We start from the raw sequence: 56,315 nt of genomic DNA, 5'->3' as shown, positions 1-56,315 counted from the left end.
CTCAAGGTGCGGCTGGTGCGCTCGCGCTCCACTGGTAGCGGTTCGACCGGCGCGATCGCGCGCGGCGGCCGAGTGCTCGGCGAGATCGAGGAATATTTCATCGAGGGCCTCAGCCCCGGCGATACCTTCGTGTTCGGCGGCGAGGTGGTGCGCTACGAGGCGCTGGCCGAGGATCAGGCCTACGTCTCCCGCGCACATGACGCCGATCCAAAGGTGCCGTCCTATATGGGCGGCAAGTTTCCGCTCTCGACCTATCTGGCCGAGCGCGTGCGCCGGCTGCTGGATGACAAGCGCGCGTGGGGTGCCCTGCCGGAGCAGGTGCGCGACTGGCTGTCGCTGCAAAAGGATGTTTCCCGCGTGCCGGCGGTGCGCGAGCTGCTGGTCGAAACTTTTCCGCGCGGCAACAAGCATTACCTGATCTGCTATCCCTTCGAGGGGCGGCTCGCGCATCAGACGCTCGGCATGCTGCTGACGCGCCGGTTGGAGCGCGCTCGCGCCCGGCCGCTCGGTTTCGTGGCCAATGAATATGCGGTTGCGATCTGGGGGCTGGGTGATGCTTCCTTCATGATCCGCAATGGCCGGCTTGATCTCAACGCGTTGTTTGATCCTGATATGCTGGGCGACGACCTCGAGGCCTGGCTCGCCGAGTCCGCGCTGATGAAGCGCATGTTCCGCAATTGCGCGCTGATCTCAGGCCTGATCGAGCGCCGTTTCACGGATGAGGACAAGAGCCGGCGGCAGGTGCTGTTCTCGACCGACCTCGTCTACGACGTCCTGCGCAAGCACCAGGCCGATCACGTGCTGCTGCGCGCCGCGCGCGCCGATGCCGCAACGGGCCTGCTCGACCTGCGACGGCTGGGGGACATGCTCGCGCGCATCCACGGCCGCGTCACGCACCGGGAACTCGACCACGTCTCCCCGCTCGCCGTTCCCGTGATGCTGGAAATCGGCCGCGAGTCAGTTTATGGCGAAGCTGCAGACGAGCTTTTGGCGGAGGCCGCCGACGAGCTCGTCAAAGAGGCGATGTCGTAGACTGTCAGCGCGAATGAATCTTTGGGGCACCGCTCTTCCCACATCGTCATGCCCGGGCTTGACCCGGGCATCCACGGCTTTCTCGCGTCCGCAAGGACGTGGATGGCCGGGACGAGCCCGGCCATGACGGAGCAGGTGGCCATTTCGATTACTTCAACGCGCACTATCGACGTTGCGGGTGTGTCCCTCGTCGCCGATCTCTCCGGCGCATTGTTTTGGGCTGTGCAGCGCCTGCTCGTCGTCTCCGACCTGCATCTGGAAAAAGGCTCGAGCTTCGCCACGCGGGGCGTGCTGCTGCCGCCTTATGACACGGTCGCGACGCTCGGTCGGCTGGCGGCCGTGATCGCGCGGCACGATCCGCAGGTCGTGATTGCGCTCGGCGACAGCTTTCATGATCGCTCCGCGCATGAGCGGCTGTCGAACGGGGATCGCGACGCCATGACCTCGCTCCAGACTGGCCGCGACTGGATCTGGATTTCAGGCAATCACGACCCGGCGCTGCCGCGCGATCTCGGCGGCACCGTTGCCGACGAAGTCGCGATCGGCCCGATCATTTTCCGCCACGAGCCGACCGGCGCGCAGGGCGAGATCGCCGGCCATCTCCATCCCAAGGCGCGCGTCACCGCGCGCGGCCGCTCGATGGAGCGACGGTGCTTTGCCTCGGACGGGATGCGGGCCGTGATGCCGGCCTTCGGCGCCTATGCCGGTGGCCTCAGCATCCGCGATGAAGCATTCGCGCGCGTGTTCGGCGCGCGGCACTTCACCGCGCATCTCCTCGGCGACAATCGCGTCCATGCGATTGCAGCGTCGCGGTGTTGTTGAGGAAACGACTATGCTGCCGTCTCTTCATGATGATTTCGTCGTTTCGTACGAGGTGAACTGCGAAACCCGCCAGATCAAACTCCACACGAGGCCAGATCCTAGAGACGCTGCAAAGCGCGAACAGCGCCCCCGCACCATCGTTTTTAATGGTGTCGAGGGATACCAGTTCGAGGACGATGCATTCGAAAACATCATCTTCTCACTGGCGGTGTTTTCATTGAGTAGGTGTTGGTAGAGTATGGCTCCGCGATCGCGGAGTCCTATCGTATGGCGGGCGCCCCAGGGCCGTGGGCGGCCGATTTGGCTGCTGCGGCGCAGGTGCTCGCGGCAAAGGACGTCAAAGGCTTCATTCTAAGTTCGTCGTATGGCCTCTCTGGCTGGGTGCTGGCCAAAGAAGCTTTGGTCGAACACACGTAGCCGTCGGCTCGCTAAGCCGCCTTCGCCTGCACCGTATCGCAGAACTCCGCGAGCCGATCCGCAAGCCGCAACGTCGCCGGGCTCGCGCCCGGTGCCGCCATCAGCGCCACTTCCGTCCTGTTGATCGGTGCAAAGCCGTCCTTGGCGGTCAGCACGCGATGATCGGACTGGATCGCCATCTCCGACAAGATGCTCAGCCCCATGCCCGCGGCGACCGCGGCCTGGATGCCGGCGAGGCTCGATGACGTATAGGCCATGTGCCAGGGCCGGCCGGCGCTTTCCAGCGCGTGGATGGCGCCGGCGCGGTAGAGGCAGCCGAGTGGAAAGCCGATCAGCGGCACCGATGACACATCGGCTTGAATCGGATGGCTCTTGCTGGTCACCCAATGCACCCGCTCCGGCCACACCGCGATCGCACCCTTCTCGCCCGCCTCGCGCTTGAACAGCGCCAGATCGAGCTCGCCGCGTTCGAGGTCGCGGGCCAGGTTCTTGCTCTGGTCCGCCCGTACATCCAGCCGCAGGCCGGGATGCGAGCGCGAGAACGTGCCGAGCAGTTTCGCCAGCCGATAGGCGGCAAAATCCTCGGGGATGCCGAGCCGGATCGCGCCTTCGCTGCCCGGCTGGCTGAGCACGTCGCGCGCCTCCTCGGCGAGCGATAACAGCCGCCGTGCGTAGGAGAGCAGCCGCTCGCCGGCTTCCGTCGGCCGCACGTCCTTGCCGTCACGGTGCAGCAGCATCTGGCCGACGTCCTCTTCCAACCGCTTGATCTGCTGGCTGACCGTCGACTGCGTGCGATGGACGCGCTCGCTCGCGCGGGTGAAGCCGCCGGCATCGACCACCGAGACGAAGCTGCGCAAGAGCTCCAGATCGAGCATCGCCGCCTCCATTCATAAATCCACTAGCCTGAAGTTAATCATTTAATTTCCAAATGACAAGGGGCGCCCCTAGATCGAGGGCTCAGGAGAATTCGCATGTCGCTCGCCCCCTCGATCGCCGTCCCCCGCACCCGTTTCAATCCGCTGCCGCTCTACATCGGCCTGTTCTGCCTGCTCTGGAGCTTTGCCTTCGTCGCCGGCAAGATCGGCGTCACCGACTGCCCGCCGCTGATCCTGCTCGCGGCGCGCTTTTCGCTCGCCGGCATTCTGATCCTCGGCATCTCGGCGCTGCGCCGCGACGCGTGGGAGATGACCTGGCGTGACGTTGCAATGTTCGCCGTGCTCGGCATCGCCAACAACGCGCTCTATCTCGGGCTCGGCTACACCGGCCTGCAATCGGTCTCCGCCGGCCTTGGCGGATTGATCGTGTCGGCCAATCCGGTGTTCACGGCAGCGTTTGCCGCGCTGCTGCTCGGCGAGGGCATGACCTGGCGCAAGGCGAGCGGTCTGCTGCTCGGCGTCGTCGGGGTGACCTTCATCGTCTGGCATCGCCTCGCGGACGGCACCGACAGCGCGCACGGCATCGTCTTCACGCTGGCCTCGCTCGCCTCCATCGTCGCTGGCACCATTTTGTTCAAGCTGTTTGCGCCGAAGGGGAGCTTGTGGATCGGCAACGGCATCCAGAACATGGCAGCCGGGATCGTGCTCACGCCGATCGCGCTAACGTTCGCGGATGTCCACGCGATCCAGTACACGCCCGGCCTCATCGGCGCCTTCGCCTTCCTGGTGCTCGGTAGCTCGATCCTCGCTTATCTGCTCTGGTTCCATCTCCTGAAAGTGTGTGGCGCGACCGCGGCGAGTGCATATCATTTCCTGATGCCGCCGCTCGGCATGCTGTTCGCGTTCCTCGTGCTCGGGGAGCATGTCGAGGCGCGCGATCTGCTCGGGATCCTTCCGGTGGCGATCGGCATTTATCTCGTGACGCGCCCCGCCCCAACCGTCGCGATCAAGTCCGCCGCGTAACAGGAGTCCGTCATGCCCATTTCAATCACCCTGATCGGCGGCCCGACCGCGCTGATCGAGATCGACGGCTTTCGGCTCCTCACCGATCCGACCTTCGATGGTCCCGGCGCCTATCAACTGCCGCATGTGAAGCTGGAGAAGACGATCGGGCCAGCCGTAAAAGCCGAAGCGATCGGCCCGGTCGATGCGGTCCTGCTCAGCCATGACCAGCATTCCGACAATCTCGACAATTCCGGCCGCGAGCTTCTCTTCAAGATGAAACGCGTGCTGACGACGGAAGCCGGCGCAAGACGGCTCGGCGGTCACATCGAAGGCCTTGCGCCCTGGGACACGACGCAAGTGAGGGATCGCGACGGCAACACGCTGACCATCACCGCGACGCCGGCGCGCCACGGTCCGGCCGGCATCGAGCCGCTGTCGGGTGACGTCATCGGCTTCGTCGTGTCCTCCAGCAACAAGGACAGCCGCTCGATCTATATCAGCGGCGACACCACCTGGTTCGATGGCGTTGCGGAAGTGGCGCGCCGTTTCGATTGCGGCGTGGTGCTGCCGTTTGCCGGCGCCGCGCAGACGCGCGGTCCGTTCCATCTCACCATGGACACCAACGACACCATCGAGACCGCGCGCGCGTTTCCCGATGCGGTGATCGTGCCCCTCCATACCGAAGGCTGGGCGCATTTCCGCCAGAACGGCGAGGATTTGCGCAAGACCTTCGACGTCCTCGGCTTCGGCCCGCGCCTGCGCCTGCTGGAGCCCGGCGTGCCGACGGTGATCGAGGCGCCTTAGCCCTTAGCTGTCATGCCCCGGGAAGGCGGGGCATCCAGTACTCCGCGGCCGTTGTTGCGAGAGCGAGGTCGCCAATGCTGGCCTCTGGAATACTGGGTCGCCCGGTCAAGCCGGGCGACGACGAGCGGAGAGAGCGTAGCCCGCCTCAATCCTTCCTGAACACGATCGACGCGGACCAGCCGCACATCAGCGCCAGGGCGGCGGTGACGAGGCCGTAGATGAATCCGTTCTGCCGGGCACTGGTGGCGACGAACTGCTCGAAGCCGACCTTGACGATCTCGAACGCCGTCTCGGTCTTGGTCACGAGCGCGCCGTTCGCGAACAGCTTGATCTCGACCTCATAGGTCCCGATCGGCACTTCGGCAGGCAGCGGAATGCCGGTGCGGAACAGCGTCGGCGTCAGGAACGTCACCGCGGACGGATCCTCGCGGTAGAGCCCGCGTTGCGTGCGCAAGCGGATGAAGGCGCTGCGGAACGCGTCGTCCGGCACCACGTCGGCATAGTCGGTGCCGACGCGCTGGGTCAGCAGCACGTTGTTGAGTCCGATCTGCTGGCGCCGCGCGATCTCGGGCGAGGTGATCTGGTCGAAGGGGCGATTGGCGAACAGCGCGAGATAGCTCGGCACCTGCAAGAATTGCCGGTAGTCGGTGTTGATCCAGATGCCAAACTTTCGTTCCTTGCGCCGCGTCACCATGTCGGCGCGCGGGCCCAGCACGGTGACGACGAGATCGTAGGCGTTGCGATTGGCAGGCGTCGCCGCATCCCTCTCCACCGAGCCGAACAGCACCAGCTCCTCGCCGGAATAGTTCGGCGTCACGGTGACGCGGTGGTTGGAGACCGATACGATCAGCCGCTCGGCGCGCGCGGCACTGCAGAGCAGCAGCATGAGGAGAGTTGCGATGATTGCGCGCGCGATCATCCCGTCACCCCGATCTCGCGGATGGTGAAGAGGTCTTCGGGACGGAGCACGAGCTCGACAGCAAAGCGCAAGCCCACGGCGAGGATGAGCAGGCCCAGCAGCAGCCGCAACTGCTCGCCGCGGATCTTCTGCCCGGCGCGCGCGCCGAACTGCGCGCCGGTGACGCCGCCGACCATCAGGATCAGCGCCAGCACGGCATCGACGAGATGATTGGTCACCGCATGCAGCATGGTCGCGAACAGCATGGTGACCAGCGTCAGGATCATCGACGTGCCGATCACCGTCGAGGTCGGCACCCGCAACAGATAGATCATGATCGGCACCAGGATGAAGCCGCCGCCGATGCCCATGATGGCGCCGATGAAGCCGATGATGATGCCGACCACGACGACGGGGATCACCGACAGATAGATCTTCGAGCGCTTGAAGCGCATCTTTAGCGGCAGGCCGTGGATCCAGTTGTGCGTGCGCCGCAGCGGCACGGCGCCGCGCCGCGTCCGCATCATCGCGCGCAGGCCTTCCGAGAACATCAGGCTGCCCACTGTCGTGAGCAGCACCACGTAGGACAGCGCGATCATCAGGTCGAGCTGGCCGAGCGCGCGCAGCTGGGTGAAGGTCCACACCCCCAGCGCGGTGCCCGTCACGCCGCCGCATAAGAGAACGGTCGCGAGCGCCGGGTCGATCGCACGTCGCCGCCAATAGGAGATCGCGCCGGAAAAGGACGAAGCCGCGATGTGGCTCGCGACAGAGGCGACCGCGACCGCGGGCGCAATGCCGATGAAGATCAGAAGCGGCGTCATCAAGAATCCACCGCCGATTCCGAACATGCCCGAGACGAAACCGACCGCAGCGCCCATCGCGAGCACCAGGAACACATTGACCGGAAGATCAGCGATAGGGAGGTAAAGCTGCATCGGGCGCGTTCCGGCGAGACGGATCGGACTGCGGAATGCTCGCGGGAAGGCGGAACGATTGCCGCGTCCCTCAATAACCGAATTTGGCGCGCGGCGGGACAAGGAATTTTGGGCGTGGTGAACGATCGTGCTTAGTTTGGTTGAATCGGTGCGAGCCAAGGACTCGGATCACCTCTCCCCGCTGGGGAGAGGTGGACGGCACCTGTGTTCGGATGTCCTAATGCGCGAGCAAGGCCTGGCGCTTGACCGCGACGGGCTTGGGCGCGGGCCTGGTGCTGGCCTGCGCCGGGGCGCTGTCCCAGCCGCCGGCAGGCGCCGCGACGTTGACGGCATCGTCGGGCTGCGGCTCGGCGCTGAAGGTCTGGATCGCGAGCTTGGCGGCGGCGAGCGACTGCGGGTCGAGGCGCTTGGCAACATCGTCGCGCTTGGTCACCGCATCGGCATCGCCCTGCGCAGCGGCGAGGCTGAACCATTTGTAGGATTCGGCAAGGTTCTGTTCGACGCCGATGCCACGGGCATAGAGGATGCCGAGATTGTACTGGCTGTCGGCGACACCGCGATCGGCGGCCTTGCGGAACCACAGCGACGCGCTCTTGTAATTGGGGCCGCGTCCGCCGCCGTCGGCGTCGAGCACTGCGAGATTGTGCATGGCCTTGGCGTTGCCGCGCTCGGCAGCCTGCGTGTAGTAGCGGCGGGCGATGTCGGCGTCCTTCTTCACGCCCAGGCCCTTCTCATAGAGCGTGCCGAGCCGGAAGGTCGCGGGCACCACGCCGGCCTGCGCCGCGCGGTCATACCATTTGACGGCTTCCTCGTAATTCGCAGCCACGCCTTTACCTTCGGCAAAGCGCAGGCCGATCTCATAGGCCGCGGTCGCATCGCCTTTCATCGCGGCGGCGCGCAGCACCGGACCGCCGATGCCGTCGGCCAGCCGCTCGCTTGGCGGCACCTGGACGGTGCCGAACCGCGCGCGCGACGGCGTCATCGGGATCGCGCCGGTGATGTCGCTATTGCCTGCGGCGGGCGACGGCGCAGTCACCGCTGGTGGGGGCGGGATCTCGGCCGATGCGGCGTTGCCGGAGCTGACGGGAGCGGCATTGTTCAGGGATTGCCGGCCGAGCGGGGTCGGCGAGGTCATCGACGGCGTGACCTGCTCGGGTACCGCGGGTTTGGCGCTGTTCTCGGCGGGCGCAGGCGCTTGCTGTGCGGGCGCGCTTGCGGGACTCTCCATCGTCGGCACCGGCGGGGCGCTGCCGCCGCCTTCGAGCAGGTTCATCGCCATCTTGAAGGTGCCGAGCACGATCACGACCACGCTCGCGCCGACCAACAGCGAGCGGATCTTCGAGGTGATGGTCGAGCCTTCCTTCTTGTCCTTGGTGGCGCCGCCCGCGCCAGCCTTGCCGCCACGGGCGGGCTTCTCGGGCTGCGCGGCTGCGGCCTGTGCGGCCCGGCGTGCGGCGGCGATGAAGCTCGACGACGACACCGGCTCCTTCGGAGGGGCGGGGATGTCGCTGATCGCGCTTTCGGACGCGGCAATGCGCTCCGACGGCGTGGCGGCGCGTCCGCTCGGCCGCGTGCCCGGCTCCAGCGGATGATCCGGCGGCAACTCGGGCGCGATTGCGGCGCGCGCAGGCGCGGCATGCGGCTCGAGGATTTCGCTGATCGCGCGCGGCGGAACCGGCGGTGCCGCCGGCACCGGCGGCGGAGCGACCGGCGTTGCGGCGTGGAATTCGCGCGGTGCTGCGACGAAGGCCGCCTGCGCCGCGGCCGGATTGGGCAGATCGGGCTTGAGGTCGGCTTTGGGCGACTGCTGCGGCATCTCGCTGCGCGCCGGTTCGGCCGGCATCGTCGGTGCTGCGAAGGCCTGCGGCGCGGCCTGAGGTGGCGCGCTGCGCACTGCGCGCAGATCGCCCTCGATCATCGAGAGACGATCGACGACATGGCCGAGCGTGCTGTGCACGGCTTCGAGCGAGTCCTGCGTGTGGCGGTTGGTCTCGGCCTGGCTGAAGCGGATGTCGGAGAGCTCGCGCTTGACGAGATCGATCACACCGGAATCGGAGGCCGGGGCCGAGCTGCGGCTCTCGGCCAGCGCGGCGTAGGTCGCCTGCTGCCGCTCCAGATGCCGCAAGATGTCGTGCAGGCCGTCTTCGACGCGGCTCAAATTGCCGTTGCGCGGATCGGACGCAGCCTCGATCCGCTCCAGCAGATACGACACGCGCTGCTCGAGATGCGCGAAGGTGGAGGCGGAGTCGCCGCCGACCTGCATGCGGTCGAAGCGATCGGATAGCCCGCGGATTGCGTTTTCCAGATGCTCGGTGCTTTCGGACGGCGCAGGCCGCTCGCGTGTCTCCAGCGCCGCGGTGAGCGCGGCGATGCGCTGCTCCAGCACCGCAAAACCGTCGCTGCTGGGGGCGGAGGGGCGCGTGATCTGGTCGACCTTGGACGACAGCAGCTGCACGTCCTCGGACAGCCGTGCCAGCGCCTCGTTGGAGGCGACGTTGGACACGATGCCGCGCAGCGCCGAGATCGCGCCTTCGAGCTGCTGCACCGTGCCGGGATCGTCGTTGGCGCGCAGGATCAGGTCGAGCTTGCCGCCGAGATTGCGGATCGCCTCGTCATAGCCGGTGAGCTGCTCGGCCGGCGTCAGTGTGCGCAGCACCTGCTTGATCTCGGACAGCGCGTGCTCGACGCCGGCGAGCGCCTGGCCGTCGGTGCTGGAGGTGCGCGTCTCGTCGATGCGACGATGCAGGGAGCGAATCTCGTTCTCGATCGATTCGATCGCGCGGCGCGGCATCGCCTCGGTGATGGCGTGGCGAATCTCCGCAAGCTCGTTGCGGAACGCGGTGATCGACTGCTCGATGTGATCGGGGCGCTGCAGCGCCTCGATCTGGCTCGTGATCTTGAGCAGATGCCGTTCGAGCGCGGAGAAATCGGCGCTCGGCTGCGGAGGCGGCGGCGCGTAGACGGGGGCAGCGGGCGCCAGGGGCGGAGACATCGGAGCCGCCAAGGGAGACAACATGGCGGGAGCCATCGGCGCGGCGGGTGCAATCGAGGGCGCCGCGCGCGGCGGCATCTGCCGGGGCGCAAAGCTGTCGAGCTCGTTCTGTCGCGCGGTGATTTCGGCCACCGCAACGTCGAGCGAGGCGGGGCTGAGCGGCGGCGAATTGCGATAGACCTGCGCTGCCGCGCGCTCGACCAGCTCGGCCTGGCGCTGCCGGGTCTCGACCGGTGCAGGCCGCGGCGCCTGCGCCTGTGGCCGCGAGATCTGCGACAGCCGCGCGTCCAGTCGCGAGATCGCGTCGTTCAGCTGCCGCGCGACGCCCTGTTCGCGCGAAGCGTCCTGGCGCGGCGCGGGCTTTGAGATGCGTTCGATCTGCTGGGTGATCGCGTCGAGCCGCTGGTGGATGTCGGCGACGTCGCGGCTTTCCTGACTCGATGCCGGGTGTGGGGCCTGCGGACGCTGCTCGTAAGGTCCGGGGAAGTTCGGCGGGGCGGTGTCGCCGAGGGTGGAGTTCAGCCAATCGTTGAGTGACATGCCGGCACGGCGCGCAGCGGCCTCGGCGCGCTCCCTGACGGATGGATCGATGCCGTCAACACTCCACGATACGCGCGAATTCATGACTTCTGTCCGGTTCCGACTTCGGCACCCCACCCGATGCCTCCAGCTTTCCCGCGCGTCCCAGTTGTAGAGACAATTCCATTCGGCGCGGGTCGTCTGCCTCAAAAACTGACTTTTCTCTGTTACGGTAAATAACGGGTTAAGGAAGCCGTCGTCGCTGTCTTAAAGTTGGGCGCGGGGGGCAAGCTGGGCGAATACCGATAGAACTTGGGTGGTTTCATTGTGGACCGCCCCGTCGCCACATTCACGGTGTCATGCCCCGGCTCGACCGGGGCATCCAGTACGCCGCGGCCTATCGATTCAATCATGATCGTCTCGGAGTACTGGATCGCCCGGTCGAGCCGGGCGATGACGGCGGAGCGGGTGGCGCCGGCCTTGCCTCTCGGGAGCCCGTTACCCCATCTACCGGTCTAGCCGTCGCGTTATGCTTTTACTCAGCCCTTCTCGCGCTTGCCGTCGTCGATCGGCACCACGGTCCCGCGCGCGTTCATGGTCGACAGCGCCTCGAGCGCCTCCTCGCAGAAGTCGGCCACCATCTGCTCGTGCCGCGCGCCGAGGCGGAGCAGCAGCAAATTGCCGAGGTCGAGCACACCCGACGCCTCTCCGTCCGGGAAGCGCTTCTTCAGGATGCGCTCGTAGTTGGCGTGGCGGTCGCGGTGGTGCTCCAGGCGCGCCATCAGATCGGTGCGCAGGGGCTCGATCTCGATGCTGTCCAGCGCATGGAGGCGGACCAGAAGATCGTCCTTGATCGAGGGCGGTGTGCTCGGCCGCGCGGCCCAGTGCCGCAGCGCTGTTCGTCCCTCTTCGGTGAGCGTATAAACCAGCTTGTTGGGCTTGCCGGATTGTACGACCTCGCGGCCCTGGATGTAGCCGCGGTCGCGCAGCTTGGAGAGCTCGCGATAGATCTGCTGGTGATCGGCCTTCCAGAAGAAGCCGATCGAGGAGTCGAACGTCTTGGCGAGCTCGTAGCCCGTCATCGGACGTTCCGTCAGGCATGCGAGGATTGCGTCGCCCAGCGCCATGACACCGGCTCCTTTAAGAGGTCCCGAGCAATTGACTTGACTTTATGCATATTGGCGCATATGCGTCAATGTGCATATGCCGAGAGCCGGTTTGCCCAGCCGACATCGGCCTTCTCGCTACTTTGCATGGGGTTGTTTTCAAGTTTTTTGCCAACGCCTTTTATCAAGGGAGGCACCCTGAGAATGACCGGCCTCGATTCCTGGTACGGCTACATGAGGTCCCACGACGGCACTGCGCTGTGGGACCTGCTTCATCCCGATGCCATCTTCGAAAGTCCCGTCGTGCACACGCCGCAGCGCGGGCGCGACATCACCTTCAAATATCTGTCGAGCGCCGAGAAGGTGCTCGGCGGTCCCGGCTTCACCTATGTCGGCGAGTGGAAGAGCGCCAATGGCGCCGTGCTCGAATTCAAGAACGTGATCGACGGCATCGAGATCAACGGCGTCGACATCATCACCTTCGATAGCGAGGGCCGCATCACGCATTTCAAGGTGATGGTGCGTCCGCTCAAGGCCATCAACATGCTGCACCGCCTGATGGCGGAGCAACTCGCTGCACGATCATGACACTGCCCTGCGGTTGCGGAAACCGCTAGACTCGCGGGCAAGCACTCTGCCGCAGGGAATCAAAAATACCACCCCTTAACGGCCGCATGCCGGGAGAACGCCATGCCGATCTATAAAGCCCCTGTCGAAGACGTGAACTTCCTCTTCAACGACGTCTTCCAGATCGACCGCTACGACAATCTGCCGGGCTTCTCCGATGCGTCGAGCGACGTGCGCGAGGCGATCCTGGGCGAAGCCGCCAAGCTCGCCGAAGAGGTGCTCCAGCCGCTGAATCGCGTGGGTGATCTCGAAGGCTGCAAGCGCAGTGACGACGGCAGCGTCACCACGCCGAAGGGTTTCAAGGACGCCTTCAGGCAACTCGCCGATGGCGGCTGGCTCGGCCTCTCCGTGCCGACCGAATATGGCGGGCAGGGCCTGCCGGTGGCGCTGAGCCAGGCGGTCAACGAATTCCAGTGCTCGGCCAACATGGCTTTCGCGATGTATGGCGGCCTGACCATGGGCGCGACCGCAGCGCTGCTCGTGCACGGCACCCCCGAGCAGAAGGAGACCTATGTGCCCAAGATGGTGGCGGGCGAATGGACCGGCACCATGAACCTGACTGAGCCGCATTGCGGCACCGATCTCGGCATGCTCCGTACCAAGGCGGTGCGCCAGGCCGACGGCAGCTTCAAGATCACGGGCACGAAGATCTTCATATCGGCCGGCGAACATGATCTCGCTGGCAACATCATCCACCTCGTGCTCGCTCGCATCGAGGGCGCGCCTGCCGGCATCAAGGGCGTGTCGCTGTTCGTGGTGCCGAAATTCCTGGTCAACGCCGACGGCTCCGTCGGCGCGCGCAACGGCGTGGTCTGCGGCTCGATCGAGCACAAGATGGGCATCCACGGCAATTCCACCTGCGTGATGAACTACGACAACGCCACCGGCTGGCTGATCGGCGAAGAGAACAAGGGCATGCAGGGCATGTTCGTGATGATGAACGAGGCTCGCCTCGGCGTCGCGGTGCAGGGTCTCGCGCTGTCCGAGGTCGCCTATCAGAACGCGGTCGCCTATGCCCGCGAGCGCATCCAGGGCCGCGCGCTCACCGGTGCGAAGGCGCCGGACAAGGCGGCCGATCCGATCATCGTGCACCCCGACGTGCGCCGTACGCTGCTGTCGATCCGCGCCTTCAACGAGGCTGCGCGCGCCTTCGTGGTGTGGACTGCGCTGAAGAGCGACGTCGCCCACCGCTCCGAGGATCCCAAGGACCGCCAGGCCGCCGACGATCACATGGGTCTGATGACGCCGGTCCTGAAAGGCTTCCTCACCGACTACGGCTTTGCCAACGCGGTGCAGGCGCAGCAGATGTATGGCGGCCACGGCTACATCGCCGAGCAGGGCATGGAGCAGTTCGTGCGCGATGCGCGCATCGCCATGATCTATGAAGGCGCCAACGGCATCCAGGCGCTCGACCTCGTCGGCCGCAAGCTGCCGCGCGACGGCGGCCGCGCCATCATGGCGTTCTTCGGCGAGGTGATGGGCTTTGCCAAGGAGAACGGCGGCGACGAGGCGTTGAAGCCTTTCGTCGCCCCGCTTTCGACCGCGCTCGGCCATCTCCAGCAGGCCACCACCTGGCTGATGCAGAACGCGATGGCGAAGCCGGACAATGCCGGTGCCGCCGCAACCGATTACCTGCATCTCTTCGGCTTCGTCGCGCTCGGCTACATGTGGGCGCGGATGGCGAAAGTCACGCATGCCAAGATTGCCGAGAGTGGTGCCACGCCCTATCTCTCGACCAAGCTCGTCACCGGCCGCTTCTTCATGGAGCGGATGCTGCCGGAGACCGCCGCCAATCTCGCGCGCATCCAGGCCGGCTGCGCCACCGTCATGGAACTGCCGGCGGAAGCATTTTAAGCCCGCTTCCGTCGCCAGATCGCAATCGCATCTAGACATCACATCAGGAGGGCGTCATGCCTGAGGCATTCATCTATGACCACGTTCGCACGCCGCGCGGCCGCGGCAAGCCGGACGGCGCGCTGCACGAGGTCACCGCGCTGGCGCTCGCCACGGTGCCGCTGCAGGCGCTGAAGGAGCGCAACAACCTGCCGGTGGACTCCGTCGATGACGTCGTGCTCGGCGTGGTCGATCCGGTCGGCGAGGCGGGAAGCGACATCGCGCGCTTCGCGGCACTCAAAGCCGGCCTCGGCGAAGCCGTCCCCGGCGTGCAGATCAGCCGCTTCTGCGCCTCCGGCCTCGATGCCGTGAACTTCGCAGCCGCCCAGGTCATGAGCGGCCAGCATGAGCTGGTGATCGGCGGCGGCGCCGAATCCATGAGCCGCGTCGGCATCGGCGCCTCCGGCGGTGCATGGCCGATGGACCCCTCGATGGCGGTGCCCGCCTATTTCATGCCGCAGGGCGTCTCCGCCGACCTGATCGCCACGAAGTACGGCTTCTCCCGCGACGACGTCGACGCCTACGCCGTGCAGAGCCAGCAGCGTGCCGGCAAGGCCTGGGACGAAGGCCGCTTCAACAAGTCGGTGGTGCCGGTGAAGGACATCAACGGCCTCACGATCCTCGCCAAGGACGAGCATATGCGCCCCTCGACGACGATGCAGTCGCTGGCGCAGCTTCAGCCGTCCTTCACCATGATGGCGCAGATGGGCGGCTTCGATGCGGTCGCGGTCCAGTCGCATCCGGAGATCGAGCGCGTCAATTACGTGCATCACGCCGGCAACTCTTCCGGAATCGTCGACGGCGCCGGCGCGGTGCTGCTCGGCAGCAAGGAGGCGGGTGCGAAATACGGCATGAAGCCGCGCGCAAAGATCCGCGCCTTCGCCAATATCGGTTCGGAGCCGGCGATGATGCTGACCGGTCCGGTCGACGTCACCGAAAAGCTGTTTGCGCGTTCGGGCATCAAGAAGTCGGACATCGACCTGTTCGAGCTCAACGAGGCCTTTGCTTCCGTCGTGCTGCGCTACATCCAGGCCTTCGAGATCGACAACGCCAAGATCAACGTCAATGGCGGCGCGATCGCGCTCGGCCATCCCCTTGGCGCCACCGGCGCGATGATCCTGGGCACCGTGCTCGACGAGCTCGAGCGCACCAACAAGTCCACCGCACTGGTGACCCTGTGCATCGGCGGCGGCATGGGCACCGCGACCATCATCGAACGGGTGTAACGGACGGTCGTAGGGTGGGCAAAGCGAAGCGTGTCCACCACTGCTGTCTCCGCGAAAGATGGTGGGCACGGCGCAAGCGCGCCTTTGCCCACCCTACGAGATCCAGAGTCAACCGCCGCGCCGAAAGACTGGCTGCGGCACCGAGGAGCACCACATGGCTTACAAGAACTTCAAGGTTGAGACCGACGCCGACGGCATCGCGCTCGTCACCTGGGACATCCCGGGCCGTTCGATGAACGTGCTCGACGAGACCTCGACCAGCGAGCTCGACGCGATCGTCAAGGAAACCACCGCGGATGCCGCCGTGAAGGGCGTCGTCATCACCTCCAGCAAGGAGGCGTTCTGCGCCGGCGCTGACCTCTCGATGCTCGAGGGCATGAACCAGGCCTACGCAAAGGTCTTCAAGGAGCAGGGCGAGACGGCCGCGAACCAGATGCTGTTCGACCAGAGCCGGCGCTTCTCGCAGGTACTGCGCTCGATCGAAACCTCCGGCAAGCCGTGGGCGGCCGCGATCAACGGGCTGGCGCTCGGCGGCGGCTTCGAGATTACCCTGTGCTGCCACTATCGCGTGGCGGCGGAGAATCCCAAGACGCGCCTCGGCCTGCCCGAGGTCAAGGTCGGCCTGTTCCCCGGCGCTGGCGGTACGCAGCGCGTGCCGCGCCTGGTGCCGCCGCAGGACGCGATGACCATCCTGCTCAAGGGCGATCCCGTCGTGCTCGACAAGGCCAAGCAGCTCAACCTGATCCACGCCATCGTTCCCGCGGCCGATCTGATCAAGGCGGCAAAGGACTGGATCAAGGGCGGCGGCAAGGCGGTCGCGCCGTGGGACGAGAAGGGCTTCAAGCTGCCCGGCGGCCCGGTGTTCTCGAAGAACGGCATGATGATGTTTCCGGCCGGCAACGCCATCTACCGCCGCGAGACCTACGACAACTACCCGGCCGCACGTGCGATCATGAGCTGCGTCTATGAGGGCCTGCAGTTGCCGATCGACGCCGCCCTGCGCGTCGAGTCGCGCTACTTCACCTCGGTGCTGCGCTCGAAGGAAGCGGCCGCGATGATCCGCAGCCTGTTCCTGTCGATGCAGGAGCTCAACAAGGGTGCGCGGCGTCCGAAGGACGTTCCGCCGACCAAGGTGAAGAAGATCGCCGTGATCGGCGCCGGCTTCATGGGCGCAAGCGTCGGCTACGTCTCGGCCCGCGCCGGTCTCGACGTCGTCCTGATCGACCGCGACCAGGAGAGCGCCGACAAGGGCAAGGCGCATGCGCAGAAGGTGATCGAGGAGCAGATCAAGAAGGGCCGCGCCAAGCCCACGGACGCCGAAGCGCTGCTCGCGCGCATCACGCCGACTGCCGACTATGCTGCACTGAAGGACGTCGATCTCGTCATCGAGGCCGTGTTCGAGGACCGCAAGGTCAAGGCGGACACTTTCGCCAAGGCGCAGGAGTATCTCAAGCCCGACGTGATCTTCGCGTCGAACACGTCCACGCTGCCGATCACCTCGCTGGCGGAGAACTTCAAGGACCAGGGCAAGTTCGTCGGCATCCACTTCTTCTCGCCGGTCGAGAAGATGATGCTGGTCGAGATCATCCTCGGCAAGAACACCGGCGATGTCGCGCTCGCGACCGCGCTCGACTACGTCCGCCAGATCGGCAAGACGCCGATCGTCGTCAACGATAGCCGCGGCTTCTTCGCCAATCGCTGCGTCGGCCGCTACGTCGCCGAGGGCAACGAGATGTTCCTCGAAGGCGTCCCGCCGGCGATGATCGAGAATTGCGCCAAGATGGCCGGCATGCCGGTCGGCCCGCTGTCGCTGTCCGATGAAGTCGCACTCGACCTCGGTCTGAAGATCATGAAGGCCACGGAAGCCGATCTTGGCCCCAACGCCATCAATCCCGATCAGAAGAAGCTGATGGTGGAGATGGTCGAGAAGCAGGGCCGGCTCGGTCGCAAGAACAGCAAGGGCTTCTACGACTATCCGGAGAAGGGCAAGGGCCAGAAGAGCCTGTGGCCGGGGCTGTCAGCGCTCCAGCCCAAACAGCTCGACCCCGACACGCTCGACGTCGAGGAGCTGAAGCAGCGCTTCCTCGTGGTGCAGGCGGTGGAAGCCGCGCGCACCGTGGAGGATCACGTCATCACCGATCCGCGCGAGGCGGATGTCGGCTCGATCCTCGGCTTCGGCTTTGCGCCGTTCACCGGCGGCACGCTGTCCTATATCGACTTCATGGGAACGAAGAAGTTCGTCGAGCTCTGTCACAGACTGGAAGCCAAATACGGCTCCCGCTTCACCCCGCCAAAACTGCTCGAGGAGATGGCGGCGAAGGGCGAGACCTTCTACGGCCGCTTCGCCCCGAAGAAGTCGGCGGCGTAAGGTTCCGCTGTAACGAAAGGCCGGATCATCGATCCGGCCTTCTGCTTGTCCGTGGTCGTGACGACTCACGCCGCCTGCGCGAGCCCTTCCCGCTTCAAGGCTTCCTGCACCTTCGGCCGTGCGCCGACGCGGGCCTTGTAGGCGAGCAGGTTCGTGAGGGCCGAAAGGTCGAACTTCAGCCGTTCGGCCCAGGTCAGCATGGTGAAGAGATAGGCATCCGCGACGGTGAACTGCTTGCCCATCAAATAGTCGCGACCGGCGAGCTGGCCGTCGATATATTTCAGCTTGCCCATCACGCGATCCCTGAAGAACGCCTTGGCGTCGTCGGCCAGCACCGGCGAGAACATCGGACCAAAGCTCTTGTGCACCTCGGAGGTGAGGAAGTTCAGCCACTCCAGCAGCTTGTAGCGCTCGGAACTGTCGCGCGCAGGCACCAGGCCCTTGGCCGAGGCCCGATCCGCGATCATCTGGACAATGACCGGGCCTTCGGTCACGATCTCACCGCTATCGAGACCGAGCGCCGGTACCTGGCCCTTCGGGTTGACCTTCAGAAAATCCTCACCGTTCTCGAGCTTCTTGGCGCGGATATCGACCTTGACGAGTTCGTAGGGCAGGTCGGCTTCGAGGAGGGCGATGTGGGGAGACAACGAGCACGCTCCCGGCGAGTAATAGAGTTTCATGGAATTTTCTCCTCCTGATGGTTGGTTGGGGCGAAAGAACGCCTACATGCATTTGCATGGAATAGTCAAGATTGATGCAGGTGCATCAAGTGCGCTAAGAACGGGCTACTCACTTGAGCGGGACCATGAAACGCAAACCATCAACCGAGGCGACGTCCGCCTGGATCCGCCTGATGCGGGTGCAGAGCCGCGTGCTCGACTGCGTGGAGCAGGACCTGAAGAAGGCCGGCTTCCCGCCGCTCGCCTGGTATGATGCGCTTCTCGAGCTGTCGCGCGCGCCATCGGGCGAGCTGCGGCCCGTGGAGCTTGAGCGTCAGATGCTGATCCCGCAATATTCGACTTCGCGGCTGATCGACCGCCTGGTTGACGAGGGCCTCGCTGTGCGCCGCGAATGCAAGATCGACAAGCGCGGCCAGTTCGTCGAGATCACCGAAGCCGGTCGCGAGCTGCAGAAGCGGATGTGGGGTGCCTATTCCGCCGCAATCGAGAAGTATGTGGGCTCAAAACTGTCCGATGCGGACGCCGTCAAGCTCAGCGGTCTGCTCGACCGTCTCGGTTGCTCCTGCGGCGAGATGAAGCTGCCGGTCGCCAACGAAAGCACACCGTTGCGATGATCCCGCAGCAAACTAACATGTCCGCGCAACCGGTGGGTTCGCGGACCATCCCTGTCACCCGCGCGCGTTCGGTCGAAGCGCTTTTGATTAGAGTTTGATATGGCGCGAGACCAGATCGATATGACGCCGCTGCAATCACGCGACGAGCTCGTCGCGTGGTTCGAGGCCGGCTGCAAGCCGGTGGACGACTTCCGCATCGGCACCGAGCATGAGAAGACGCCGTTTACGCTCGAAGGCCGCTGCCCGGTGCCTTACGAGGGCGCGCGGGGCATCGGCGCGCTGCTCGAAGGCATGAAGCTCCTGCTCGGCTGGGAGCCGATCATGGAGAAGGGCAACATCATCGGCCTCTACGACGTTACCGGCGGCGGCGCGATCTCGCTCGAACCGGGCGGGCAGTTCGAATTGTCCGGCGCGCCGGTCGAGACCGTGCATCAGACGCAGAGCGAGCTGATGGCGCATCTGGCGCAGGTGCGTGAGATCGCGACCCCGCTCGGCATCGGATTTCTCGGCCTTGGCATGACGCCGTCCTGGTCGCGCGCCGACATTCCGGTGATGCCGAAGGGCCGCTACAAGATCATGACCAACTACATGCCGAAGGTCGGCAAATACGGCCTCGACATGATGTACCGCACCTGCACGGTGCAGACCAATCTCGACTTCTCCTCTGAAGCCGACATGGTCAAGAAGCTGCGCGTGTCGCTCGCGCTTCAGCCGGTCGCAACCGCCTTGTTTGCCAATTCGCCGTTCACCGAAGGCAAGCCCAATGGCTTCCTGTCGTTCCGCTCCGAGATCTGGCGCGACACCGACAATGCACGCTCCGGCATGCTTCCTTTCGCCTTCGAGGACGGCATGGGCTTTGAGCGCTATATCGACTATGCGCTCGACGTGCCCATGTATTTCGTCAAGCGCGGCGATGACTACATCGACGTGTCGGGCTCTTCCTTCCGCGCCTTCTTCGACGGCCGCAACAACAACCTGCCCGGCGAGCGTCCGACACTGTCGGACTGGGCCAATCACCTCTCGACCATCTTCCCGGAAGTGCGGCTGAAGCGCTACCTCGAGATGCGCGGCTCCGACGGTGGTCCCTGGGGCCGGCTGCCGGCGCTGTCGGCGTTCTGGGTCGGGCTGCTCTACGACAACGCCTCGCTCGATGCTGCCTGGGATCTGGTGAAGCACTGGAGCGCGCATGAGCGCCAGGCGCTGCGCGACGATGTGCCGCGCTTTGGCTTCAAGGCCCGGATCAAGGACCGCTATCTCTTCGAGATCGCCAAGGAATGCCTGGTGCTGGCCCATGCAGGCCTGCGGCGCCGCGGCCGGATCGACCAGATCGGCCGCGATGAGACCCGCCATCTGGAGCCGCTGGACCGCATCATCGATTGCGGACGGACGCCGGCCGAGGAGATGCTTGAAAAATTTCACGGCCCTTGGAAGGAATCCGTGGAACCGGCCTACGAGGACTACGCGTTCTAACTCAGCCGGAAGAGCGGCGCGCCGCCGTTCATCGCCCATACAGGTTTGCGGCGATCAAATGGCCGGCTGAAAAAACCTAAGCGCGTTCAATAACTCGAAAGCTGTTCTGATGGGGAAGGGCCACCTGGCTGGGGCCTTGATGGCAAAGGTCATGGCAAGAGCCATGACGACGATCGTGGTACAGGGTATGGCGTGGGTCATGCTGCTGGCGGTCCTGCTTGCCATCGTGCCCGCCAGCGCCCAGACGGCATTCGACCGGCCCGGCGGGGACTATTTCAACACGCCCGTGGCGTCAGGCGATCCCGAGGACTGCGCGCTGCTGTGCGAGCGCGACCGGCGCTGCCGGTCCTGGAGCTTCAGCTATCCCGACGTCGAGGGCGCGCCTGCGGTGTGCTGGCTGAAGAACACCGTGCCGCCGCGCATTCCGGCGAATTGCTGCATCTCCGGCGTTCGGGGCGCGGGCGTGATCGAGCCGCGCATTGAGGGCGTCGAGACCTCGATCGACCGCCCCGGCGGCGACCTGCGCAATTTCGAACTGAAGGCCGACGAAGGCGAGGAGGCCTGCAAGGCCGCATGCACCGCCGACAACAAATGCCGCGCCTTCACCTTCGCTCGCCCCGGCTACGCCGGACGCGAAGCGAAATGCTTCCTGAAGAAGGAAATCAAGCCGCCGCGCCGGAAGGCGGGGTTTACGTCGGGCGTGGTGAGGTAGGGATTCTCTCGTGCCCCGGGCGCAGCGCAGCACGCAAGTGGTGCGCTGCTGAACCGGGGCCCATGTCGCTGGGTCCCGGCTCTGCGTCGCGTCACTGCGTGCCGCGCCGCGTCCGGGACACTACTCCGCCGCAATCACCGTGATCTCCGGCCACGACGATTTCCATCGCGCGGCCTTTACCGCGTAACTCACCGCCGAAAAATTCGGCCCCGGATTGGGTCGCGCGATCAATCCCGCGACATCGCCGAACCCATGCGGCGCATAGACGTCGTAGCCATCGCCCGCGCGCCGGATGCCGATCTGGGTGTTTTGCGTCAGGAAGCGGTCGATGCCGTCGGTCGAACAGGTCAGCGGCGGATAGGGCAGACCGTGCTTGCCGGGATACCACAGATGCACGCGTGCCTGGTTGCGCGCTTCGATCTTCGCGCCGAGATGCACGAGGCTGGCCCCCAGCTTGCGGATCACCGCGTCTTCCGCCTCCCACGAGGTGTCAGGGTCGAAATAGAACACGTCGTAGTCGGCGATGCCGTGCCCGATCGCGCGTCCGGTGATCACGTTCCACGCCGTCTGCACCAGGCATCCCGACACCAGCCAGGCATCCGGCAGCGCAAGCTGCGCGAGCGCGTCGGTGATAGCGACGTTGACGGGATTGCGCAGTGTCAATGCGAGGAATTCGTCGCGGCTCATTGGGAATCGTAGGGTAGGCAAAGGCGCGCTCTTCGCGCGTCGTGCCCACCATCTCTCCAGGATGGCGACAGAAGTGGCGGGCACGCGTTCGCTTTGCCCACCCTACGATCTACGATCTCCGTGCCTCACTTCACCGCGGTGAAGAACCGGGCCATCCGGAAACCCGACAGCCAGGTCCAAACCGGCTGGCTGCGCATGCCGAGATCCCAGGAGCCGAGCACGGCATCGGCGCGGCCGACGAGATTGTCGATCGGCAACAGCCCGACGCCGCCGGAGCGCAGCGGCACGCGGCTGTCGGCGGAGTTGTCCCTGTTGTCGCCGAGCACGAACAGATGCCCGGCCGGCACCGTCACTTCCGGCGTGTTGTCGAGCGGGCCGTTGTCGCGCATCTTGAAGATGAGATGCGACACGCCGTTCGGCAGCGTCTCGACATAGCGATAGGCGGGCTCGTTGCCACCGCTGTCGTCCTCGGCCTGGCCGACGCCGTCCGGCTTCAGCTCGGCGGGACGGTCGTTGATGAAGAGCTGGCCCTGCCGCATCTGGATGCGGTCGCCAGGCAGACCGACCACGCGCTTCACCCAGGCCTGCGAGCGATCGCCGGGCCAGCGGAACACGACGACGTCGCCAAGCTTCGGCGTCTCGGCGAAGACGCGGCCGGTTTCCGGCAGGTTGATCTGGATCGGCAGCGACGAGGTGCCGTAGCCATAGGGGAATTTCGAGGCGAGCAGCGCATCGCCGATCAGCAAGGTCGGCTCCATCGAGCCCGATGGCACGTAGAACGGCTCGGCCAGCGCACCCTTGGCGATGAACACGGCGGCGACGATGCCGGCAAGCTGCACGAGCTGTCCGCGCCAGGTGCTGCTCTTGCCGCTGTTCTTGCCGCTGCGCCTGTCGCCGCTCTTGGGCTTGGTTGCTGCAGTCATTTTCTCAACGCTCATGCGCCCGTACCACCCACCGTAATCCGTTCCATCAGAAGCGTCGGCTGGCCGACGCCGACCGGCACGCCCTGGCCGTTCTTGCCGCAGGTGCCGATGCCGGTATCGAGCGCGAGATCGTTGCCGATTGCGCGGATGCGATGCAGGTCGGTCGGCCCGTTGCCGATCAGCATGGCGCCCTTCAAGGGCGCGCCCAGCTTGCCGTTCTCGATCTTGTAGGCCTCGGTGCACTGGAAGACGTATTTGCCCGAGGTGATGTCGACCTGGCCGCCGCCGAAATTCGCGGCGAAGACGCCGTTCTTCACCGAGGCGAGGATTTCGCCCGGCTCGCGGTCGCCCGCGAGCATGTAGGTGTTGGTCATGCGCGGCATCGGCACATGGGCGTAGCCCTGCCGGCGGCCGTTGCCGGTCGGCTTCATGTTCATCAGACGCGCGTTCTGGCGGTCCTGCATGTAGCCGACCAGGATGCCGTCATCGATCAGCACGGTGCGGTTGGTCGGTGTGCCCTCGTCGTCGATCGAGAGCGAGCCGCGCCGCGAGGCAATGGTGCCGTCGTCGACCACCGTGACGCCCTTGGCCGCCACCTGCTGGCCCATCAAGCCGGCAAATGCCGAGGTCTTCTTGCGATTGAAGTCGCCCTCCAGGCCATGACCGACCGCCTCATGCAGCATCACACCGGGCCATCCAGCGCCAAGCACCACGTCCATCTCGCCGGCGGGCGCCGGCACGGATTCCAGATTCACCAGCGCCTCGCGCAGCGCACCGTCAGCCGCGTCGCGCCAGTTCCTGGTCTCGATGAATTCGGCATAGCCGGCGCGGCCGCCATAGCCCTTACTGCCGCTTTCCTGACGATCGCCCTGCCCGGCGACAACGGAAATGTTCACGCGCACCAACGGGCGGATATCGCGATAGCTCTCACCATCGGGGCGGAGGATTTCAACCACCTGCCAGGTCGCCCCCAGACTCACGCTGACCTGCCGCACGCGCGGATCCTTGTCGCGCAAATACGCGTCGATCTCCGCGAGCAGCTTGACCTTGGCCTCAAAACCCGGCGCCTCCAGCGGATTGTCGTCGGCATAGAGCCGCACATTGGTGTGCGGCGGCGGCGCGGCGAAGCTTCCCGAATAGCCGCCGCGGACCGCTGCGACCGCATCGGCTGCGCGGATCAGTGCCGGCAGCGACACGTCGGAGGAATGCGCGTAACCGACCGCATCGTCTTTCACGGCGCGCAGGCCAAAACCCTGCGAGGTGTCATAGGTCGCCTGCTTCAGCCGCCCATTGTCGAACATCAGCGCTTCGGTCTGGCTGTATTCCAGGAACAATTCGCCGTCGTCGGCGCCCGAAAGCCCGCGCGCGACTTCGTGGCGAACCTGGTCGCGGTCGAGATTGGCGCGGTCGAGCAGGGAGGTTGTGGCAGGGTTGGTCATCAGCGATCCATTATCGGGAGATGTGGGGCAAGATAATGGTTTCAAAAGCGTTCGGCGAGGGGGCCGGCCGTCACATTACCGAAACGACATGGTCGGAATCGCGCCCGGTCATTCCTTCGGTTGCCCTCGTCTTAAGCCGGTTTTCAAGATTTTCAGCCTATACCGGCGCACCCTTATGGAAGGCGGCGGCCAAAGCATGTGGATTTCCCTGCTTGCGTTCTGGGACCAGTATCATGGTCTGATCATCGGCTTCGCGGTGCTGGCTCTGGTCCTGTTCGTCAACCAGCTCATCTATCGCCGCGGCTGGAAATCCTATCCCACGCGCGAACAGTACGTTGCGGCCCATCCAGGCTCAGCAACAACGGGCGGTGTCGTCTGCGCCAAATGCCGGCAGAAGGCCGCCGGGATGACCGTTGCCAGTGCCGGCCGCATCTATCGCTGCACCTGGTGCGAGACGGAGCTTTATCGCGTCGATAGGGCGTGAATTGCTGGCAGGTGGCAGCCAATACTCGTCATTCCTGGCAGTAACCCGCGGAAAGACTCTGGATTGCTTCGCTACGCTCGCAATGAAGATGGGGGCAGGTGGGGCGCCACGCGCTCAGTCGTCATGCCCGGGCTTGTCCCGGGCATCCACGTCCGTTCGCGATCGTCGTGATGCGTGGATGGCGGGGACGAGCCCGGCCATGACGGAAGCCGGGAGTGTGAAGGCGACAAGTGCCTGGGGGGCCTCGCGTCGCTACGGCAACTTGTCATACCCCTCGCCGAGCCCGTTCAAGCTGAGCGGGAAGCCGATGCCTTCCTCGGGGGTTTCGAAGATGATGAAGGTCGCGGTCTTGGCTGAGCGAAGCTGGCCGAGCAGCTTGTCGTCCATGACGACCTCGGCGACGCAACCATTGGGCAGGCAGCGGACGAAGCCGGCGCGGCCGACGTCCTGGTTGTCGAGCTTGAGGCCGAGGCCGGAGGGCAGCAGCACGCCGAGCGGTGCGACCACCCGCATCAGCCGGCTCTTCTGGTCGGCCGTCTTGAGCACGATCACGGTCAGCCCGGCATTGGAGCGGTCTTCGGCGACGACGCTCTGGATCAGGGCGCATTGCTCGGCCTGGGCTCCCGGCGGGGTGTCGCAGCGGATCTGCCAGTCACCATGGACCGAGCGCACCGCGCCTTGCGCATGCGCGAGGCCCGGCAGGAGGAGGATGGCGGCCACCAGGAGACAAGCCAGCGCGCCAAAATGGCGGTACGGAACGGGTTTGCCCATGCGTGTCGAAAGCCCCATCGGGGTCGATCCCTCTGTTCGCAACCTGTTTGGGCGGCTTCGCTTCCACTCAGGTACGGAAATGACGGCGGCTTAAAGGCGGATCCCAAGCAACCAACAAGCAAATCCCGCGCCGCGCGGGTCGCCTTTTCCCGCGCGAATCAGGCTCCTGCGGGGGCGACCGCTCAGTGCCTACAGCGGGCAATCCTGCTGTCAAGCCGCGACACTCCCGGGAACAGTGATTTTGTCTGAAATATCTTGCGTGTGATGGCTGGCAGACCGGGCTCAAGACTGCATTGCGATACATCAAGAATTATGGTTTGAGAGGCTTGATTTCGGCGTTCTAGCGATCTGGCCCCAATTCCTCTTAGAGGTATTCTTGCGCGGCGGTTTGTCGGACGGGCGGATCGAATAAGCGTTCCCCAAAAATAGGGGAGTGCATTGGGGTGATTTCGTAAGGGGAGCGCGAGCGGCATGAGGATGTCGATGGGCCGGATGGGCCGGCACTTGCTGGGATTGGTCGTAGCTGGCCTGACGCTGGCCACTGGCGGCGCGGCATTTGCCGAGCTTGGACAGCCGGCGCCGTGGGAGTGGACGCTTCAGCAATCCGCTTCCCCGGTGATGGACAACATCGTCTGGTTCCACAATTTCCTGTTCGTGCTCATCACCGTGATCACGCTGTTCGTGCTCGCGCTTCTGGTGATCGTGGTCGTGAAATTCAACGCGAGGGCCAATCCGGTGCCATCGCGGACCACCCACAACACGCTGATCGAAGTGCTCTGGACGCTGGTGCCGGTGCTGATCCTGGTCGGCATTGCGGTGCCGTCGTTCCGCCTCCTGTTCCTCGAGCTCGACGTGCCGAAGGCGGATCTGACCATCAAGGCCACCGGCAAGCAGTGGTACTGGTCCTACGCCTACCCCGACAACGGCAAGTTCGAGTTCGACTCGCTGATGGCGCAGGACAAGCAGCCCCGCCTGCTCGGCGTCGACAACGAGATGGTGGTGCCGGTGAACAAGGTGGTTCGCGTCCAGACCACCGGCGCCGACGTCATCCACGCGTTCGCGTTGCCGGCCTTCGGCGTCAAGATCGACGCGATTCCGGGCCGCCTGAACGAGACCTGGTTCAAGGCGACCAAGACCGGCATGTATTATGGCCAGTGCTCGGAGCTCTGCGGCAAGGACCATGCCTTCATGCCGATCGCTATTCGCGTGGTCAGCGATCAGGAATTCGCCTCCTGGGTTGAAACGGCGAAGAAGAAATATGCGAGCGGTGGCACGAGCACTTACGCCTCCGCGGCCGGCCCGGCGCAGTAAGCGCCGGTTCAGGGGACGAAAGGGCGGGACCTCTCGGGGTCCGAACGGGACGCAAGGCAGGATTTGAAAATGGCAACGAGTGCAGCGACACACGGCGATCACGCCCAAGACCACGCACACGACGATCACGCCCATCCGACCGGATGGCGGCGGTACGTCTATTCGACCAACCACAAGGACATCGGCACGATGTACCTGTTCTTCGCGGTCATCGCCGGCATCATCGGTGCTGCGATGTCGATCGCGATCCGCGCCGAGCTGATGTATCCGGGCGTGCAGATCTTCCACGAGACCCACACCTACAATGTGTTCGTGACCAGTCACGGCCTGATCATGATCTTCTTCATGGTCATGCCCGCGATGATCGGCGGCTTCGGCAACTGGTTCGTGCCGCTGATGATCGGTGCGCCCGACATGGCGTTCCCGCGCATGAACAACATCTCGTTCTGGCTGCTGCCGGCCTCCTTCGCGCTGCTCCTGATCTCGACCTTCGTCGAGGGTGAGCCGGGCGCCAATGGCGTCGGCGCGGGCTGGACCATCTACGCGCCGCTGTCGACCACGGGGCATCCGGGCCCGGCCGTCGATTTCGCGATCCTGTCGCTGCACCTCGCCGGTGCCTCGTCGATCCTGGGCGCGATCAACTTCATCACCACGATCTTCAACATGCGCGCGCCGGGCATGACCCTGCACAAGATGCCCCTGTTCGTCTGGTCGATCCTGGTGACGGTGTTCCTGCTGCTGCTGTCGCTGCCGGTGCTCGCGGGTGCGATCACCATGCTGCTCACCGACCGCAACTTCGGCACCACCTTCTTCTCGCCGGACGGCGGCGGCGATCCGGTGCTGTTCCAGCACCTGTTCTGGTTCTTCGGCCACCCCGAGGTGTACATCCTGATCCTGCCCGGCTTCGGCATGATCAGCCAGATCGTGTCGACCTTCTCGCGCAAGCCCGTGTTCGGCTATCTCGGCATGGCCTACGCCATGGTCGCGATCGGCGGCATCGGCTTCGTGGTGTGGGCGCACCACATGTACACGGTCGGCATGTCCTCGGCGACGCAGGCCTATTTCGTCGCTGCGACCATGGTGATCGCGGTGCCCACGGGCGTGAAGATCTTCTCGTGGATCGCCACGATGTGGGGCGGCTCGATCGAGTTCCGCGCACCGATGCTCTGGGCAGTTGGCTTCATCTTCCTGTTCACGGTCGGCGGCGTCACCGGCGTCGTGCTGGCGAATGCCGGCGTCGACCGCGTGCTCCAGGAGACCTACTACGTCGTCGCGCACTTCCACTACGTGCTGTCGCTCGGCGCGGTGTTCGCGATCTTCGCCGGTTGGTACTACTGGTTCCCGAAGATGACGGGCTACATGTACAACGAGGCGCTCGCGAAGCTGCACTTCTGGGTCACCTTCATCGGCGTCAATCTGGTGTTCTTCCCGCAGCACTTCCTCGGCCTGTCGGGCATGCCGCGCCGCTATGTCGACTATCCCGATGCGTTCGCAGGCTGGAATTACATCTCGTCGATCGGCTCGTACATCTCGGGCTTCGGCGTGCTGATCTTCCTCTACTGCGTGTTCGACGCGTTCGCCCGTAAGCAGGAGGCGGGAGCCAATCCCTGGGGGGCCGGCGCAACCACGCTGGAGTGGACGCTGCCCTCGCCGCCGCCGTTCCACCAGTTCGAAGTGCTGCCCCGCGTTCAGTAAGCAACCCTTCGCCGCGGCGCCTTTGATGGCGCCGCGGCTCTATCACGAAGCGAGTAGGTTTAAGTGTCGGTCCTCGATCAGAACGCCATCGATATCAGGATCTCCGAGGCGGAGGTCGGCGACTACATCGCGCTTTTGAAGCCGCGGGTGATGTCGCTCGTGATCTTCACCGCGCTGGTCGGGCTGATGATGGCGCCCGGGCATTTCCATCCCGTGCTCGCGATCACCTCGCTGCTCTGCATCGCGGTCGGCGCCGGCGCATCCGGTGCGTTGAACATGGCGCTGGAAGGCGACATCGACGCCAAGATGTCGCGCACGGCGAACCGACCAATCCCGCGCGGACGCATCACCAGGCCCGAGGCGATGGCCTTCGGCATGACGCTCGCCTTCTTCTCGGTGATGACGCTCGGCATCCTCGTCAACTGGATTGCGGGCGCGCTGCTCGCCTTCACCATCTTCTTCTACGTCGTGATCTACACCCTGCTCCTGAAGCGCTGGACCACGCAGAACATCGTGATCGGCGGTGCCGCCGGCGCGCTGCCGCCAGTGGTCGCCTGGGCCGCAGTGACCGGCACGGTCGACGTCGAGCCGCTGCTCCTGTTCCTCATCATCTTCTTCTGGACCCCGCCGCACTTCTGGGCGCTGGCGCTGTTCCGCTCGGACGACTATGCCCGCGCCGGCATCCCGATGCTGCCCAACGTCGCCGGCCCCGACGCGACGCGGCTGCAGATCCTGCTCTACACCGTCGTCCTGATCGCGGTGGCTGCGGCGCCCTGGGCGCTCGGTTATTTCGACTGGATCTACGGCGTCACCTCGCTGGTGCTCGGCGCCGGCATGCTGGTGCTCGCCATCAACGTCTATATGCGGCGCGAGCGCAGCCAGTCGCTGCGCGCGACGCGCAAATTGTTTGCTTTCTCCATTCTTTATCTGTTCGCGCTGTTCGCGACCCTGCTTGCCGAGGTCGTGTTCCGCGCCGTTGCTCCGATGGTAGGGGGCGCATGACGCTGGCATGCCCGACAAACCCGAGCCAGATGGAATCGTCCTCACCGAGGCGCAGAAGAAGAGCCGCCGTCAGCGCTCGATTGCGATCGCACTCGCGCTCGGCGTGCTCGTGGTGCTGTTTTTCGCGGTCACCATGGTCAAGGGACCAGCGGTGCTAGTTCGGCCATTGTAGGAAAGATGGATCAGAAGCCGACCATATCGCGGGATGAGAGCCGGAGGGCCACGAAGGGACGCGGTCTTTTCAATGGCCTCTTCAGTGGCCTTGGCCGCGACGCACTGGTCGCCTCGATCTGCGGCGGCGTGGTCGCGCTGATGGTCGGTGCCTCCTATGCGGCCGTGCCGTTCTACAATTGGTTCTGCCGCGCCACTGGCTTCAACGGCACCACCCAGGTCGCGACCGCGGCGCCCGCCACCGGGCCGATCGCGCGCAAGATCGCGGTGCGCTTCGATTCCAATGTCGCGCCGGGCCTGCCTTGGAAGTTCGAGCCGGAGCAGACCGAGATCGAGGTCAATATCGGTCAGGTCACGACCATCTACTACACCGTGACCAACCAGGCCGCGCGCACCACCGCAGGCCAGGCGGCCTACAATGTCGCGCCGCTGACGGTCGGGTCCTATTTCCAGAAGATCAACTGCTTCTGCTTCACCGAGCAGACCATGGCGCCCGGCGAGAAGCGGGAGATGCCGGTGGTGTTCTATGTCGATCCGTCGATTATCGATGACCACGACAATGACGGGCTGGGTACGATCACGCTGTCCTACACGTTCTATCCGGTGCGCGAGCCGGCGGTGAAGCCGCTTGCAGCGGGCGAGGACGACAAGCGCAAAGGCAATCTTTGATCGCCGGGCTCACCTCCGGGGATTGGAATCAAAGGGGATAAGTGCCTGACAGGCACGGGCTAAGGAGAGAGACGGAAATGGCGACCGCGCAAGGCAAGCATCACGACTATCACCTGGTCGATCCGTCTCCGTGGCCGGCCGTCGGCTCGGTCTCGGCCTTCATCATGGCACTCGGCGCGATCGCCTGGATGCACCACATGTTCGCGGCAGCGCCGATCATCTTCGGCGTCGGCACCGTGGGCGTGCTCTACACCATGGCGAGCTGGTGGGGCGACGTGATCAAGGAAGCCCAGTACAAGGGCGATCACACCCGCGTGGTGCAGATCAGCCACCGCTACGGCATGATCCTGTTCATCGCCTCCGAGGTGATGTTCTTCGTTGCCTGGTTCTGGGCCTTCTTCAACTCGTCGCTGTTCCCGGCCGACCCCGTCCACGCCACGCGCGACGCCGTGTTCGGCTGCGGCCTTGGCACCCAGATGGGCGCCTGCAGCGTGCCCGGCACCTGGCCGCCGCACGGCATCGAGACGTTCGATCCCTGGCACCTGCCGCTGCTCAACACCCTGATCCTCCTGACCTCGGGCACCACAGTAACCTGGGCGCACCATGCGCTGCTGGAGAACGATCGCCAGGGCCTCAAGTACGGCCTGATCCTCACCGTGCTCCTGGGCGCGACCTTCACCTGCGTGCAGGCCTATGAGTACAGCCACGCAGCCTTCTCCTTCGCTGGCAACGTCTACGGCGCGACCTTCTTCATGGCGACCGGCTTCCATGGTTTCCACGTGCTGGTCGGCACCGTGTTCCTGCTGGTGTGCCTGGCGCGGGCCTATGCCGGTCACTTCACGCCGAAGCAGCACCTCGGCTTCGAGTTCGCCGCCTGGTACTGGCACTTCGTCGACGTGGTCTGGCTGTTCCTGTTCATCTGCATCTACGTCTGGGGACGCGGCGCCGAAACCATGGCCCACGGCGCGCATTAAACGCTGGTCGATCGTGATATAAAGGGGCGGCCTTAGCGGCCGCCCCTTTTGCTTAAGGTATGGAGAGGGGAAGGAAAGTGCATGACCGAGTATCCTCCCACCACCGTTCTCCAGAGCGCGATGCGCGGGCTTGCCTGCAAATGTCCGCGCTGCGGACGGGGCAAGCTCTATACTGGCTTCCTCGCGCTCGCACCGTCATGTGAGGTCTGCGGCCTCGATTACGCCTTCATCGACTCCGGCGACGGGCCGGCGATCTTCATCATCATGCTGGCCGGCGCCATCGTGGTGGCCTGCGCGCTGATCGTCGAGGTCAAGTACCAGCCGCCGTTCTGGCTGCATGCGGCGCTCTGGCTGCCGCTGATCCTGGTCACTACGCTTTTGCCGCTGCGGTCGATGAAATCGCTGTTGATCGCGCTGCAGTTCCATCACAAGGCGGCGCCGGGCCGGCTGGTCGATCGCGCGAAATGAAGGGGACCGCGACGCGCCGCCGCGGCGTGGCGGGATTTGCCCTGTTCACGCTCGCCATGATCGCAGCCTTCATCGCGCTGGGTGTCTGGCAGTTGCAGCGCCGCATCGCTAAGCATGAATTGATCGCAGCGCTGACCGAGCGGCTTGCAGCGCCGCCCGTTGCGCTGCCGTCGCCGGCACAGTGGAGCACGCTCAACGCGGCTAACGACGAGTTTCGCCGCGTGAGCCTCACGGCGACCTACGCGCCGCTTCCCGACGCCATGGTCTACAGCTCCGGTTCGGCCGTGCGCAGGGATGCCGCCGGTCCCGGCACCTGGGCCTTCCTGCCGGCACGGCTGCCGACCGGCGAGATGATCGTGATCGATGCCGGCTTCGTCGAAAATACGATGCAGGAGCGCTCCGTCGAGGATCGTGCTGTAACCAAGCTCGTCACCGGCGGGCAGGTCGCGCTCACCGGATACTTGCGCTTTCCGGAAGCGGCGGGCTGGCTCACGCCCGGGGAGAACCGCACCAAGCGGCTGTGGTTCGTTCGCGATCAGCATCTGATGGCGAGTGCACTCGGCTGGGGTGCAGTCGCACCGTTCTACATCGATCTGGAACAGCCTGCGCCCGAGAACGGTGTCCCGCGTCCCGGATCGCTCGACGTGCATCTCCGGGATGACCACCTGCAATATGCCATCACCTGGTTCACGCTCGCGGGTGCAGTGCTGATCGCGTTCGGCGTGTGGGTGAGAGGCCGGCGGCGGAGCTGATCCGGCGCGGAACCGGAATCTTCCGGGCTTTACCATTCAGCGTCCATTCACGACTGTGGCCATAAGCCGCCGCGAAACGAATTCGCGTGAACAGATCGGGATGGATGCGTTGAGTGACTTCGACCAGATGGGCATTGTCGTCGACTGGCTGGACGCCTGTCGCAAGGGCGACCTCAGGTCGCTGATCGATCTCTATACCGATGATGCCAGCCTCGAATGCCAGTGCGGGGGCACGCATCTCTACCGCGGCCGCAGCGAGCTCGAAGCCTATTGGGGATCGCGGCTTGGCGCACTCTCCTCTGCCGGATTCGGGCTCGAGGACATCAGCCCCGCGCCGCAGGGCATCGAGCTCGAATATTCGATTGCCGGCTCGTTGCGCATCCGCGCCAGCTTCGGCTTCAGCGCCGATGGCAAGATTTCCCGGACCATTTGCGCGCCGGCCCGGCAGAATCCAATGGACTGCTCTGCGTGCTAAAACGTGGCGACGATTCATCCCAATTGCATTGCACTTTCGCGGGGCGCGACCCCGCGCTGCCAAATATGCAGGCGGGCGCAGCCAGACGCACGCAGGGTCTTCCCCATTTAGTTAAATTCTAACGCAGGTGGTATTTTCGCTCTTTCCATTTGTTCCCGCTGGCGTATCTGTTTGGGAAAGCGAGCGAGACCAATGCAAGACATCGTCAAGCCGGCTACGCGGATATTGATCGTCGACGACCACCCGGTCGTCGTATTCGGTTGCAGGTCGCTGTTCGCGTCAGATCACTCGATCCGGATCGATGAGGCCAGTGACGCAAAGTCCGGCCACCGCGCCTTCGTCAGCAAGCGTCCCGACGTCACCCTCATCGACATCAGCCTGCCCGACGTCTCCGGCTTCGAGCTGATGCGTCGTATCCGCAAGGACGATCCGGACGCCAAGATCATCATGCTCAGCACCAACAACGATCCGGCCTTCGTGGTCCGGGCGGTCGAGATGGGCGCGCAGGGCTATGTCTCCAAGGGCGACGACATCAAGATCCTCGTCAAGGCGGTGCGCAAGGTCGCTGCCGGTGACAATTTCATCTCGCCGCAGCTCGCGGAGGCCGTGACCTTTTCCAGCGCGGCGATCAAGGCCAACCCGGCCTCGCAGATGACGCCGCGGGAATTGGAAATCCTGCGGCTGCTGGGGCGCGGCGACAAGATCGTCGAGGTCGCCGAAGCCCTCGGCATCTCCTACAAGACCGTCGCCAACACCACGTCGCTGCTGAAGCAGAAGCTGGGCGCGAAAAGCCATTCCGACCTGATCCGGATCGCGGTGGCGATTGGGATGAACTGAGCTCGGTTCGTCCGCATCGAGCGGCTGCTTCGCCAGCGGCGGGAAAACATGGCAGGCGCACCACGCCGAGCTTCAAAGCAGGGTGCGATCGCGATCATCGCTTTGGAGCAAGCGGGAGAAGTTGGAACGTTCTCCGGGGCAAAGCGTTTTTGCCCTTGACGATGAGATGACACCCGACCACAAGCTCACGGCGAATGATTTGATGGGGCCATGGTTCGCGAACCGGCCTCCGAACGCGGATAAAACAGGTCTGCACACGTAACGACAGACCCTTCCAGGAGAGGGCTGCGGCATTGCCGCAGCCCTTTTTCTTGCGCCGCCTTTAGGCCTTGGGTGGCACGGGAAGCGGTTTCCCGATGCTGCAAAACGCTCTATGGTGCCTCCAGCTTGCTGCGGCAAAACAAAGTAACTTCATTGAAATCAAAGGTTTAGGCGTTCGGCCGGCCTTTGGAGGGCGGTTTGACTCGATATATCTCCACCCGGGGCGAGGCCCCCGAGCTTGGCTTCTGCGACGTGATGCTGACCGGGCTTGCCCGCGATGGCGGGCTCTATGTGCCGCTCGACTGGCCGCAGCTCTCACCAGAGATGATCGCCGGATTCTTCGGCCGCCCCTATTGGGAGGTCGCGGTCGACGTGATCCGCCCGTTCATCGGCGGGGAGATCTCGGATGCCGATCTCGGCCGCATGGCGAACGAGGCCTATGCCACCTTTCGTCACCCAGCCGTGGTGCCGTTGCGCCAGATGTCGCCGCATCAATTCGTGCTGGAGCTGTTTCACGGTCCGACGCTCGCCTTCAAGGACGTCGCGATGCAGCTGATCTCGCGGCTGATGGATCACGTCCTCGCCAAGCGCGGCCAGCGCACCACCATCGCGGTCGCGACCTCAGGCGACACCGGCGGCGCGGCCGTCGAAGCCTTCGCGGGTCTGGAGAATGTCGATCTCATCGTGCTTTTTCCGCACAACCGCGTCTCCAACGTGCAGCAGCGCATGATGACGACGACAGGCGCCGCCAACGTGCACGCGCTTGCCATCGAAGGTACGTTCGACGATTGCCAGGCGCTCGTGAAGGGGATGTTCAACCATCACCGCTTTCGCGACAATGTCGCGCTGTCCGGCGTCAACTCGATCAACTGGGCGCGCATCGTGGCGCAGGTGGTCTACTACTTCACCTCCGCGGTCGCGGTCGGCGCGCCGGCGCGGCAGGTCGATTTCACGGTGCCGACCGGAAATTTCGGCGACATCTTTGCAGGCTTCGTTGCCAAGCGCATGGGGCTTCCGGTGCGCACCCTGCGCATCGCCGCCAATGTCAACGACATCCTGGCGCGCACGCTCAAGACCGGAATCTACGAGGTGCGCGAGGTGCACGCCACCGCGTCGCCCTCGATGGACATCCAGATCTCATCGAATTTCGAGCGGCTGATGTTCGAGGCGAACCGGCGCGATGCGACCGGCGTCCGCCGGCTGATGGACTCGCTGAAGCAGTCGGGTCGCTTCGTGCTGCCGGATGCGACGCTCGCCGCGATCCGCGAGGAGTTCGACGCTGGCCGCGCGGACGAGACCGAAACCTCGGCTGCGATCCGTGCCGCCTGGCGCGAGGCCGGCGAGCTCGTCGATCCCCATACTGCGGTAGCTCTCGCCGTCGCCGATCGCGACACCACGGACACGACGGTGCCCAATATCGTGCTGTCCACCGCGCATCCTGCCAAATTCCCCGACGCGGTCGAGGCTGCCTGCGGCATGCGGCCGCAATTGCCGGCCTGGCTCGACGGATTGATGACCAAATCCGAACACATGAAGGTGATGAAGAACGATCAGTCCGAGGTGGAGCGGTTCGTGTTGTCGGTCAGCCGCGCCGCAAAGCAGGGAGTTGCCGGATGAGCGTCGAGATCTCCAAGCTTGCCTCCGGCCTCACCGTCGTCACCGACAACATGTCCCATGTCGAGACCGCCGCGCTCGGCGTCTGGGCCGGTGTGGGCGGCCGCGACGAAAAGCCGAACGAGCATGGCATCTCCCACCTGCTCGAGCACATGGCGTTCAAGGGCACGACCCGGCGCTCCTCGCGCGAGATCGTCGAGGAGATCGAGGCGGTCGGCGGCGACCTCAATGCCGGCACCTCGACTGAGACGACGTCCTACTACGCGCGGGTGATGAAGGCCGACGTGCCGCTGGCGCTCGACGTGCTCGCCGACATCCTCGCCAATCCCGCCTTCGAGCCGGAAGAGCTCGAGCGCGAGAAGAACGTCATCGTGCAGGAGATCGGCGCTGCGCAGGATACGCCCGACGACGTCGTGTTCGAGCATCTCAACGAGCTCTGCTATCCCGAGCAGGCGATGGGCCGCTCGCTGCTCGGCACCGCCAAGACGCTGCGCGGCTTCAACCGCGACATGCTGCGCGGCTATCTCTCCACGCATTATCGCGGCCCCGACATGGTGGTGGCCGCCGCAGGCGCGGTCGATCACCGTCAGGTCGTGGACGAGGTCGAGAAGCGATTTGCGAGTTTCGAGGCGACACCGGGACCGAAGCCGACGCCTGCGATGTTCGGCAAGGGCGGGGCGAAGGTGGTGCATCGCGAGCTCGAGCAAGCGCATCTGACGCTGGCGCTGGAAGGCGTGCCGCAAACCGACCAGTCGCTGTTCTCGCTCCAGGTCTTCACCAACGTCCTCGGCGGCGGAATGTCGTCGCGGCTGTTCCAGGAGGTGCGGGAGAAGCGCGGGCTGTGCTACTCGATCTACAGCTTCCACGCGCCCTATACTGATACCGGCTTCTTCGGGCTCTATACCGGCACCGATCCTGCGGACGCGCCTGAGATGATGGAGGTCGTCGTCGACATCATCAATGATTCGGTGGAGACGCTGACCGAGGCCGAGATCGCGCGTGCAAAAGCACAGATGAAGGCGGGCCTCCTGATGGCGCTGGAGAGCTGCTCATCGCGCGCCGAGCAGCTCGCGCGGCACGTGCTGGCCTATGGGCGGCCCCAGACGGTGCAGGAGCTGGTGGCCCGAATCGACGCCGTGAGCGTCGAATCGACGCGAAATGCAGCACGAGCGCTATTATCGCGGAGCCGCCCCGCGGTCGTTGCATTGGGCAGCGGCAGGGGTCTGGACACGGCGGTGTCTTTTGCGGAAGGATTGACCCGGGCGCGAGCCAAGGCGAGGCTCCACTAGGAGCTGTGCCGAGGGCTGATATCGCACCCCGGAAAGCATCACATGGCTCTTTTTCGCTTGCCGTCCAGTGGACCTGCCGCCCTCGCCCCACGTGGCAACGGACTGCTGTTGCGTGCGCCGCAGATGTCGGATTTCCTGCAATGGGCGCATCTGCGCGAGGGAAGTCGGGATTACCTGACGCCCTGGGAGCCGATCTGGCCCTCCGATGATCTCACCCGCTCGGGCTTTCGCCGGCGCCTGCGTCGCTATGCCGAGGATATCGCCGCGGACCGGTCCTATCCGTTCCTGATCTTCCGGGAACTCGACGGCGCCATGGTCGGCGGCATTACGCTAGCCAATGTCCGTCGCGGCATCGTCCAGGCCGGCACGATCGGCTACTGGGTCGGGCAGTCCTACGCCCATCGGGGCTATATGACCGCGGCGCTGCGGGTGTTGCTGCCGACCCTGTTCGGCGAGCTCAACCTGCACCGGGTGGAGGCCGCCTGCATCCCCACCAATGCACCGTCGATCCGGGTGCTGGAGAAGTGCGGCTTCTCCCGTGAGGGGCTGGCGCGCCGCTATCTCTGCATCAACGGGGTCTGGCAGGATCATCTGCTGTTCGGCCTGCTGCACGAGGATTTCCGCGGCTAACCAAGCCGAAACTTGCCTGTCGTGTTGCCTTATCGTGTGCCTTGGGTTCGCCGATTTTGGCGATATAACGCGCAGCAGGCCGGCGATCTGCCGGGATATTGTCATGGAGTATGGTCCCTTGAAGGTGAGAGAGCTTCGGTCCTCGCAGACCGCGCTGCGGCGAGGTCTGGTGATCGTACTGGTGTTGTCGATTGTGTTCGCGGCGGCTTCGCCTGCGACCGCGCAGTCGCTGACCGATCGCTTCAAGAACCTGTTCGGCGGGTCGTCGGACGAGCCGTCGGCGCAGACCCCGACGCCGTCGCCCGGCCAGCCGTCCGACGCCCAGACCGAGGTCGATTGCCCGCCGGTTACGGTGCGTGCGGGCGCGTCCACCTATGCCGTGGCCGTCTCCGGCAAGCAGGCGGTCGGCAACGACGTGCGCTACCAGGCCTCGATCACCAAGATGGCGCGCGAATGCGTCCGCAACGGCAGCGAGATCACCGCGCGGATCGGCATCCAGGGCCGTATCGTCGCGGGCCCGGCTGGTGCACCGTCGTCTGTGGAAATTCCGCTGCGCGTCGCGGTGGTGCAGGGCGGCGTCGGCGAAAAGGTGATCGGGTCGAAGGCCTATCGCACCACGGTGGCGATGTCCGAGGATGGCAGCGTGCCCTTCACTTTCGTCGCCGAGGACATGGTCTATCCGATGCCGTCGGCAGCGGCCGCCGATTCCTATATCTTCTACGTTGGCTTCGACCCGCAGGCGCTGTCGGGATCGTCGAAGGCGGCGCCGAAGAAGAAGAAATAGGCGGCGCCAAATAACACGCTGTCATGCCCCGGCTTGACCGGGGCATCCAGTACGCCGCGGCCTCTCCGTATCATTCACCGCCTCTGGAATACTGGATCGCCCGGTCGAGCCGGGCGATGACACCGAGACTTTCAATGGACCCAATCATTCAAACAAAAAAAGCCGGCGCTCATCGCGCCGGCTTTTTGATTTGTGAGGAAGCTCGCCTCAGTTCAGCTTCTGCCGAACCTCGGTGATGCCCTTGGCGAGCAGGTCGTCCGCGACCTGGCCCTTGACCGACTGCGACAGGATGGTGGAGGCGGCCTGAACGGCTGCCTCTGCCGCTGCGGCGCGGACGTCGGCGAGCGCCTGGGCCTCGGCGAGCGCAATCTTGCTCTCCGCGGTCTTGGTTCTGCGGCCGACGAAATCCTCCATCTTCGCCTTGGCTTCGGCCGCGATGCGCTCGGCTTCGGCTTTTGCATTGGCGATGATGTCCTCGGCCTCACGCTCGGCGGTGGCGCTGCGGGCCTTGTAGTCGGCGAGCACCTTGGCCGCCTCCTGCTTGAGCCGCAGGGCGTCGTCCAGCTCGGCCTTGATGCGCTCGGCGCGATGGTCGAGCGTGGTCAGCACGGTCTTGTGGATGCCGAGATAGCCGAAAACGACCATCAGGATCACAAAGGCGACGGCGACCCAAAATTCAGGTTCGAAGAACATCTCGACTAACCTTTCAGGGACGCATCGACCGCGGCGTTGACCGACGCTGCGTCGGGAACGACGCCCGTGAGCCGCTGCACGATCGTACCGGCCGCATCGGCCGCGATGCTGCGGACGTTGCCCATGGCGGTGGCGCGGGTCGAGGCGATGGTCTTCTCCGCCTCGGCGAGCTTTTTCGCCAATTGCTCTTCCAGAGTCTTGCGTTCGGCTTCCGCCTGCGCATTCGACTTTTCGCGGGTCTCGTTGCCGATCGCCTGGGCGCGCGAACGCGCCGAAGCGAGCTCGCCTTCATAGGTCTTCAGCGCGGCGTCGGACTGGTCCTTCAGCTTCTGCGCCTCGGCCAGATCACCGTCGATCTTGTTCTGACGTGCTTCGATCGCGCCGCCGACACGCGGCAGCGCAATGCGCGACACGATCAGATAGAGCGCGACGAAGAAGATCGCGAGCGACACCAATTGCGATGGAAAGGTGCTGCTGTCGAACGGCGGAAAGCCTCCGCCGTGGTGACCGCCCTCGGCCTCGGTGTGAGCATTGGCCTCCGGGCCTTTTGCCCCGCCATGACTCTCAGCCATGGAGATCTCCTGTTGCTGTCATGCGCGCGCCGCCCCGTAGGTCGGGCGGCGCGAACACCTCATCAGAGCGGAACGAACAGCAGAAGCAGCGCGATCAGCAGCGAGAAGATGCCGAGCGCTTCGGTCACGGCGAAGCCGAAGATCAGGTTGCCGAACTGGCCCTGGGCGGCCGACGGATTGCGCACGGCGGCTGCGAGGTAGTTGCCGAAGAGGACGCCAACGCCGACGCCCGCACCGCCCATGCCGATGCACGCGATGCCCGCGCCGATAAGTTTTGCTGCTGCCGGATCCATTTTTGACTCCTTGGAAGAAAGATTGGGTTGTGGGTGGATATTCCCCGGACCGCTCAGTGTCCGGGATGAAGGGCGTCGTTGAGGTAGATGCAGGTCAGAATCGCGAACACATAGGCCTGGAGGAACGCGACCAGAAGTTCGAGCGCGGTGAGCGCGACGGTAAGGGCGAGCGGCATCACGCCGCCGATCCAGCCGACAGCGCCGAGCGAAACGCCGAGCATAGCGACGAAGCCCGCGAATACCTTCAGCGCGATGTGGCCGGCCAGCATGTTGGCGAACAGACGCACGCTGTGCGAGACCGGCCGCAGTAGGAACGACAGGATCTCGATGAACATCACCAGCGGCAGGATGTAGCCGGGAACGCCGTGCGGCACGAAAATACTGAAGAATTTCAAGCCGTTCTTGTAGACGCCGTAGATCAGGACGGTGAAGAAGACCAGAAGCGCGAGCGTCGCGGTAATGATCAGCTGGCTCGAGACCGTGAAGGTGTAGGGGATGATGCCGATCAGGTTCGAGACGGCGATGAACATGAACAGCGAGAAGATCAGCGGGAAGAACTTCATGCCTTCCGCGCCGGCGTTGCTGCGGATCATGGTCGCGACGAATTCGTAGGAGATTTCGGCGACCGACTGCAGGCGGCCGGGAACGAGCTGCGTGCCGCTGGCGAGCATCAGGAGCGAGATCACCGCCACCGCCACCAGCATGTAGAGCGACGAATTGGTGAAGGCGATCGTGTGGCTGCCGATATGGCCGATCGTGAAGAGAGGCTCGATATTGAACTGATGGATCGGGTCGATTGTCATCCGCGCGGCATCTCTCGGTCTGCCGGGCAAGCCGGCTGGTCTCGGTCAGCCGGCCGGGCCGGCCCGTGCCGGCGAGGCCGGCACGATCAATTCCTCTGGCCAGAGGGGCTACGAACCACTGCGCCTGTTTTGACCCGCGCCCGCCGATCTCACCACGTTCACCACGCCAGCCACGAAGCCGAGCAGCAGGAACACGATAAATCCGAAAGGCGACGTCGACAGCAAGCGGTCGAACCCCCAGCCAATCCCCGCTCCGACAATGACCCCGGCGATCAACTCGGAGGATAGCCGGAAACCGAGCGCCATCGCCGAGGCTCTGGCCGCTTCGTCTCCACCTTCACCTGCGGGTTGCTCGGTCTTGATCCTGCGGTCGCGAAATTCGGACAACCGCTGATTAAGACTTCCGAGCCTTGCGGAAAGCGCAGCCTCCTCAGGCGATTTATCGCCATTTCCATTCTCGCCGTGCCCCGTGCTCGTACTCATGCAACGAAGACCCGAAACGCCGCGGTTGAATGGAAATTACGCCCGCCACCCTCGAAAGCCGCGCGGACCATACTGACCGCACAGAATCAAGTCAAGCCAAGTCACGATTGCGTCGTTTTCGACTATCTAATTGATATTACTTGAAATATCGCCGTCTTCCCCAGCGCTGCACACAGCGTGACGCCGCACCGCAGCAGCTCGCGCCGCAATCAGCGGGCCTTGCCCGGATCTGGCTGCTCTGCGGATATCGAACGAGGTGCGAAATCAGTCATCCCGCCAGCGCGTTTTTCGCGCGCGGGGTGTAGGATTGCAGGCAGGTCACATGATCACATCATTTTCCGACGGAGCAGCGCCATGAGGTCAGCGACGTCATCCAGAGCATCGTGGTTTTCGGCGGCTGTCATCGCCGTGGCTGTCGCGGCGGGTGGCGGTCTCGTTTTCGCGCAGGCGGCACCCGACAGCGAGAACGGCCGCTACACCATGGCGCCGACCCCGGACGGCGTGTTGCGGCTCGATACGCGCACCGGGACCGTGTCCACCTGCTCGAACAACGGGGCGGGCTGGGCCTGCTACGCCGTGCCCGACGAGCGCTCCGCGCTCGACGCCGAGATCGGCCGCCTGCAGGCCGAGCTCGAGAAGCTGAAGGCGCAGCTGGCCGCCGGGCCGACCGTCTCCGGCAAGATCGACGATGCGCTGCCGAAATCCGACTCGTTGAAGAAGGCCGAGCCGAAAGCCGCGGAGAACAATCGCAAGATCGAGGTCCCACTGCCCAGCGATCAGGACGTCGATCGCGTGGTGTCGTTCCTGGAGCGCGCCTGGCGGCGGTTGATCGAGATGGCCAACCGCGTGCAGAAGGACGTCTCGGGGAAGATTTAACGCGCAGTTACGCAACGGACTGCGCACAGCTGCGTTCTTCGTAGGGTGGGCAAAGGCGCGCTTGCGCCGTGCCCACCATCTTTCATGGATCGCAACAGAAGTGGTGGGCACGGCGCTGACGCGCCTTTGCCCACCCTACGGCTGCGTAGGATAAAGCGAGACCTTTCATGACATCAACCACGCGCTCCGCGCCATCGACGGTGCAGGCCACGACGATCAGCACATCGTTGCTGACGGTGCAGACCTCAGGCCGCGGTTTCGTCGATCTGACCACGGAAGCCGAGAAATTCGTGCGCGACGTTCGCGCGCGCGACGGCGCATTGACGCTGTTCATCCGTCATACCTCGGCGTCGCTGACGATCCAGGAAAATGCCGACCCCTCCGTGCTCGTCGATCTCACCACGGCGCTATCGCGACTGGCGCCCGAGAATTCCGGGTGGGTGCATGACCTCGAAGGGCCAGACGACATGCCAGCGCATATCAAGACCATGCTGACGGAGACATCGCTCCAAGTGCCGGTCCTGAAGGGCGAACTGGCACTCGGCACCTGGCAGGCGATCTATCTGATCGAGCACCGCAAGACGCCGCACCGGCGCGAGGTCGTGTTGCAATTCATCGGCCAGGCGAACTGAACAACGTGCGCCGACAAAACAAAACCGGCCGCGGATTTCGCGGCCGGTTTGCTGTTGGTTTGCGCCGGCGGCAGGCCGCCGGCAGCTTGCGCGATCAGGTCGCCTTGATGTCGACGTCCTTGGTCTCCGGCAGGAACAGGAAGCCGACCACGGCGGTGATCACTGCGAACACGATCGGATACCAGAGGCCGGCATAGATGTCGCCGGTCGAGGCCACGATCGCGAACGCGGTCGCCGGCAACAGGCCGCCGAACCAGCCATTGCCGATGTGGTAGGGCAGCGACATCGAGGTGTAGCGGATCTTGGTCGGGAACAGTTCGACCAGCATCGCCGCGATCGGCCCGTACACCATGGTGACGAAGATCACCAGGATGAACAGCAAGCCGATGATCGCCGCCACCTGCGGACGGAAGATGTCGAACGGATGCGCCATCTTCACGATGCCGGGGTCACCCGCCTTGGGATAGCCAGCCGCCTGCACCGCCGCGAGAACCGCCGGGTTGCTGTCCTTGGCGTTGGCGTAGGGCACTTCCTTGCCGTTCACGACGACCTTGACGCCGGAGCCGGCCGCGCCGGGCATCGTCACGTATTTGACCGACGACTGCGACAGGAAGGCGCGCGCGGTGTCGCAAGGCGCTGTGAAGACGCGGGTGCCGACCGGATTGAACAAGTCGCCGCAGCCCGCGGGATCTGCCCACACCTCGACCTTGCCCGCTTCGATCGCCTTTTCCAGCGCCGGGTTGGCGTTGGTGGTGATCATCTTGAAGATCGGGAAAAAGGTCAGCGCCGCGATCAGGCAGCCGCCGAGGATGATCGGCTTGCGGCCTATCTTGTCGGACAGCGCGCCGAACACGACGAAGAAGCCGGTGCCCAGCAAGAGCGACCAGGCGATCAGCAGGTTCGCGGTGTAACCGTCGACCTTCAGGATCGTTTGCAGGAAGAACAGCGCGTAGAACTGGCCGGTGTACCAGACCACGCCCTGGCCCATTGTGCCGCCGAGCAGGGCGAGCAGCACGAGCTTGCCGTTCTGCCAGTTGGCGAAGGCCTCCGTCAGCGGCGCCTTCGAGCTCTTTCCTTCTTCCTTCATCTTCTGGAAGATCGGCGATTCATTGAGGCGGAGCCGGATCCAGACCGAGACGCCGAGCAAGAGCACCGACACCAGGAACGGAATGCGCCAGCCCCACTTGGCGAACTCGGCTTCGCCGGTCGCGGTGCGGGTGAACAGGATCACAAGCAGCGACAGGAACAGGCCGAGCGTCGCGGTGGTCTGGATGAAGGAGGTGTAGTAGCCGCGTTTGCCGTTCGGCGCGTGCTCGGCGACGTAGGTTGCCGCACCGCCATACTCGCCGCCGAGCGCGAGACCCTGAGCAAGGCGCAGCGCGATCAGGATCACCGGAGCTGCGAACCCGATCGTCGCCGCGTTCGGCAGCAGGCCGACGATGAAGGTCGACAGACCCATGATCAGGATGGTGACGAGGAAGGTGTATTTGCGGCCGACGATGTCGCCGACGCGGCCGAACACGATGGCTCCAAACGGGCGCACCAGGAAGCCTGCCGCGAAGGCCAGCAGCGCGAAGATGTCACGGGTTGCTGGCGGATAATCCGAGAAGAATTGCAGGCCGATGATGCCGGCGAGCGAGCCGTACAGATAGAAATCGTACCACTCGAAGACGGTGCCGAGCGAAGAGGCGAGAATGACGAACCGTTCGTCCTTTGTCATGCCTCCTGCGCCAGCACGGGACACAGTCATTGTCGTCATGTTGAATTGGCTCCCCGAAAATCGTTTCCTCGCTCCCAGATGTCCGGACGCGGCCGGACAGCTTCTGGGCTTGCCCCAAAGGTAACATCGTCGTGAAACCGGCCCCAATACGACTTTCGGCCTTTCGCACTGACGCGTGGCTGACGGCTGCTGGCATGCAACGCCGCGCCAAGTAGAATATCGGGATTAACCCCTTTGCGGCAAAGGGATAATGTGGGCTTGCATGCCACGGCCGCTCGGGGAAGAATTGGCCCGCCGGCGCCCTGGCTTGTTGGCCCGACCACAACGACAGCAAGAGATCGATGAACGCTCCCGCAACCCGCCTCGTCATCGCCGATGACCATCCCCTGTTCCGCGATGCGCTGCGCCAGGCAGTGGCTGGCGTTCTGACCTCGGCGCGGGTCGACGAGGCCGGATCGTTCGAGGACCTGACCAAGCTCCTGGAACAGGATTCCGATGTCGATCTGGTCCTGCTTGACCTGTCGATGCCCGGTATCTCCGGCTTTTCGGGCCTGATCTATCTGCGTGCGCAATATCCGGCGATCCCGGTGGTCATCGTCTCGGCGTCCGACGACAGCGCCACGATCCGCCGCTCCCTCGACTTCGGCGCCTCCGGTTTCATTCCCAAGCGGTTCGGCGTCGAGACCCTGCGTGACGCCATCCTGAAGGTGATGGACGGCGATGTCTGGGTGCCCCCGGATACCGACCTCAACTCCGCCGCCGATCCCGATATGATGCGCCTGCGCGACCGCCTGGTGACGCTGACGCCGCAGCAGGTGCGGGTGCTGATGATGCTATCGGAAGGTCTCCTCAACAAGCAGATCGCCTATGAGCTCGGCGTCTCCGAGGCGACCATCAAGGCCCACGTCTCCGCGATCCTGCAAAAGCTCGGCGTGGAGAGCCGTACCCAGGCCGTGATCGCCGCCGCCAAGATCGCCGGCGGCCAGTGGAAGCAGGGCACGCCGACGGAGTGATCCTTGGCTGTCATTCCGGGGCGATGCGAAGCATCGAACTATGGTGCGCAATTGCGCACCTGAGAATCTCGAGATTCCGGGTTCGCTTCGCGCCCCGGAATGACGACGTCTCACTCCGCAGCCACCATCTGCTGCGTGCGCCATTGCCCGAGCAGAGCCCGCAGCGAAGCCGGCTTCACCGGCTTGTTCAGCACCGCGATCTGCTCCTCGCGCGCGGCGACCTGCACGGCCGGGCTGCGGTCGGCGGTGATCAGGATCGCCGGTATGTTGTCGCCGAAGCGGCGGCGGATGTCGCGGATGGCGGCGATGCCGTTGCCGCGGTCGAGATGATAGTCGACGAGCAGGCCTGTCACGTTGCGGCCGGCCGCCTCGATCGCACTGATCGCACCCTCGGGATCAGCGACCGCGATGACCTCGGCATTCCAGGCTTTCAGCAGCGTGCGCATGCCGTCGAGGATTGCTGCGTCGTTCTCGATGCATACGATCAGCGCGCCGGCAATCGGCGTGCGTGCGAGCGGCGTGGCGCTGGTCACGGCCGCAGTATGGGTTGCCGCCTTGGCGGTCGGCACCGTTACCGAGAACATCGAGCCGCCGCTCGCATTGGCATCGATGGCGATGCCGTGCTTGAGCACGCGCGCCAGGCGCTCGACGATCGACAGGCCCAGTCCCAGGCCGCGCGCGATCCGCGCGCCCTGCTCGAGGCGGTGGAATTCCTTGAAGATCTCGCTGCGCTTCACGGCAGGGATGCCGACGCCGGTGTCGTAGACGCAGACTTTCAGCGATGGCCCCTGGCGGCGGCAGCCGACCAGCACACGCCCGCGCGGCGTGTATTTGATCGCGTTGGAGATCAGGTTCTGCAGCAGGCGACGCAGCAGCAGCCGGTCCGATTTGACCGCCAGCGAGCAGGGCATGAAGGTCAGCCGCAAGCCCTTGGCGCGCGCGATCGGCGCGAACTCGATCTCCAGCGACCGCATGAGGTCGCCGATCTTGAAGCTCGAGATCGAGGTCGTCATGGCGCCCGCATCCAGCCGCGAGATATCGAGCAGCGCGCCCAGGATCTCCTCGATCGCCTGCAGCGATTCGTCGATGTTCTCGACCAGCCGCGTCTCTTCGCCGCCATGCTGACGCTCCACCAGGCTCGTCGCGTAGAGCCGCGCGGCGTTCAGCGGCTGGAGGATGTCGTGGCTCGCCGCGGCGAGGAAGCGCGTCTTGGAAATGTTGGCGTCTTCGGCGGTGCTCTTCGCCCGCGCCAGCTCCGAGTTCAGTCGCGTCAGCTCCTCGGTGCGGTCGCGCACCCGCTTTTCCAGCGTGGCGTTGGCGCGCTCGAGCGCCTCGGCCGCCTCGAAGGACGGGGTGACGTCGGTGAAGGTGATGACGAAGCCGCCACCGGGCATGCGATTGGTCAGGACTTCGATGACCATATGGCGGTCGGGCAGGCGCTCCAGATACGGCGCGCTGTCGGTCGTATAGGCGACGAGCCGCCGCGCCAGCATCGCCTCGTGATCGTCGACTTCCGCCGGGTTGCCGGCGCCCATGAATTCCAGGATTTCGCGCAGCGGCGTACCGAACTGGATGAAATGCGGCGGCACGCTCAGCAATTCGCCGAACTGCCGGTTCGAGCAGATCAGCTGCAAGTCCTCGTCGAACACCGCGATGCCCTGGCGCACATGATTGAGCGCGGTCTGGAGGATCTCGCGGTTGAAATGCAGTGCCGCATGGGAATCGTCGAGCAGTTTGAGCGCGGCTTTTGCCGACACGGTCCGCTTGCGCAGCAGGAGCGACATCACGAGGCGCGAGGAGGCCGCCCCGATCGAGGAGGCGATCATGTGCTCGGCGTGCTGCAACAGTTCGAAATCGGCCGGTGCGCCCGCTTCGAGCCGCACATTGCGCCGTGACGCAAACGCCTCGAAGGATTGCCGCGCGCGCTCGGGCCCGAGATATTGCGCCACCGTGCTCTGGATGTCCTGCACGGTGACGGTGGTGCGCCAGCGGCGGAAATTCGGCGCGATCGGCGCGAGCGTGTTGGGAACGAACAGGTCACCCTGCACGAGCTCGATCGAGCTCGGCTGGCGCGCCAGCGAGAGCAGCACGTAGGTGAGGACGTTGAGCGACAGCGACCAGGCGACGCCATGCAGCAGCGGCGGAAGGTCGGCGCCGAACAGCGCCTGCGGCCGCAACGCCTCGAGGCCGAACGGACCATGCTGAAGCAGCAGGATGCCCGAGGTCGAGGAGTCGAGGAAGCTCGGCAGGAACAGCGTGTAGAGCCACATGGCGAAGCCGACCAGCATGCCGCCGATGGCGCCGCGCGCGGTGGCACGCCGCCACAACAGGCCGCCGAAGAAGCTCGGCGCAAGCTGGGCGATGGCGGCAAAGGACAGAAGACCAATCGCCGCGAGCTGGGTGTTGCCGAGTGCGCGATAATAGAAATAGGCCATCACCATGATGGCGAAGATCGCGAGGCGCCGCGAGCGCAGCAGGAAGTCGATGAAATCCGTCGCGCCGGCGCGGCCCTCGGGCCGCCGCTTCAGCACCAGCGGCACCACGAGGTCGTTGGAGACCATGATGGAGAGCGCGACGCATTCCACGATCACCATCGCGGTCGCCGCCGACAATCCGCCGACGAAGATGGCGACGCTGAGCAGGTCGTTGCCGCCCTCCATCGGCAGCGCCAGAACGTACATGTCGGGATCGATCGCGCCGAACGGGAAGGTCACGAGACCGGCGAGCGCGATCGGGATCACGAAGACGTTGATGGCGACGAGATAGAGCGGGAACAGCCAGCGGGCGCGGCCGACCTCGGCATCGGACGAGTTCTCCACCACGCTGACGTGGAACTGGCGCGGCAGCAGCATGACTGCGCAGAACGATAGCAGCGTCATGGTCAGGAAGTTGCCGATCGAGGGCGAATAGTTGATGGCGCGCACCGCCTCCGGCGTCTTCATCGCGCGCTCGATCAATTCGTGCGGTGAGAACATCCAGAAGGTGACGAAGGCGCCGGCGGCGAGGAACGCCACCAGCTTGACGATGGATTCGGTGGCGACCGCGAGCATCAGGCCGTGCTGGTGCTCGGTGGCGTCGGTCTGCCGCGTGCCGAACAGGACCGCGAAGGCCGCCATCGCCAGCGTCACCATCAGCGCCATGTCGCCGAGGATCGGGATGTGGGAGAAGGCCTGGTCCTCGCTCAAGATGGTTTCGAGCGAGGAGGCGACGGCCTTCAGTTGCAGGGCGATATAGGGCACCGAGCCGATGATCGCGATCAGAGCGACCGTTGCCGCCACCGCCTGGCTCTTGCCGTAGCGTGCGCCGATGAAGTCGGCGATCGAGGTGATGTTCTGTGCCTTGGCGAGCTGGATCACGCGGCGCAGGATGCCGGTGCCGATCCCGATCATCAGGACCGGGCCGACATAGATCGCGAGGAAGTCGGTCGAGGTGCGGGTGGCGAAGCCGACCGAGCCGAAGAAGGTCCAGGAGGTGCAGTAGATCGCCAGCGAGAGCGGGTAGATCAGGCCGGAGGCACGGCCGGCTTTAGCCTGGGAGCGGCGGTCGCCGTGGCTCGCTACCAGGAATAAAAAGCCGATATAGCCGAAAGCGGCTGCGATCACGCCCCAGTCGTGCAGCATTGCTGGGGAACCTCTCCCTTGCGTCGCGGCGAAAGCCGCGTCTGATCTCATTTTCCGAAGAAAATCTAGCGCTTAAGCTCGCCGCAAGCGACAGCCATTTTTCCAGTTGCCGCAGGAACCATCATCGTCGTTAAGCTGCGTCGTCATGATCGCAGGGCGGCCTCAGGCCTACCGAGAGAGTCCCCGTTTGGCACCCCACTCCCTGTCCCTCCCCCTTTGCTGGGGAGGGGGTAGCCCGGGAAGGGTGTGGGTGGATTCATCGCGCTGGGCCAGCGCGACTTACTCCGCCGCCAGCGACTTCTGGCGCAGCGGCAGGCCGAGGCGGTCCCAGACCTGGAGGAGGGCTTCGGCGAGCTGATCGATCAGGCCGTCGTCGTGATAGGGCGAGGGCGTGATGCGCAGCCGCTCGGTGCCCTTGGCGACGGTGGGATAGTTGATCGGCTGGATGTAGATGCCGTGCTCTTCCAAGAGCAGGTCGGAGGCCTGCTTGCACTTCTCGGGATCGCCGACGAACAGCGGCACGATGTGGGTGTCACTCGACATCACCGGCAGGCCGGCGGCATCCAGGATCGCCTTGACGCGCGCGGCGCGGTCCTGATGGCGCTCGCGCTCCCAGCTCGAGGTCTTCAGGTGCTTGATCGCGGCGGTTGCGGCCGAGCAGATCGCTGGCGGCAGCGCGGTGGTGAAGATGAAGCCCGGCGCATAGGAGCGCACGGCGTCGATGATCTGGCCGTTGGCCGCGATATAGCCGCCAAGGCAGCCGAAGGCTTTCGCCAGCGTACCTTCCAGGATGTCGATGCGATGCATGACGCCGTCACGCTCGGCGATGCCGCCGCCGCGCGGGCCGTACATGCCGACGGCATGAACCTCGTCCACATAGGTCATCGCGCCGTATTTCTCGGCCAGGTCGCAGATCTTTGCGAGCGGGGCGACGTCGCCGTCCATCGAATAGAGGCTCTCGCAGGCGATCAGTTTTGGCCGGTTCGGGCCGGCGGCCTTCAAGAGCGCTTCGAGATCGGCGAGGTCGTTGTGGCGGAATACGATGCGCTCGCAGCCGGATTGGCGGATGCCCTCGATCATCGAATTGTGGTTGAGCTCGTCCGACAGGATCAGGCAGTTCGGGATGAGCTTGGCGATCGTCGCGATGCCGGTCTGGTTCGAGACGTAGCCGGATGTGAAGAGGAGAGCGGCCTCCTTGCCATGGAGATCGGCAAGCTCGGCTTCGAGCTGCACCAGCGGATGATGGGTGCCGGCGATGTTGCGGGTGCCGCCCGCGCCGGTGCCGACCCGGGTCGCGGTCTCGACCATGGCGCCGACCACCTTCGGGTGCTGGCCCATGCCGAGGTAGTCGTTGGAGCACCAGATCACGACGTCGCGCTTGCCCTTGGGCGAATGCCACACCGCGTGCGGGAACCTGCCGGCCATACGCTCGAGATCGGCGAACACGCGATAGCGCCGCTCGGCGTGGAGGCGATCGAGGGCGGAATTGAAGTACGCGTTGTAATCCATCGGCAGACCTGCAGCGGAACTGGCTAATCTTCTTAGAGCTTTTCAAGCTCTAATGTCTATGCGCCAGCTCACATTTGGCAATGCGGCGGGCAGGACCATTCATAGCGGCCGGCCGTCAGCAATAATTGATGTGGATCAACCGGCTAGTGCCGCCGCACGCCAGCTCCTTGGACTGCGCGGTCGCCTTCGCGGCGGCATGGACATTTTGTCCATGGCGCTTCGCCGGTCATGATCGCGGAACCGGTTAAGCCGGGCTCGTGGCCCTTCTCCAGAAGGGGCTGCGGTGCCGCCGGCCTCGCGGAGAGCTCTTGCAAAGGGAAGCGCCATGAAACGAGTGATGATCCTGAACGGCCCGAACCTCAATCTCCTCGGCGTGCGCGAGCCGCACATCTACGGAACGACGACACTTGCCCAGATCAAGGCTAGCTGCGAGGAGGCCGCTGTAAGGCTCGATCTCTCGGTCGCCTTCCACCAGTCCAATCACGAGGGCGTTCTGGTGGACCTGATCCAGTCGGCGCGGCAGGATGCCAATGCCGTCATCATCAATCCGGCTGGCTTCTCCTTCACGTCCGTCGCGATCATGGACGCGATCAAGGCGTTCGAGGGCCCGGTGCTGGAGGTGCATATCTCCAACATCCACGCCCGCGACGAATATCACCGGCACTCGAAGATTTCGTTCGTGGCGACCGGCGTGATCTGCGGGCTCGGGCCCTACGGCTACATCGCGGCGATGCACGCGATCGCGCAGATGAAGTGAGGCGCGCGCTCAGGTCGTCCTGAACTGGAGCACGCCGTCCCTCTCTTCCGCGGTCAGCCGTCCCTCGACCAGCATGTAGTTGACGTGGGCGATCAATTCGCCCGCGGCAAAGCCCATCTGGTGGGCATCGAGCACGTGCTTGTGGAACACGACCGGCACGAGCTGGGACGAGGTCTGCGGCACCTCGCGGCACGCTTCCGCGATCATGCGGCAGCGCTCCTCGTGATGGTCGGCGAGCTGCTTGATGCGGGTCTTCAAGCCGTAGAACGGCACGCCGTGGCCGGGCAGCACCAGCACGTCATAGGGCAGCGTGGTGGTGAGGCTCGCGAGCGAGGCCAGATATTCGCCGAGCGAGTTCTGGTCGGGCTCGACCGCCCAGACGCTGACGTTCGGCGAGATCTTGCTCAGCACCTGGTCGGCGGAGAGGAACAGCTTGTCATCCGCGCAATACAGCATCACCTGGTCGAGCGCATGACCGCCGCCAGTGATCACCTTGAAGCGGCGCGGGCCGATCACGACCTCGTCGCCATGCGAGATGCGGCGGTAGGAGGCCGGCAGCACCGACACGCGTTTCAGATATTCCTGGCCGCGGCCGAGCAGCTTGTCGGTCAGCGTCTCGTCCATGCCATGGCGACGGAAGAACAGCCGCTGCGCGTTGCGCCGCTCCTCGGTGCCACGGTTCTGGTGATAGACCGATTGCAGATATTCAACCTGCGACATCTCGAGCGGACAGTTGAACCGCTCGACGATCCAGCCCGCCAGGCCAACATGGTCGGGGTGCGAATGGGTGACGATCAAGCGCGTGATATGGACGCTTCTGAGCGGCCCGTCGAACAGTTTTGTCCAGGCCTCGATCGTCTCCTCATTGCCGAAGCCGGAGTCGATCATCGCATAGCCGTCGCCGTCGGCGAGCAGGTAGATGTTCACATGGTTGAGGCGGAACGGCAGTTTGAGCCGCACCCACAACACACCGGGGCGCACCTCCACGACCTCTTCGGGGCCGGGATGCTGTTCCCAGGGGTAGCGCAGGGCCTCGGCCGAGGACTGTACGCTGTCGCTCTTCGAATGCATGGACTATCGGTACCCGCACATCGGGCCGGACGCCAGCCGAAAAACCACGTGGGGTGGCCTTCGCATGGCCGTCATTCCGGCGGGCGGACACGATGTCATTCCGGGGCGCGGCAAAGCCGCGAACCCGGAATGCGGAGGTTGTGGCGCGAGATTCCGGGTTCGCCTCTTCGAGGCGCCCCGGAATGACGGAAGAGAAGTCTTAGGCCGCGCGGATATTGCTGAGGAACGCGTCGACCTCTCCGCGCAGCACGTCGGCCTCGCGGCGCAGCGCATCGGAGGCGCTCAGCACCTCGGTCGCCGCAGCGCCGGCTTCGGCCGAGGCCGTGGAGACGCCGACGATGTTGCTGGACACCTCGCTGGTGCCTCCCGCGGCGTGCTGGATGTTGCGGGCGATCTCGCGTGTCGCTGCCCCCTGTTCCTCGACGGCGGCGGCGATCGACGTGGTCACGTCGTTGATCTCGCCGATGATCTGGCCGATGCCCCTGATCGCGCCGACCGCAGAGGTCGTGACCTGTTGCATGCTGGCGATCTGGGTGCGGATCTCGTCCGTGGCTTTCGCGGTCTGGCTCGCGAGGCTCTTTACTTCGGAGGCGACCACCGCGAAGCCGCGGCCGGCCTCGCCCGCGCGCGCCGCTTCGATCGTGGCGTTGAGCGCGAGCAGATTGGTCTGCGAGGCGATGGTCTGGATCAGATCGACGACCACGCTGATGCGGCTTGCGCTGTCTGCAAGGCCTTGCACGGTCGCGTCGGTCGCGCCGGCTTCGTGGACCGCCTTCTTGGCGATCTCGGCCGAGGTGACGACCTGGCGGCTGATCTCGGCAATCGAGGACGACAATTGCTCGGTGCCGGCCGACACCGTCTGCACGTTGACCGAGGTCTCCTCGGCGGCCGACGCCACGGCGTTGACCAGCGCGTTCGACTGGTCGGCCGTCGACGACATGCTCTGCGCGGTCGCCTGCATCGAATTGGCCGATTGGGCGAGGCTGTCGAGGGCTGTGCGCACGGTGCCTTCGAACGATCCGATCTGCGCCTCCATGCGCGCGGCGCGCTCCGCCTTGGCGACGCGGTCCTTGTCCTGCTCGCCGGCGAGTGCACGGGCCTCGATCATGCTCTGGCGGAACACCTGAAGCGTGTCGGTCATGGCGCCGATCTCGTCACTATGTCTGGTGCGGACGATCTCTGCGTCGAGATCGCCGGCCGAGAGCAGCTGCATCGCGCGCTGCAGCCCGCCGATGCGCCGCAGGATGTTGCGTCCGACATAGAGCCACACGAACAGCACCGAGCCGACCAGGGTCAGCGCGCCCAGCGCCAGCATGACCATGGTGGCGAACGAAATCTGCCTGCGCGCCTGGAAGGTCGAGTCGTTGGTCTCCTTTTGCACACCTTCGACCAATTGCTGCACGCTGATGCCGAGGCCGACATTGAGCTTGCGGGTTTCGTCGAGCACGGTCTGGCCGTAGTCGGTGGCGTCGAGCTCCTTCTCGCGCAGGTTGAACACGCCGGTCTTCCCGGTGCCGAGCGCAAGCAGCTTTTCGGCCGTCTCGCGCAGCATCTTGCTGCCCTGATTGTCCGGCAGCAGGTCGAGGTTCGAGCGCAGGCGCCCCTGGGCCGTCTTGAAATCCTTCTGGATGTCGTCGAGCTTGTCGGCGGTGTTGGCCGAGAGCGCTGCGCTCATGTCGGCCGCCGCAAGATTGCCGGCCGCAACGACATTGCCGAGCTGGCCGACGGTCTGCGCCGCTTCGCTGGCGTCTTCGGCCGACAGGTTCGCCGAGCCGAGAATCGCGTTGACCTGGGTCTGGGCATTGAGCATCGCAGGGCTCGCCGCGCCGACGAAATCGCCCTGTGCCTTGCGCAGCGCATCGTATTGCTTGTCGTGAAGTGCCGCGACGTCGAGCCGCTCGCGGGCGGCCGAGGTCAGGCTTTGCGCTGCCTCATTGAGGTTCTTGATGGTGTCGTTGAGGCCCGTGACGACCGTCTTGTCGGCGCCGAGCTCGATGATCTCGCCGAGCTTCTGCTGGACCTGCTGCTGCAATTCCTTGAGCTTCCTGGTGCGCTCGTTCAGAGCATCCTCGCTCGGTGCGGCGAGCAGTGCCGGTCCCTGTGCCGCGAGGCTCGCGCTCTGGGCGGACAATTGCAGGCTTGCGGCGAGACGCGGAATGTCCCGCCCGCTCAGGTCGACCATGCGTTCGCCGAGATTTTGCAGCACGTAGCCGGCGCCCGCCGAGATCACGAGGCCCATGCCGGCAATGACCGCGAAGGCGGCGAACAGGCTGCCGCGCACACCCCACTTCTGCAACGAGATACGAGGCCCGAGGCTGCCCAGGCTCACACGGATCGCCATCAGAATTCCCCCACGCGCATTACTTTATATTTTGCGGGCGGCAGTATCGGGGGCGCGAGTTAAAAAATCGCAAGCGAGGCAATTGCTTGCGCTTTTCCACGCGGCGAAAAAAGAAGGGCCGGCAAGACTGCCGGCCCTTTCCGCAAGATCGATTGTGGTTGGCGGTCAGTAACGCGCGGCCACCGGGCCCGCCCAATTGAAGCGGTAGTTGACGCCCGCCTTCACCGTGTGATCGTCGGTGGTGAAGCTGCCGGCCGGCACCAGCGCCGCAGGCGCGGTGAAGCTGGCGCTGCCGAAATTGTAGTACTGGTATTCAGCCTTGGCCGACCAGTTCGGGGCGAACAGGTATTCAAGTCCGGCGCCGACGGTGTAGCCGTTGCGATGATCGCCAGAGATCGCAAATCCGACCGGCGCGCCGCCAAGCGTCACATGCTCGTTGTTGTCCGAATAGGCGTAGCCGCCCTTCACGTAGACCAGACCCGGGCCCCAGGTGTAACCGACGCGACCGGTGATCGAGCCGAGCCCGCGCTGATCGTTGGTGTAGGCGTAGCCGCTCGGGAACACCGCGCCGACGCTGCCGGAGAGCCAGGAGTACTGGCCTTCGACACCGACCACGAAGTTCGGGTGGAATTGCCAGTCCGCACCGACCTGCAGACCACCGAGGAAGCGGCCGTTGCCGTTGTTGCCGGTGGAGAGACCGTTGAAATTGTTGTCGCTCGAGAACGCGCCGCCGAGATGCGCACCGAGATAGAAGCCGGTCCAGTTGTAGATCGGCGCGACATAAGCCGGCGCAGGCGTCTTGCTGTAGTAGGGGCGGGCGCCGAGATCGGCACCGACGGCGGGCGCGGCGGCGCTTAACGAGAGCAGCGCAACGGTCGCGAACAGAATCTTCTTCATCGTCTTCTTACTCCAACGCATCATTCCCGGCAGGCGCGCATCTCGCGCCGTCGTTGCTTTCGCGGATAGCGGGCTTTTGATGAAAATGCTGTCACATGCGCGGCACAGCGGCCGCCAACCCGACGTATTGGCCGGCAAATGCTTTTCGTGCTTAACGACGGCTTAAGAAAGGGTGAAGAAAGGCTTAACGCGGCTGGGTTTGCGGAGACGATCGGCCGCTCTCCGTCAAGCCAGGCGCCTGCGCACCTCCTCGCGCATCTGCTCGCGAAACTTTTCGCGCTGCGCGGGCCGGTCCTTCTCGGCGATGGTGTGACGATCGAAGATGTCGAACTTCTCCAGGATCGGATAGCGCTCGCTTGCCATTGCGAGCACGCGGAGCACCTTGGCCGCCGACGCGCTCGGCCCGCGCACCTCCCAACGCCGGATCGTCACTGTCCCGCTCACAGCCGGCAGGCCGCACAGCTTCGCCATGTCCGCGACCGTGAGCTCCCGGCCGAGCGCCTCGGACAGGTCGGCGCGCAATTGCTTCAGTTCGGGGCCGGTCATGTCACCTCAGTTAAGCGAAGTCGATGAGGTGAATGCATTAGCGCTGATTCGGGCCGATCCGAAGGCGGGCCTGTCTCATCCCCCGGGACCTGCCAAAGCGACGCAATCAACCTCCACGTCGAATGGCCCGGGCCACGACGGGACATGCACGAAGATGCGGGCGGGGGATTCATCCTCGAAGTAGCGGGCGTATATCTCGTTGAACGCGGCGAAGTGCGAGGGGGTGGGCGTGCAATAGACATTGCACTTGATGACCCG

General features: G+C 64.8%; 55 protein-coding genes (2 of these 55 cut by a window edge). 32 read left to right on the top strand and 23 right to left on the bottom strand.

Annotated features, from left to right (window positions below; translation table 11 throughout):
- The 4 genes from SO139_RS08825 to SO139_RS08810 all read left to right on the top strand — a co-directional run.
- Positions 1-1,032, top strand: the 3' portion of a protein-coding gene (locus SO139_RS08825; protein WP_498539950.1) for a ligase-associated DNA damage response DEXH box helicase. Its footprint begins 1,578 nt before the window's first position; the window shows 1,032 of its 2,610 coding nt (coding positions 1,579-2,610); its start codon lies beyond the left edge, outside the window; the stop codon is at positions 1,030-1,032.
- A 123-nt stretch (positions 1,033-1,155) separates the two neighbouring features.
- Positions 1,156-1,854: a ligase-associated DNA damage response endonuclease PdeM gene (gene pdeM, locus SO139_RS08820; protein ID WP_449379128.1), complete on the top strand. Its 699-nt coding sequence runs from the start codon at positions 1,156-1,158 to the stop codon at positions 1,852-1,854.
- A 10-nt stretch (positions 1,855-1,864) separates the two neighbouring features.
- Positions 1,865-2,089: a hypothetical protein gene (locus SO139_RS08815; protein ID WP_449379129.1), complete on the top strand. Its 225-nt coding sequence runs from the start codon at positions 1,865-1,867 to the stop codon at positions 2,087-2,089.
- Between the two features lie 32 nt (positions 2,090-2,121).
- Positions 2,122-2,271 (top strand): hypothetical protein, encoded by a 150-nt coding sequence (locus SO139_RS08810; RefSeq protein WP_449379130.1) that lies wholly within the window; start codon positions 2,122-2,124, stop codon positions 2,269-2,271.
- An 11-nt stretch (positions 2,272-2,282) separates the two neighbouring features.
- On the opposite strand, the gene SO139_RS08805 is transcribed toward SO139_RS08810, so the two are convergent.
- Positions 2,283-3,146 (bottom strand): LysR family transcriptional regulator, encoded by an 864-nt coding sequence (locus SO139_RS08805; RefSeq protein ID WP_449379220.1) that lies wholly within the window; start codon positions 3,144-3,146, stop codon positions 2,283-2,285.
- 96 nt (positions 3,147-3,242) lie between these two features.
- Between SO139_RS08805 and SO139_RS08800 the strand changes: the two genes are divergently transcribed.
- Positions 3,243-4,169, top strand: coding sequence for a DMT family transporter (locus SO139_RS08800; RefSeq protein ID WP_449379131.1), 927 nt, complete (start codon positions 3,243-3,245; stop codon positions 4,167-4,169).
- Positions 4,170-4,181: 12 nt separating this feature from the next.
- Complete coding sequence (locus SO139_RS08795) at positions 4,182-4,955, top strand: MBL fold metallo-hydrolase (protein ID WP_449379132.1); 774 nt, start codon at positions 4,182-4,184, stop codon at positions 4,953-4,955.
- 145 nt (positions 4,956-5,100) lie between these two features.
- On the opposite strand, the gene SO139_RS08790 is transcribed toward SO139_RS08795, so the two are convergent.
- The 4 genes from SO139_RS08790 to SO139_RS08775 form a co-directional block, all read right to left on the bottom strand.
- A complete protein-coding gene (locus SO139_RS08790; RefSeq protein ID WP_449379221.1) occupies positions 5,101-5,871 on the bottom strand; it encodes a TIGR02186 family protein in 771 nt (256 codons plus the stop codon).
- Positions 5,871-6,788, bottom strand: coding sequence for a sulfite exporter TauE/SafE family protein (locus tag SO139_RS08785; RefSeq protein WP_449379133.1), 918 nt, complete (start codon positions 6,786-6,788; stop codon positions 5,871-5,873). The genes SO139_RS08790 and SO139_RS08785 overlap by 1 nt, the downstream gene beginning before the upstream one ends.
- Before the next feature lie 217 nt (positions 6,789-7,005).
- The gene (locus SO139_RS08780; RefSeq protein ID WP_498539949.1) at positions 7,006-10,404 is read right to left on the bottom strand and encodes a tetratricopeptide repeat protein; all 3,399 of its coding nucleotides are present in this window, start codon (positions 10,402-10,404) and stop codon (positions 7,006-7,008) included.
- Positions 10,405-10,838: 434 nt separating this feature from the next.
- The gene (locus tag SO139_RS08775; protein WP_449379135.1) at positions 10,839-11,426 is read right to left on the bottom strand and encodes a PadR family transcriptional regulator; all 588 of its coding nucleotides are present in this window, start codon (positions 11,424-11,426) and stop codon (positions 10,839-10,841) included.
- Positions 11,427-11,609: 183 nt separating this feature from the next.
- Between SO139_RS08775 and SO139_RS08770 the strand changes: the two genes are divergently transcribed.
- The 4 genes from SO139_RS08770 to SO139_RS08755 all read left to right on the top strand — a co-directional run bounded on the left by SO139_RS08770 (position 11,610) and on the right by SO139_RS08755 (position 17,519).
- On the top strand, positions 11,610-11,993 hold the full coding sequence (locus tag SO139_RS08770; protein WP_449379136.1) for a nuclear transport factor 2 family protein: 384 nt from the start codon (positions 11,610-11,612) through the stop codon (positions 11,991-11,993).
- A gap of 102 nt (positions 11,994-12,095) precedes the next feature.
- Entirely contained in the window at positions 12,096-13,886 is a 1,791-nt protein-coding gene (locus SO139_RS08765; RefSeq protein ID WP_449379137.1) for an acyl-CoA dehydrogenase C-terminal domain-containing protein, read from the top strand.
- A gap of 56 nt (positions 13,887-13,942) precedes the next feature.
- The gene (locus SO139_RS08760; RefSeq protein WP_449379138.1) at positions 13,943-15,151 is read left to right on the top strand and encodes an acetyl-CoA C-acetyltransferase; all 1,209 of its coding nucleotides are present in this window, start codon (positions 13,943-13,945) and stop codon (positions 15,149-15,151) included.
- 154 nt (positions 15,152-15,305) lie between these two features.
- Positions 15,306-17,519: an FAD-dependent oxidoreductase gene (locus tag SO139_RS08755; RefSeq protein ID WP_449379139.1), complete on the top strand. Its 2,214-nt coding sequence runs from the start codon at positions 15,306-15,308 to the stop codon at positions 17,517-17,519.
- Positions 17,520-17,584: 65 nt separating this feature from the next.
- Here SO139_RS08755 and gstA read toward each other — a convergent pair whose 3' ends face one another.
- The gene (gene gstA, locus SO139_RS08750) at positions 17,585-18,199 is read right to left on the bottom strand and encodes a glutathione transferase GstA (protein WP_449379140.1); all 615 of its coding nucleotides are present in this window, start codon (positions 18,197-18,199) and stop codon (positions 17,585-17,587) included.
- Between the two features lie 125 nt (positions 18,200-18,324).
- On the opposite strand from gstA, the gene SO139_RS08745 reads away from it, so the two are divergent.
- The 3 genes from SO139_RS08745 to SO139_RS08735 all read left to right on the top strand — a co-directional run bounded on the left by SO139_RS08745 (position 18,325) and on the right by SO139_RS08735 (position 20,995).
- Positions 18,325-18,813 carry a MarR family winged helix-turn-helix transcriptional regulator gene (locus tag SO139_RS08745; protein ID WP_254102677.1) on the top strand — a complete coding sequence of 163 codons (489 nt, stop codon included), beginning with the start codon at positions 18,325-18,327 and terminating at the stop codon, positions 18,811-18,813.
- Positions 18,814-18,912: 99 nt separating this feature from the next.
- Entirely contained in the window at positions 18,913-20,283 is a 1,371-nt protein-coding gene (locus SO139_RS08740; protein ID WP_449379141.1) for a glutamate--cysteine ligase, read from the top strand.
- 109 nt (positions 20,284-20,392) lie between these two features.
- Positions 20,393-20,995, top strand: a complete 603-nt coding sequence (locus SO139_RS08735; protein WP_498539948.1) for a PAN domain-containing protein — start codon at positions 20,393-20,395, stop codon at positions 20,993-20,995.
- Between the two features lie 120 nt (positions 20,996-21,115).
- Here SO139_RS08735 and SO139_RS08730 read toward each other — a convergent pair whose 3' ends face one another.
- The 3 genes from SO139_RS08730 to tldD form a co-directional block, all read right to left on the bottom strand.
- Positions 21,116-21,682 (bottom strand): nucleotidyltransferase family protein, encoded by a 567-nt coding sequence (locus tag SO139_RS08730; RefSeq protein WP_449379143.1) that lies wholly within the window; start codon positions 21,680-21,682, stop codon positions 21,116-21,118.
- Positions 21,683-21,807: 125 nt separating this feature from the next.
- Positions 21,808-22,620: a signal peptidase I gene (gene lepB, locus SO139_RS08725; protein WP_449379144.1), complete on the bottom strand. Its 813-nt coding sequence runs from the start codon at positions 22,618-22,620 to the stop codon at positions 21,808-21,810.
- A complete protein-coding gene (gene tldD, locus SO139_RS08720) occupies positions 22,617-24,044 on the bottom strand; it encodes a metalloprotease TldD (RefSeq protein WP_449379145.1) in 1,428 nt (475 codons plus the stop codon). The genes lepB and tldD overlap by 4 nt, the downstream gene beginning before the upstream one ends.
- An 88-nt stretch (positions 24,045-24,132) precedes the next feature.
- On the opposite strand from tldD, the gene SO139_RS08715 reads away from it, so the two are divergent.
- A complete protein-coding gene (locus SO139_RS08715; protein WP_449379146.1) occupies positions 24,133-24,528 on the top strand; it encodes a hypothetical protein in 396 nt (131 codons plus the stop codon).
- A 252-nt stretch (positions 24,529-24,780) separates the two neighbouring features.
- Here the strand turns inward: SO139_RS08715 and SO139_RS08710 are convergent, their stop codons facing one another.
- Entirely contained in the window at positions 24,781-25,317 is a 537-nt protein-coding gene (locus SO139_RS08710; protein WP_449379147.1) for an invasion associated locus B family protein, read from the bottom strand.
- A gap of 453 nt (positions 25,318-25,770) precedes the next feature.
- On the opposite strand from SO139_RS08710, the gene coxB reads away from it, so the two are divergent.
- From coxB to SO139_RS08640, 14 genes are all read left to right on the top strand, one after another.
- Positions 25,771-26,610 carry a cytochrome c oxidase subunit II gene (coxB, locus tag SO139_RS08705; RefSeq protein ID WP_449379148.1) on the top strand — a complete coding sequence of 280 codons (840 nt, stop codon included), beginning with the start codon at positions 25,771-25,773 and terminating at the stop codon, positions 26,608-26,610.
- 69 nt (positions 26,611-26,679) lie between these two features.
- Positions 26,680-28,305, top strand: a complete 1,626-nt coding sequence (ctaD, locus tag SO139_RS08700; RefSeq protein ID WP_449379149.1) for a cytochrome c oxidase subunit I — start codon at positions 26,680-26,682, stop codon at positions 28,303-28,305.
- A 63-nt stretch (positions 28,306-28,368) separates the two neighbouring features.
- Complete coding sequence (locus tag SO139_RS08695; protein WP_449379150.1) at positions 28,369-29,307, top strand: heme o synthase; 939 nt, start codon at positions 28,369-28,371, stop codon at positions 29,305-29,307.
- A 7-nt stretch (positions 29,308-29,314) separates the two neighbouring features.
- Complete coding sequence (locus SO139_RS08690) at positions 29,315-29,479, top strand: cytochrome c oxidase system small membrane protein (protein ID WP_254102697.1); 165 nt, start codon at positions 29,315-29,317, stop codon at positions 29,477-29,479.
- Positions 29,480-29,484: 5 nt separating this feature from the next.
- Positions 29,485-30,147 (top strand): cytochrome c oxidase assembly protein, encoded by a 663-nt coding sequence (locus SO139_RS08685; protein ID WP_449379151.1) that lies wholly within the window; start codon positions 29,485-29,487, stop codon positions 30,145-30,147.
- 77 nt (positions 30,148-30,224) lie between these two features.
- Positions 30,225-31,121: a cytochrome c oxidase subunit 3 gene (locus tag SO139_RS08680; RefSeq protein ID WP_449379152.1), complete on the top strand. Its 897-nt coding sequence runs from the start codon at positions 30,225-30,227 to the stop codon at positions 31,119-31,121.
- An 81-nt stretch (positions 31,122-31,202) separates the two neighbouring features.
- Positions 31,203-31,589, top strand: a complete 387-nt coding sequence (locus SO139_RS08675; RefSeq protein ID WP_449379153.1) for a DUF983 domain-containing protein — start codon at positions 31,203-31,205, stop codon at positions 31,587-31,589.
- Entirely contained in the window at positions 31,586-32,341 is a 756-nt protein-coding gene (locus SO139_RS08670) for an SURF1 family protein (protein WP_449379154.1), read from the top strand. Before SO139_RS08675 ends, SO139_RS08670 begins: the two co-directional genes overlap by 4 nt.
- Positions 32,342-32,450: 109 nt before the next feature.
- Positions 32,451-32,816: a nuclear transport factor 2 family protein gene (locus tag SO139_RS08665; protein ID WP_449379155.1), complete on the top strand. Its 366-nt coding sequence runs from the start codon at positions 32,451-32,453 to the stop codon at positions 32,814-32,816.
- A 192-nt stretch (positions 32,817-33,008) separates the two neighbouring features.
- Positions 33,009-33,653 (top strand): response regulator transcription factor, encoded by a 645-nt coding sequence (locus SO139_RS08660; protein WP_449379156.1) that lies wholly within the window; start codon positions 33,009-33,011, stop codon positions 33,651-33,653.
- Positions 33,654-34,112: 459 nt separating this feature from the next.
- Positions 34,113-35,531 (top strand): threonine synthase, encoded by a 1,419-nt coding sequence (gene thrC / locus SO139_RS08655; RefSeq protein WP_449379157.1) that lies wholly within the window; start codon positions 34,113-34,115, stop codon positions 35,529-35,531.
- Positions 35,528-36,817: a M16 family metallopeptidase gene (locus SO139_RS08650; RefSeq protein WP_449379158.1), complete on the top strand. Its 1,290-nt coding sequence runs from the start codon at positions 35,528-35,530 to the stop codon at positions 36,815-36,817. The genes thrC and SO139_RS08650 overlap by 4 nt, the downstream gene beginning before the upstream one ends.
- Positions 36,818-36,859: 42 nt before the next feature.
- A complete protein-coding gene (locus SO139_RS08645) occupies positions 36,860-37,447 on the top strand; it encodes a GNAT family N-acetyltransferase (RefSeq protein ID WP_449379159.1) in 588 nt (195 codons plus the stop codon).
- Between the two features lie 103 nt (positions 37,448-37,550).
- Positions 37,551-38,231, top strand: a complete 681-nt coding sequence (locus SO139_RS08640) for a hypothetical protein (RefSeq protein WP_449379160.1) — start codon at positions 37,551-37,553, stop codon at positions 38,229-38,231.
- Positions 38,232-38,438: 207 nt separating this feature from the next.
- Here the strand turns inward: SO139_RS08640 and SO139_RS08635 are convergent, their stop codons facing one another.
- From SO139_RS08635 to SO139_RS08615, 5 genes are all read right to left on the bottom strand, one after another.
- Positions 38,439-38,924: a F0F1 ATP synthase subunit B family protein gene (locus SO139_RS08635; protein WP_449379161.1), complete on the bottom strand. Its 486-nt coding sequence runs from the start codon at positions 38,922-38,924 to the stop codon at positions 38,439-38,441.
- A gap of 5 nt (positions 38,925-38,929) precedes the next feature.
- A complete protein-coding gene (locus tag SO139_RS08630) occupies positions 38,930-39,496 on the bottom strand; it encodes a F0F1 ATP synthase subunit B (protein ID WP_449379162.1) in 567 nt (188 codons plus the stop codon).
- A gap of 62 nt (positions 39,497-39,558) precedes the next feature.
- A complete protein-coding gene (locus SO139_RS08625) occupies positions 39,559-39,789 on the bottom strand; it encodes a F0F1 ATP synthase subunit C (protein ID WP_027521425.1) in 231 nt (76 codons plus the stop codon).
- A gap of 53 nt (positions 39,790-39,842) precedes the next feature.
- Positions 39,843-40,592 (bottom strand): F0F1 ATP synthase subunit A, encoded by a 750-nt coding sequence (locus SO139_RS08620; protein WP_449379163.1) that lies wholly within the window; start codon positions 40,590-40,592, stop codon positions 39,843-39,845.
- A gap of 108 nt (positions 40,593-40,700) precedes the next feature.
- Entirely contained in the window at positions 40,701-41,075 is a 375-nt protein-coding gene (locus tag SO139_RS08615) for an AtpZ/AtpI family protein (RefSeq protein WP_449379164.1), read from the bottom strand.
- A gap of 354 nt (positions 41,076-41,429) precedes the next feature.
- Between SO139_RS08615 and SO139_RS08610 the strand changes: the two genes are divergently transcribed.
- Both SO139_RS08610 and SO139_RS08605 read left to right on the top strand, forming a co-directional pair.
- The gene (locus SO139_RS08610) at positions 41,430-41,951 is read left to right on the top strand and encodes a hypothetical protein (RefSeq protein ID WP_449379165.1); all 522 of its coding nucleotides are present in this window, start codon (positions 41,430-41,432) and stop codon (positions 41,949-41,951) included.
- 167 nt (positions 41,952-42,118) lie between these two features.
- On the top strand, positions 42,119-42,583 hold the full coding sequence (locus SO139_RS08605) for a secondary thiamine-phosphate synthase enzyme YjbQ (protein ID WP_449379166.1): 465 nt from the start codon (positions 42,119-42,121) through the stop codon (positions 42,581-42,583).
- Positions 42,584-42,677: 94 nt separating this feature from the next.
- Here the strand turns inward: SO139_RS08605 and SO139_RS08600 are convergent, their stop codons facing one another.
- The gene (locus tag SO139_RS08600; protein WP_449379167.1) at positions 42,678-44,303 is read right to left on the bottom strand and encodes an MFS transporter; all 1,626 of its coding nucleotides are present in this window, start codon (positions 44,301-44,303) and stop codon (positions 42,678-42,680) included.
- A gap of 341 nt (positions 44,304-44,644) precedes the next feature.
- Here SO139_RS08600 and SO139_RS08595 point away from each other — a divergent pair, with 341 nt between their 5' ends.
- A complete protein-coding gene (locus tag SO139_RS08595) occupies positions 44,645-45,316 on the top strand; it encodes a response regulator transcription factor (protein WP_027521419.1) in 672 nt (223 codons plus the stop codon).
- Positions 45,317-45,426: 110 nt separating this feature from the next.
- Here the strand turns inward: SO139_RS08595 and SO139_RS08590 are convergent, their stop codons facing one another.
- Together SO139_RS08590 and hemA are read right to left on the bottom strand one after the other, a co-directional pair.
- Positions 45,427-48,936 carry a PAS domain-containing hybrid sensor histidine kinase/response regulator gene (locus tag SO139_RS08590; protein ID WP_449379168.1) on the bottom strand — a complete coding sequence of 1,170 codons (3,510 nt, stop codon included), beginning with the start codon at positions 48,934-48,936 and terminating at the stop codon, positions 45,427-45,429.
- Between the two features lie 279 nt (positions 48,937-49,215).
- Positions 49,216-50,445 (bottom strand): 5-aminolevulinate synthase, encoded by a 1,230-nt coding sequence (gene hemA, locus SO139_RS08585; RefSeq protein WP_449379169.1) that lies wholly within the window; start codon positions 50,443-50,445, stop codon positions 49,216-49,218.
- 325 nt (positions 50,446-50,770) lie between these two features.
- On the opposite strand from hemA, the gene aroQ reads away from it, so the two are divergent.
- Positions 50,771-51,202, top strand: coding sequence for a type II 3-dehydroquinate dehydratase (gene aroQ / locus SO139_RS08580; protein ID WP_449379170.1), 432 nt, complete (start codon positions 50,771-50,773; stop codon positions 51,200-51,202).
- Positions 51,203-51,211: 9 nt separating this feature from the next.
- Here the strand turns inward: aroQ and SO139_RS08575 are convergent, their stop codons facing one another.
- The 5 genes from SO139_RS08575 to SO139_RS08555 form a co-directional block, all read right to left on the bottom strand.
- Complete coding sequence (locus SO139_RS08575; RefSeq protein ID WP_449379171.1) at positions 51,212-52,273, bottom strand: MBL fold metallo-hydrolase; 1,062 nt, start codon at positions 52,271-52,273, stop codon at positions 51,212-51,214.
- A 199-nt stretch (positions 52,274-52,472) separates the two neighbouring features.
- The gene (locus SO139_RS08570; protein ID WP_449379172.1) at positions 52,473-54,614 is read right to left on the bottom strand and encodes a methyl-accepting chemotaxis protein; all 2,142 of its coding nucleotides are present in this window, start codon (positions 54,612-54,614) and stop codon (positions 52,473-52,475) included.
- Positions 54,615-54,779: 165 nt separating this feature from the next.
- Positions 54,780-55,511, bottom strand: a complete 732-nt coding sequence (locus tag SO139_RS08565; protein ID WP_449379173.1) for an outer membrane protein — start codon at positions 55,509-55,511, stop codon at positions 54,780-54,782.
- Between the two features lie 225 nt (positions 55,512-55,736).
- The gene (locus SO139_RS08560) at positions 55,737-56,057 is read right to left on the bottom strand and encodes a hypothetical protein (RefSeq protein ID WP_449379174.1); all 321 of its coding nucleotides are present in this window, start codon (positions 56,055-56,057) and stop codon (positions 55,737-55,739) included.
- Positions 56,058-56,132: 75 nt separating this feature from the next.
- Positions 56,133-56,315: the 3' end of a RidA family protein gene (locus tag SO139_RS08555; protein ID WP_449379222.1), read on the bottom strand. 222 nt of this gene lie beyond the right edge of the window; the window shows 183 of its 405 coding nt (coding positions 223-405); its start codon lies off the right edge, out of view — the gene reads right to left on this strand; the stop codon is at positions 56,133-56,135.

This window comes from Bradyrhizobium sp. UFLA05-89 (genome assembly GCF_059803475.1).
Note: the sequence above shows the minus strand (reverse complement) of the source record. Positions and strands in the feature narration are given on the sequence as shown.

Excerpts from the sequence above, each read along its gene's own strand:
- pdeM (WP_449379128.1), top strand. The coding sequence starts at position 1,156 with ATGACGGAGCAGGTGGCCATTTCGATTACTTCAACGCGCACTATCGAC.
- SO139_RS08815 (WP_449379129.1), top strand. The coding sequence starts at position 1,865 with ATGCTGCCGTCTCTTCATGATGATTTCGTCGTTTCGTACGAGGTGAAC.
- SO139_RS08810 (WP_449379130.1), top strand. The coding sequence starts at position 2,122 with ATGGCGGGCGCCCCAGGGCCGTGGGCGGCCGATTTGGCTGCTGCGGCG.
- SO139_RS08805 (WP_449379220.1), bottom strand. The coding sequence starts at position 3,146 with ATGCTCGATCTGGAGCTCTTGCGCAGCTTCGTCTCGGTGGTCGATGCC.
- SO139_RS08800 (WP_449379131.1), top strand. The coding sequence starts at position 3,243 with ATGTCGCTCGCCCCCTCGATCGCCGTCCCCCGCACCCGTTTCAATCCG.
- SO139_RS08795 (WP_449379132.1), top strand. The coding sequence starts at position 4,182 with ATGCCCATTTCAATCACCCTGATCGGCGGCCCGACCGCGCTGATCGAG.
- SO139_RS08785 (WP_449379133.1), bottom strand. The coding sequence starts at position 6,788 with ATGCAGCTTTACCTCCCTATCGCTGATCTTCCGGTCAATGTGTTCCTG.
- SO139_RS08780 (WP_498539949.1), bottom strand. The coding sequence starts at position 10,404 with ATGAATTCGCGCGTATCGTGGAGTGTTGACGGCATCGATCCATCCGTC.
- SO139_RS08775 (WP_449379135.1), bottom strand. The coding sequence starts at position 11,426 with ATGGCGCTGGGCGACGCAATCCTCGCATGCCTGACGGAACGTCCGATG.
- SO139_RS08770 (WP_449379136.1), top strand. The coding sequence starts at position 11,610 with ATGACCGGCCTCGATTCCTGGTACGGCTACATGAGGTCCCACGACGGC.
- SO139_RS08765 (WP_449379137.1), top strand. The coding sequence starts at position 12,096 with ATGCCGATCTATAAAGCCCCTGTCGAAGACGTGAACTTCCTCTTCAAC.
- SO139_RS08760 (WP_449379138.1), top strand. The coding sequence starts at position 13,943 with ATGCCTGAGGCATTCATCTATGACCACGTTCGCACGCCGCGCGGCCGC.
- SO139_RS08755 (WP_449379139.1), top strand. The coding sequence starts at position 15,306 with ATGGCTTACAAGAACTTCAAGGTTGAGACCGACGCCGACGGCATCGCG.
- gstA (WP_449379140.1), bottom strand. The coding sequence starts at position 18,199 with ATGAAACTCTATTACTCGCCGGGAGCGTGCTCGTTGTCTCCCCACATC.
- SO139_RS08745 (WP_254102677.1), top strand. The coding sequence starts at position 18,325 with ATGAAACGCAAACCATCAACCGAGGCGACGTCCGCCTGGATCCGCCTG.
- SO139_RS08740 (WP_449379141.1), top strand. The coding sequence starts at position 18,913 with ATGGCGCGAGACCAGATCGATATGACGCCGCTGCAATCACGCGACGAG.
- SO139_RS08735 (WP_498539948.1), top strand. The coding sequence starts at position 20,393 with ATGGGGAAGGGCCACCTGGCTGGGGCCTTGATGGCAAAGGTCATGGCA.
- SO139_RS08730 (WP_449379143.1), bottom strand. The coding sequence starts at position 21,682 with ATGAGCCGCGACGAATTCCTCGCATTGACACTGCGCAATCCCGTCAAC.
- lepB (WP_449379144.1), bottom strand. The coding sequence starts at position 22,620 with ATGAGCGTTGAGAAAATGACTGCAGCAACCAAGCCCAAGAGCGGCGAC.
- tldD (WP_449379145.1), bottom strand. The coding sequence starts at position 24,044 with ATGACCAACCCTGCCACAACCTCCCTGCTCGACCGCGCCAATCTCGAC.
- SO139_RS08715 (WP_449379146.1), top strand. The coding sequence starts at position 24,133 with ATGGTCGGAATCGCGCCCGGTCATTCCTTCGGTTGCCCTCGTCTTAAG.
- SO139_RS08710 (WP_449379147.1), bottom strand. The coding sequence starts at position 25,317 with ATGGGGCTTTCGACACGCATGGGCAAACCCGTTCCGTACCGCCATTTT.
- coxB (WP_449379148.1), top strand. The coding sequence starts at position 25,771 with ATGAGGATGTCGATGGGCCGGATGGGCCGGCACTTGCTGGGATTGGTC.
- ctaD (WP_449379149.1), top strand. The coding sequence starts at position 26,680 with ATGGCAACGAGTGCAGCGACACACGGCGATCACGCCCAAGACCACGCA.
- SO139_RS08690 (WP_254102697.1), top strand. The coding sequence starts at position 29,315 with ATGCCCGACAAACCCGAGCCAGATGGAATCGTCCTCACCGAGGCGCAG.
- SO139_RS08685 (WP_449379151.1), top strand. The coding sequence starts at position 29,485 with ATGGATCAGAAGCCGACCATATCGCGGGATGAGAGCCGGAGGGCCACG.
- SO139_RS08680 (WP_449379152.1), top strand. The coding sequence starts at position 30,225 with ATGGCGACCGCGCAAGGCAAGCATCACGACTATCACCTGGTCGATCCG.
- SO139_RS08675 (WP_449379153.1), top strand. The coding sequence starts at position 31,203 with ATGACCGAGTATCCTCCCACCACCGTTCTCCAGAGCGCGATGCGCGGG.
- SO139_RS08670 (WP_449379154.1), top strand. The coding sequence starts at position 31,586 with ATGAAGGGGACCGCGACGCGCCGCCGCGGCGTGGCGGGATTTGCCCTG.
- SO139_RS08660 (WP_449379156.1), top strand. The coding sequence starts at position 33,009 with ATGCAAGACATCGTCAAGCCGGCTACGCGGATATTGATCGTCGACGAC.
- SO139_RS08650 (WP_449379158.1), top strand. The coding sequence starts at position 35,528 with ATGAGCGTCGAGATCTCCAAGCTTGCCTCCGGCCTCACCGTCGTCACC.
- SO139_RS08645 (WP_449379159.1), top strand. The coding sequence starts at position 36,860 with ATGGCTCTTTTTCGCTTGCCGTCCAGTGGACCTGCCGCCCTCGCCCCA.
- SO139_RS08640 (WP_449379160.1), top strand. The coding sequence starts at position 37,551 with ATGGAGTATGGTCCCTTGAAGGTGAGAGAGCTTCGGTCCTCGCAGACC.
- SO139_RS08635 (WP_449379161.1), bottom strand. The coding sequence starts at position 38,924 with ATGTTCTTCGAACCTGAATTTTGGGTCGCCGTCGCCTTTGTGATCCTG.
- SO139_RS08630 (WP_449379162.1), bottom strand. The coding sequence starts at position 39,496 with ATGGCTGAGAGTCATGGCGGGGCAAAAGGCCCGGAGGCCAATGCTCAC.
- SO139_RS08625 (WP_027521425.1), bottom strand. The coding sequence starts at position 39,789 with ATGGATCCGGCAGCAGCAAAACTTATCGGCGCGGGCATCGCGTGCATC.
- SO139_RS08620 (WP_449379163.1), bottom strand. The coding sequence starts at position 40,592 with ATGACAATCGACCCGATCCATCAGTTCAATATCGAGCCTCTCTTCACG.
- SO139_RS08615 (WP_449379164.1), bottom strand. The coding sequence starts at position 41,075 with ATGAGTACGAGCACGGGGCACGGCGAGAATGGAAATGGCGATAAATCG.
- SO139_RS08610 (WP_449379165.1), top strand. The coding sequence starts at position 41,430 with ATGAGGTCAGCGACGTCATCCAGAGCATCGTGGTTTTCGGCGGCTGTC.
- SO139_RS08605 (WP_449379166.1), top strand. The coding sequence starts at position 42,119 with ATGACATCAACCACGCGCTCCGCGCCATCGACGGTGCAGGCCACGACG.
- SO139_RS08600 (WP_449379167.1), bottom strand. The coding sequence starts at position 44,303 with ATGACAAAGGACGAACGGTTCGTCATTCTCGCCTCTTCGCTCGGCACC.
- SO139_RS08595 (WP_027521419.1), top strand. The coding sequence starts at position 44,645 with ATGAACGCTCCCGCAACCCGCCTCGTCATCGCCGATGACCATCCCCTG.
- SO139_RS08590 (WP_449379168.1), bottom strand. The coding sequence starts at position 48,936 with ATGCTGCACGACTGGGGCGTGATCGCAGCCGCTTTCGGCTATATCGGC.
- hemA (WP_449379169.1), bottom strand. The coding sequence starts at position 50,445 with ATGGATTACAACGCGTACTTCAATTCCGCCCTCGATCGCCTCCACGCC.
- aroQ (WP_449379170.1), top strand. The coding sequence starts at position 50,771 with ATGAAACGAGTGATGATCCTGAACGGCCCGAACCTCAATCTCCTCGGC.
- SO139_RS08575 (WP_449379171.1), bottom strand. The coding sequence starts at position 52,273 with ATGCATTCGAAGAGCGACAGCGTACAGTCCTCGGCCGAGGCCCTGCGC.
- SO139_RS08570 (WP_449379172.1), bottom strand. The coding sequence starts at position 54,614 with ATGGCGATCCGTGTGAGCCTGGGCAGCCTCGGGCCTCGTATCTCGTTG.
- SO139_RS08565 (WP_449379173.1), bottom strand. The coding sequence starts at position 55,511 with ATGAAGAAGATTCTGTTCGCGACCGTTGCGCTGCTCTCGTTAAGCGCC.
- SO139_RS08560 (WP_449379174.1), bottom strand. The coding sequence starts at position 56,057 with ATGACCGGCCCCGAACTGAAGCAATTGCGCGCCGACCTGTCCGAGGCG.